A 57671-nucleotide genomic window follows, 5' to 3' on the forward strand; every position below is an offset into this window, starting at 1 on the left:
TGTCCTCGCGCTTCAGATAGACGGGATTGCGCAGGCGGGCCGACAGATTCGGCGCGCGTTCGAGTTCGGTCTCGCGCGCCACGTCGTAGACGCGTGCGGTCAGGGTTTTCTTCAGGTAGTCGTGGGAAGCCATGCGGGTGGCGCGGTGCGCTCTGTGAGACGGGAAAAGGCCAATGATAGCGCCAACGGTGCGCGCTCTGGCCTTCAGCGTGTCTCCCTGGGCCGCTCCAAAGGGCCTGCCCGACCGTTCGGTCGGTAAATTTCCCGCATGGCGGCGACCGGACGATTCGCGACGAATCCGCGAAAAGCCCTTCGCAGCCCGGATTTCAGGCGTCAACGCGCAGGTGGATCATGCGGTAGAATTTCATTTTGGAATAAGGATCGGAAGATGCACTGGCAGCCTCGGATCGCCCATTTGATGCCCGCCCCGCGTGAGTCTCGCCCCGCGGCGGAGCGTCACCTCCGGCACGCCCGATCGTGTAGCTGTCTCTGAGCGCCGCGAAGCGACCGATGTGGGTAGACCGTCGGTTGCGCTTCGCTCCACTAGAAAAAATTTCCAGCATTGCGCGCCACGCGCACCGTCAGCCAGCGCCTCACCGATGAGCGTGCCTGGTTGACCCACCGAGTCGTCCGAACATGAACGCACCTCAAGTTTTCGATCCGCACGGGGCCGCCACTGCGGTGGCCGCCGATCCTGAAGCGCGTCTGCGCGAAATCCCCTATAACTACACGTCGTTTTCCGACCGCGAAATCGTTATCCGTCTGCTCGGCGACGAAGCCTGGGCGGTTCTGGCCGAACTGCGCGCGGAACGCCGCACCGGCCGCTCGGCGCGGATGCTGTATGAAGTGCTCGGCGATATCTGGGTGGTGCGCCGCAATCCTTACCTGCAAGACGACCTGCTCGACAACCCGAAGCGCCGCGCGCTGCTGATCGAGGCGCTGCACCACCGTCTGTCCGAGATCGAGAAGCGCCGCCGCGCCGATCTGGTCGAGCACGGCGACGCAGCGGGCGTCGACCGGGCTGCCCGCGTCGAAACCCTGGTCGTGGCCGCGCGCCGCGCCGTCGACGATTTCGAGAGCGAATTCCAGAAGACAGCCGATCTGCGCCGCCGCGCGACCAAGGTGCTGGGCCGCGTCACCGAAAAAGACAACATCAAGTTCGACGGCTTGTCCCGCGTCTCGCATGTGACCGACGCGACCGACTGGCGCGTCGAGTACCCGTTCGTCGTGCTGACGCCGGATACCGAAGAAGAGATCGCCGGCATGATCAAGGCGTGCTTCGAACTCGGTTTGACCGTGATTCCGCGCGGAGGCGGCACCGGCTACACGGGCGGCGCGGTGCCGCTCACGCCGTTCGCGGCCGTCATCAACACCGAAAAGCTAGAACAGCTCGGCGCGGTCGAATTGACCGTGCTGCCGGGTGTCGATCGTAAAGTGCCGACGATTTTCTCCGGCGCGGGCGTCGTCACGCGCCGCGTCACCGAAGCGGCCGAGCAGGCCGGCTACGTGTTCGCGGTCGATCCGACGTCGCTCGACGCGTCCTGCGTCGGCGGCAACGTTGCGATGAACGCGGGCGGCAAGAAGGCCGTGCTGTGGGGCACCGCGCTCGACAACCTCGCCTGGTGGCGCATGGTCGACCCGGAAGGGAACTGGCTCGAAGTCACCCGTCTGGACCACAACCTCGGCAAGATCCACGACATCGAAGTCGCGCGTTTCGAGCTGAAATGGTTCGACGGCAACTACGCGCCGGGCGAGAAGCTGCTGCGCACCGAATCGCTCGACATCAAGGGTCGCGTGTTCCGCAAGGAAGGCCTCGGCAAGGACGTCACCGACAAATTCCTCGCCGGCCTGCCGGGCGTGCAGAAAGAAGGCTGCGACGGGCTGATCACGTCCGCACGGTGGGTGCTGCACAAGATGCCGGCGCATACGCGCACGGTCTGCCTCGAATTCTTCGGCCAGGCGCGTGAGGCGATTCCGAGCATCGTCGAAATCAAGGATTACCTGTTCGAAACGTCGAAGCAGGGCGGCGCGATTCTCGCCGGTCTCGAACATCTGGACGAGCGCTATCTGCGCGCGGTCGGCTACGCGACCAAGAGCAAGCGCAATGCGTTTCCGAAGATGGTGCTGATCGGCGACATCGTCGGCGACGATGCGGACGCGGTCGCGCAGGCCACCTCGGAAGTCGTGCGGATGGCCAACGGCAAGAGCGGCGAAGGTTTCGTCGCGGTCAACGCCGAGGCGCGCAAGCGTTTCTGGCTCGACCGCAGCCGCACCGCCGCGATCGCCAAGCACACCAACGCGTTCAAGATCAACGAAGACGTGGTGATCCCGCTCGACCGGATGGGCGAGTACACCGACGGCATCGAGCGCATCAATATCGAACTGTCGATCAAGAACAAGCTGCAACTGGTCGACGCGCTCGAAGCGTTCTTCAAGAGCGGCAAGCTGCTCGAGTTGGCCAAGGCGGGCAAGAGCGATGACGCCAATGAAATCCCAAGCGCAGAGTTGCTCGAAGATCGCGTGCAACAGGCGCTCGATCTGCTGAAGAAGGTGCGCACACGCTGGGAATTCCTGCGCGACAAGCTCGATCTGTCCTTGCGCGAGGCGCAGCATTACCTGGTCGGCCTCGGCTACGAAGGGCTGGCGGAGAAGTTCGCCGATCGCGTCGACGCGCAGCCGGATGCGACCGTGTTCCATATCACGCAAGACCGTACGGTGCGCGTGTCGTGGAAGGCCGAGATCCGGGCTGAGTTGCGGCAGATCTTCAACGGCGGCGAGTTCAAGCCGATCCTCGACGAAGCCCAGGCGATCCACAAGCAGGTGCTGCGCGGCCGTGTGTTCGTCGCTCTGCACATGCACGCGGGCGACGGCAACGTGCACACGAACCTGCCGGTCAACTCCGACAACTACGAGATGCTGCAGGACGCCCACACGGCGGTCGCACGCATCATGAAGCTGGCGCGTTCGCTCGACGGCGTGATTTCCGGCGAGCACGGCATCGGTATTACGAAACTCGAATTCCTTACCGAAGACGAGATCGGCGAATTCCGCGCTTACAAGCAGCGCGTCGATCCGCATGGTCGCTTCAACGCGGGCAAGCTGCTCGAAGGCGCCGACCTGCGCAACGCCTACACGCCGAGCTTCGGCCTGATGGGTTACGAATCGCTGATCATGCAGCAGTCCGATATCGGCGCGATCGCCGATTCGATCAAGGACTGTTTGCGCTGCGGCAAGTGCAAGCCGGTCTGCGCGACCCACGTGCCGCGCGCCAACCTGCTGTACAGCCCGCGCAACAAGATTCTCGCCACGTCCCTGCTGGTCGAGGCGTTCCTGTACGAAGAGCAAACCCGCCGCGGCGTGTCGATCAAGCACTGGGACGAGTTCAACGACGTCGCCGATCACTGCACCGTCTGTCACAAGTGCGTGACGCCGTGCCCGGTGAAGATCGACTTCGGCGACGTGACGATGAACATGCGCAACCTGCTGCGCAAGATGGGCAAGAAGAAGTTCAACCCGGGCAACGCGGCCGGCATGTTCTTCCTCAACGCCACCAATCCGCAGACCATCAACCTCGCGCGCACCGCGATGATGGGCATCGGCTATAAGGCGCAGCGCCTCGGCAACGACGTGCTGAAGAAGTTCGCGAAGAAGCAGACGGCGCACCCGCCGGCCACCGTCGGCAAGCCGGTGGTCACGCAGCAGGTGATCCACTTCATGAACAAGAAGATGCCGGGCAATCTGCCGAAGAAAACCGCGCGCGCGTTGCTCGACATCGAGGACAACAAGATCGTCCCGATCATCCGCAATCCGAAGACGACCACCGCCGACACGGAAGCGGTGTTCTACTTCCCGGGCTGCGGCTCCGAGCGGCTGTTCTCGCAAGTGGGTCTGGCTACGCAAGCGATGCTGTGGGAGGCGGGCGTGCAAACCGTGCTGCCGCCGGGTTATCTGTGCTGCGGCTATCCGCAGCGCGGTTCGGGCCAGTTCGACAAGGCCGAGCAGATCGTCACGGATAACCGGGTGCTGTTCCACCGTGTCGCGAATACGCTGAATTACCTCGACATCAAGACGGTGGTGGTGTCGTGCGGCACGTGCTACGACCAGCTCGCCGGCTACGAATTCGAGAAGATCTTCCCAGGTTGCCGGATCATCGATATCCACGAGTTTCTGCTGGAGAAAGGCATCAAGCTCGAAGGCGTGAACGGTGTGCGCTACATGTATCACGACCCGTGCCACACGCCGATCAAGACGATGGACCCGGTCAAGCTCGTCAATGAACTGATGGGCTCGGAAAAAGACGGCTACAGGATCGAGAAGAACGATCGCTGCTGTGGCGAATCCGGCACACTCGCGGTGACTCGTCCCGACATTTCGACGCAGGTCCGCTTCCGCAAGGAAGAGGAGATCCGCAAGGGTGCGGCGAAGCTGCGGGCTATTCCGCCGGGCGGCGCTCCGCTGGGCGCCGCGGGGGCGGACGCGATCGATCGGGGCAATGGTTCGGCCGGTGCGGCCGGCGCCGTGGGTACGCCGAACGGCGCCGCCGACGTGAAGATCCTGACGAGCTGCCCGTCCTGCCTGCAAGGCCTGTCGCGCTACAACGAAGACGCGGGCACCGAGGCGGACTACATCGTCGTCGAGATGGCGCGTCACGTGCTCGGCGAGAACTGGATGGCGGATTACGTCCAGCGGGCGAACAATGGCGGAATCGAGCGCGTGCTGGTTTAATGGCGCCACTGACGATTTCTGCCTGGGGACGACGATGGACTGTGTTTTTTGCCGCGAAGATGGCGGCGACGTGCTGTGGCAGGACGACACCTTGCGTGTCGTCCTCGCCGACGAACACGATTACCCGGGCTTCTGCCGGGTGATCTGGAGCAAGCATGTGGCCGAGTTTTCCGACCTTGCCGGAAGCGACCGCGATCGCGTGATGAAGGCCGTGTATGCGGTCGAGCGCGCGATGCGGCGCATCATGCAGCCGGTCAAAGTGAATCTGGCGAGCCTCGGCAACCAGGTGCCGCATGTGCATTGGCATGTGATTCCGCGCTTTTCGAACGACGCGCATTTCCCGTTGCCGATCTGGGCGCCGCGTCAACGCACGGTATCCGAAGCGATGCTGTCGTCGCGCCGCGCGCAGGCTACCTTGTTGCGCGACGCGGTTCGCCAGGAAATCGAACAAGCTCTTGGCTGAGCGCCCCTAACCTGTCGCTTCGCGCCAGGCCCTCCGAGGGGGGCGAAAACCTGGAGCGGCCCGGCGTTTTCTTATGAGGCCATCATGAGCGGACTGACCCCCGATACCCCGGTGCCGACCGGGGTGGTCGTGCACTCCAAATCTCGCGTGCTCGAATTGCAGTACGCAAACGGCGAAACGTATCGCTTGCCGTTCGAACTGCTGCGCGTGTATTCGCCGTCGGCGGACGTGCAGGGACACGGGCCCGGCCAGGAAACCTTGCAGACCGGCAAGCGCGACGTGACGATCACGACGATCGAAGGCGTCGGCAACTATGCGTTGCAGCCGACGTTCTCCGACGGCCACGCCACCGGCATTTATTCCTGGGACCTGCTGTACGACATGGCAGTCCGTCAGGAGGAACTCTGGCGCGCCTATCTCGCCAAACTGGAAGCGGCCGGCGTCGACCGCGATGCGCCCATGATTCCATCCGGTGCTGCGCACGGGCATTGTCACTGATACGATTCGCCCTGATCGCCGCACTGATGCGGCGCAACATTTCAGAATACGCGAAAGGACGAGCGCGATGAGCAAAACCCACTTCGGCTTTCAATCAGTCGATGAACAGGAAAAAGCGCAGAAAGTGGCGGGCGTATTCCACTCGGTCGCCGCTAACTACGACTTGATGAACGACCTGATGTCGGGCGGGTTGCACCGGGCGTGGAAGATGTTCACGATCGCCCAGGCCAACGTGCGGCCGGGCTTCAAGGTGCTCGATATCGCGGGCGGAACCGGCGATCTGTCCAAGGCGTTCGCGAAGCAGGCCGGGGCAAGCGGGGAAGTCTGGCACACCGACATCAACGAATCGATGCTGCGCGTGGGCCGCGACCGGCTGCTGGACAAGGGCATCGTCACCCCGGCGTTGCTGTGCGACGCCGAAAAAATCCCCTTTCCGGACAATTACTTCGATGTAGTCACTGTGGCATTCGGCTTGCGCAACATGACGCACAAGGACGTGGCGCTCGCCGAAATGCGCCGGGTGCTGAAGCCGGCCGGCCGTCTGCTGGTGCTGGAATTCTCGAAGGTGTGGGATCCGCTCAAGAAGGTCTACGACGTCTATTCGTTCAAGGTTTTGCCGTGGCTCGGCGACCGTTTTGCGAAGGATGCCGAGAGTTACCGTTACCTCGCGGAATCGATCCGGATGCATCCGGACCAGGAAACTTTAAAAACAATGATGGAACAAGCGGGTCTCGACGGCGTCAAATATTACAATTTGTCAGCTGGCGTGGTAGCTTTACATGTGGGGACCAAATACTAGGGTCCCTAACCCATCGATTTTTAAAGGAAAGTACGAAAATGTCCGATTCAGGTGCGTTATCTCCCCGTAAGCTTTCGAGGTCGTTGGTGAGAAGAATCGGACTGATCGCGATGGTCGGTCTGATCATGGCCGGCTCTCTCGCCTCGCTCGATGCGGAAGCCCGCCGCATGGGCGGCGGCCGCAGCATCGGCCGTCAGTCGAATACGGCTCAGCAGCAATATCAGTCGACCCCGACTCAACCTTCCCAAAGCAATCAGGCCATGCAGCAGCGCGCCCAACCGGCGCCGGCTCCTGCACCCACGCCGGCCGCGCAGCCTAACCGCTCGCGCTGGCTCGGACCGATCGCCGGTCTCGCCGCCGGCCTCGGCATCGCCGCGCTTCTGTCGCACTTCGGTCTTGGCGGCGCGTTTGCCGGCGCCATGGCCAACCTCATCGTGATCGCCGCGATCGCGATGATCGGCATCTGGCTGATCCGCCGTTTCATGGGCCGCAAGCGCGACTCGGCGCAACCGGCGTACGCGGGCGGCGCGCCGTCGCTGAACGCGGGCGGCACCGGCTACTCGCAGGAACCGCGCTACAACGCACCGCCCACCGGCTCGTATCTCGAACCGCAAGGCAGCCCGCTGACCGCGCCGTCCATCAATGCCGTGCCCGCCGTGCCCGCCGGCTTCGATTCGGAAGCGTTCCTGCGTAACGCCAAGGTGTACTTCGTGCGCCTGCAAGCCGCGTGGGATGTCGGCAACATGGACGACATCCGCGAATTCACCACGCCGGAGATGTTCGCCGAGGTGAAGGTCGATTTGTCGTCGCGCGGCGCGGAGCCGAACCAGACGGACGTGGTGCAACTGAACGCGGAGTTGCTCGGCGTCGAAGAGCGCGTGAACGAATACTTCGCCAGCGTGCGCTTCTCCGGCTTGATCCGTGAATCGGCCGGCGCGGCGGCCGAACCGTTCGTCGAAGTCTGGAATCTGTCGAAGTCGAACCGTGCCGGCGAAGGCTGGCTGCTGGCTGGCATTCAGCAGGTGTCGCAGCACTAAGACAGCACTGCTCGTCCTGACTTCGCACAAAGCATTGGCCGTTCGGCATAGCAAGCCGCGAAGCGAACGGACGTTACAATAGGAACCCGCGCGGGCAACTCGCCCGCGCGGGTTTTTTCTTGCCACTTTCAATGACCCTCGCCGCCAAGCCCTTCGCTGCTGCCGTCAATCATCTGCTCGCCCGCGAATCGTGGGCTCGTGAGCGCCTCGCCCCGTACGCGGGAAAAACCGCCAGACTGTCGTGTCCGCCGGTCGTGCTGATGCTGGTGGTGCAACCCGATGGCTACCTGAGCGCGATCGGCGCTACCGAGGCGCCGCAGTTCGACGTGACTATCGCGGTGCCGTCGGATGCGCTGCCGGCCCTCGTGCAAGGCGGCCAGGCCGCCGTGATGAAGCACGTGAAGATCGAAGGTGACGCCGAATTCGCCACCGTGATCGCGAAGCTCGCCGAGCATCTGCGCTGGGAGCCGGAAGAGGATCTCGCAAAGCTGATCGGGGATGGTCCGGCATGGCGGGTGGCGTCGGTCGTGCGCTCGGTTGGCGAACATGCGCGGCGCACCGGTCGCAACCTGCTCGATACGGCCGCTGAATATCTGCTCGACGAGAATCCGCAATTGGTGCGGCGCGCCGCGCTCGACGATTTCAACATCGAACTGGCACGTGCCCGCGATGCTTTGGCGCGCGTCGAAAAGCGCCTCGAGCGCCTTGAACAGAAGGTCGAAGCCCGCGGCGCCGGTGCGTCGGGCGGCGCCGCCACGTTGCGCGGCACGCGCTAGTCACCGGGCTCCACTATGCGTTTTCTGCGTTTCCTCAAGATTTTTTTCACCGTCATTCGCTTCGGTCTCGATGAGATGATGCTTGGCCGCATCAACGACCGGCGCGTGCGTTTGCTGCTGCGCATCACCACGATCGGCCGCAAGTTCGACGAACCGCCGGGCGTGCGGCTGCGGCTGGCGCTTGAAAGCCTGGGGCCGATCTTCGTCAAGTTCGGCCAGGTGCTGTCCACCCGGCGCGATCTGCTGCCGGTCGATATCGCCAACGAGCTTGCCAAGCTCCAGGATCAGGTGCCGCCGTTCGACTCGGCGGTGGCGATCGGATTGGTCGAGAAGTCGCTCGGCGCGCCCGTCGACGAGCTGTTCGACGACTTCGAGCGCGTGCCGGTAGCGAGCGCGTCGATTGCGCAGGTGCACTTCGCGAAGGTGAAGACCGGCCAGCATGCGGGCAAGGCCGTCGCCGTCAAGGTGCTGCGGCCAAACATGCTGCCGGTGATCGATTCCGATCTCGCGCTTCTGCGCGACATCGCCGTGTGGGCCGAGCGCCTGTGGGCCGACGGCAAGCGCCTGAAGCCGCGCGAGGTGGTCGCCGAGTTCGACAAATATCTGCACGACGAACTCGACCTGATGCGCGAGGCGGCCAACGGCAGCCAGTTGCGCCGCAACTTCGTCGGGCTCGATCTGCTGCTGGTGCCGGAAATGTACTGGGAGTTCTGTACGCCCACGGTGCTGGTGATGGAGCGGATGGTCGGCGTGCCGATCAGCCAGGTGGACACGCTGCGCGCGGCGGGCGTCGACATTCCGAAGCTGGCGCGCGAAGGTGTCGAGATATTCTTCACCCAGGTGTTCCGCGACGGCTTTTTTCATGCCGACATGCACCCGGGCAACATTCAGGTGAGCCTCGATCCGGCGCATTTCGGCCGCTATATCGCGCTCGATTTCGGCATCATCGGCGCACTGTCGGATTTCGATAAGAACTACCTCGCGCAGAACTTCCTCGCGTTCTTCAAGCGCGACTATCATCGCGTCGCCACACTGCATCTGGAGTCTGGCTGGGTGCCGCCGAGCACGCGCGTCGAAGAACTGGAAAGCGCGATTCGTGCGGTCTGTGAGCCGTATTTCGACCGCGCGCTGAAGGATATTTCGCTCGGGCAGGTGCTGATGCGCCTGTTCTCAACGTCGCGCCGCTTTAACGTCGAGATCCAGCCGCAGCTGGTGCTGCTGCAGAAAACCATGCTGAACGTGGAGGGGCTCGGACGCTCGCTCGATCCGGAGCTGGATCTGTGGAAGACCGCCAAGCCGTATCTCGAACGCTGGATGAACGAGCAGATCGGTGTGCGCGGCTGGTACGAGCGGCTGAAGATCGAGGCGCCGCAGTGGAGCAAGACACTGCCGCAGCTGCCGCGTCTGATTCATCACGTGCTGGCCGAGCGTCACGACAGCACTCGCGGCGCGAACGACGACATGATTCAGCAGATTCTGCTTGAACAAAAACGTACCAACCGGCTATTGCAAGGGCTGCTGTTGTTCGGCGTGGCAGTCGGGGTGGGCGCGGTGCTGGCGCGGGCGTTTCTGGCGTTCGCTTACGGCGGCTGACGTCGATCCCTACGAGGTACCCGATGAGCGACCCGAACCAACCTTCCGCACCTGACTTCGCCAGCCGCGATCCCAACTCGCCGGACTTCTGGGACGAGCGCTTCGAACGCCATTACACGCCGTGGGATCAGGCCGGGGTGCCGGCGGCGTTCCGGTCGTTCGCCGAGCGGCATGGCCGCATGGCCGTGTTGATTCCGGGCTGCGGCAGCGCTTACGAGGCGCTCTGGTTGATCGAGCACGGTAGCCCGGTCCGTGCGTTCGATTTTTCGCCGGCCGCCGTTGCGGCAGCACGTGAGCAATTGGGCGCGAAGCACGCGGATCTGGTCGAACAGGCGGACTTTTTCACGTACCAGCCGCCGTTCGCGCCGGCATGGATTTATGAGCGCGCGTTCCTTTGCGCGCTGCCGTTGGCGCGCCGTGCAGACTACGCGCAGCGGATGGCCGAACTGCTGCCTGGCGGCGCGCTGCTGGCGGGTTTTTTCTTCATCGGCGAGACGCCCAAAGGACCGCCGTTCGGTATCGCGCGCGCCGAGCTCGACGCGCTGCTCACACCGTACTTCGATTTGATCGAAGACGAAGCCGTGACCGATTCGATCGCCGTGTTTGCCGGACGCGAGCGCTGGCTGACGTGGCGCCGCCGCGGCTGAGGGCAGCGCCGGCGCGTGCCCGGCGGACTTGATTCGGTGTTGGTTGCCCCCATTTGGCACGGCGGCGGCTGTATCGGGCGCTCGCCCGGGAAATCCGGGGGTGAGCTGCCGTTTGCGGCTATAATTCAAGGCTTTGCAAGCGTTTACAAGATTTCAGTAGGGAAAGGATCATGCCGATCTACGCTTATCGTTGCGAATCGTGCGGCTTCGGGAAGGATGTGCTTCAGAAGATGAGCGACCCCCAGTTGACGCAGTGTCCCGAGTGCGGGAAAGACACCTTTCGCAAGCAGGTGACCGCCGCTGGCTTTCAGCTGAAGGGCTCGGGCTGGTACGTCACCGATTTTCGCGGTGGTAATGGCGGCACGGGCGCGCCGGCTAAGCCCGACGCGAATGGCGGTTCGAATGCGGGCGAGAACAGCGCGTCGGCGAATGACGGTGCCGCGAAATCCGACACCGGTTCGGCCAGCAGCCCGGCAGCAGCCGCAACGCCGGCCGCGCCTGCTGCCGCACCGGCCGCTTCGGCCGCTTCCGCAGCCTCGAGCGGTTCGGGCAGCGTCTAGCAGGACTGCCGCCCTCACGGCGGCGCACACATCCGCGCAGCGGGCTCTCGCGCGCGCGGCTTTCTGGCGGTACACATGACGACGAAAAAAACGACGCTCAAATCGGTGTTCCTGACTGGCCTGCTGGTGCTGGTGCCTCTGGCTATCACACTGTGGGTGCTCGGCCTGATCATCGGCACAATGGACCAGACGCTGTTGCTGCTGCCGCGTTCGTGGCAGCCGGAGCGTGTCTTCGGCTTCCGCCTGCCGGGTCTCGGCGCGGTGCTGACCCTCGCGTTCATCTTTGTCGTTGGGCTGTTGACGCAGAATTTCATCGGGCAGAAGCTCGTGAAGTGGTGGGAGGTCGTGGTCGCGCACATTCCGGTGGTCGGCCCGATCTACACCAGCGTCAAGCAGGTGTCCGACACGTTGCTTTCGAGCAGCGGCAACGCGTTTCGCAAGGCGCTGCTGATCGAGTATCCGCGCCGCGGGTCCTATACGATCGCGTTTCTGACCGGCATTCCGGGCGGCGACGTGGTCAATCACCTGAAAGAAGACTGCGTCAGCGTGTACGTGCCGACCACGCCGAATCCGACCTCCGGCTTCTTCCTGATGGTGCCGAGGAGCGAAGTGATCGAGCTCGACATGACGGTCGACGCTGCGCTCAAGTACATCGTCTCGATGGGCGTCGTGGCGCCGTCCGCGCCGCCGGCGCTGGTGCGCCGCACGACAGTCGAGCCTCCGCTGTAATGCCGGCGCGCAATGTTTCACGCAGTGTTCAACTGCCGCGCGCCGTTCAACCAATGCAAAACGAAAGACAAACATCATGTCGATGAGATCTGAATACTGCGGTCTGGTGACCGAAGAACTGCTGGGCCAAACCGTCTCGCTGTGCGGCTGGGTAAGCCGCCGCCGCGACCATGGCGGCGTCATCTTCATCGACCTGCGCGATCGCGAAGGCCTCGTTCAGGTCGTCTGCGATCCGGATCGCGCGGAAATGTTCAAGGCCGCCGAAGGCGTGCGCAACGAGTTCTGCCTGCAGATCAAGGGCGTGGTGCGCAGCCGTCCGGAAGGCACGACGAACGCCGCGCTGAAGAGCGGCAAGATCGAAGTGCTGTGTCACGAGCTGATCGTGCTGAACGCATCGATCACGCCGCCGTTCCAGCTTGACGACGACAACCTGTCGGAAACCACGCGTCTCACCCATCGTGTGCTCGATCTGCGCCGTCCGCAGATGCAGCACAACCTGCGTCTGCGTTACCGCGTCGCGATCGAAGTGCGCAAGTATCTGGACGCGCAAGGCTTCATCGACATCGAAACGCCGATGCTCACCAAGAGCACGCCGGAAGGCGCCCGCGACTACCTCGTGCCGTCGCGTACCAACGCCGGCCAGTTCTTCGCGCTGCCGCAATCGCCGCAGCTGTTCAAGCAACTGCTGATGGTGGCGAACTTCGATCGCTACTACCAGATCGTCAAGTGCTTCCGCGACGAAGACCTGCGCGCCGACCGTCAGCCGGAATTCACGCAGATCGACTGCGAAACCTCGTTCCTGTCGGAACAGGAAATCCGCGATCTGTTCGAAGCGATGATCCGTCACGTGTTCAAGGAAACGATCGGCGTCACGCTGGACGAGAAATTCCCGGTCATGCTGTATTCGGAAGCAATGCGCCGCTTCGGTTCGGACAAGCCGGACCTGCGCGTGAAGCTCGAATTCACGGACCTGACGGATGCAGTCAAGGACGTTGACTTCAAGGTGTTCAGCACGCCGGCCAACACGAAGGACGGCCGCGTCGCAGCGATCCGCGTGCCGAAGGGCGGCGAGCTCTCGCGTGGCGATATCGACAGCTACACGGAATTCGTGCGCATCTACGGCGCGAAAGGTCTGGCGTGGATCAAGGTCAACGAAGTTGCGAAGGGCCGTGACGGTCTGCAAAGCCCGATCGTCAAGAACCTGCACGACGAAGCGGTCAAGGCGATCATCGAGCGCACCGGCGCGCAAGACGGCGACATCATTTTCTTCGCGGCGGATCGCGCGAAGGTGGTGAACGACAGCCTGGGCGCGCTGCGTCTGAAGATCGGCCATTCGGAATTCGGCAAGGCCAACGGTCTGGTCGAATCCGGCTGGAAGCCGCTGTGGGTGGTTGACTTCCCGATGTTCGAATACGACGAGGAAGACAACCGCTACGTCGCCGCGCATCACCCGTTCACGAGCCCGAAGGACGAGCATCTCGAGTATCTGGAAACGGATCCGGCGCGCTGCCTCGCGAAGGCCTACGACATGGTGCTGAACGGCTGGGAAATCGGCGGCGGTTCGGTGCGTATTCACCGTGAAGAAGTGCAGAGCAAGGTGTTCCGCGCGCTGAAGATCGGCGCGGAAGAAGCGCAAGCCAAGTTCGGCTTCCTGCTCGACGCGCTGCAATACGGTGCGCCGCCGCACGGCGGTATCGCATTCGGTCTGGACCGCATCGTCACAATGATGGCCGGCGCCGATTCGATCCGCGACGTGATCGCGTTCCCGAAGACGCAACGTGCGCAGTGTCTGCTCACGCAGGCGCCGAGCGAAGTGGACGAGCGCCAGCTGCGCGAGTTGCACATCCGTCTGCGTACGCCGGAACCGAAGGCGTAACGTATTTGACGGTCGGGCAAGCCAACGCTGTCTGAAAACGACAGCGTGTCGGCGAAAGAGCAAAACGGAAAAGGCGCGTGATGCGCCTTTTTCGTTTTTTGCGTTACAGTCGAAGCAACTGCTTTCGACCGTCAACCGACATGTACCGCGCAAGCGCTGCGCCCAGTTTTCACGCCATGCCGAAACCGCCGAAGATCCCGCAATCCGTACTCGTCATCATTCATACGCCCGCGCTCGAGGTGCTGCTGATCGAGCGCGCCGACCACGAAGGCTTCTGGCAGTCGGTGACGGGTTCCAAAGACCATCTGGACGAGCCGCTCGCCGAAGCCGCGGCGCGCGAAGTCGCCGAGGAAACCGGCATCGTGGTCGGCAGCGCACTGGTGCCGCATAGCGCGCTCTTCGATTGGCAATATCAGATCGAATACGAGATCTATCCCGAGTTCCGTCACCGCTATGCCGAAGGCGTGATCCATAACACCGAGCATTGGTTCAGTCTGCAAGTGCCCGGGCAGCTCGAAGTGACGCTCGCGCCGCGCGAGCACACCGCGTTCCTGTGGCTGCCGTATGAAGAGGCGGCGTCGCGCTGTTTTTCGTCGTCGAATGCCGATGCGATCCTGCAGTTGCCGAAGCGGCTGAACGAGTGCCCGAAAGAGCTCGATGGGCGCTTGAAGGAGCGTGCCCGGTGAGCGTCGGGGGCGCGCGCCGTTTCGCGCGACTCCGGCAAGCCCTGCTTGGCCGCCGCTACTGGCAGCGCTACCGCTTCACTAGCGGCAATGACATCAAGCTGCTGCGCTCCGGCGACGAGTTCTTCGCCGCGCTGAGCGCGCGTATCGACGCGGCGCAGACCGACGTCGTTCTCGAAACCTATATTTTCTGCGACGACAGCGCCGGCCGTGCCGTCAGCGCGGCGTTGCTGCGCGCCGCAGCGCGTGGCGTGACGGTGCGCGTGATCACCGACGGCATCGGCACCGAACGCTTGCCGATGTTCAACGAATGGCCGGCGGCCGGCGTCGAGCATCGCATCTACAACCCGCATCTGTTCGGCCGCTTCGGCTTCTCGCGCACGCACCGCAAACTGGCGGTGGTGGACGATCAGTTCGCGTATTGCGGCGGCATCAACATCGTCGACGACTATGAGAACAACGGTGAGAAGCTGCCCTACCGGCGTTGGGACTTCGCAGTCGAGTTGCACGGGCCGGTGGTCGCCGATATCCGCCAGGCCTTCGAGCTGCAATGGCGGCGGATTCGCCTTGGGCATCGGCCGCTGGAATCCCTGGCGCCCGATCTCGGGCCGAAGTCGTACGCGTCGCTCGGCACGCTGCGCCGGCGGCGCCGCAACCGCAACGAGGCGCTGTGGGCGGGCGGTCAGCCGTGCGTGGCCTTCGTCGCGCGCGACAACCTGATCAACCGGCGCGCCATCGAAAAAGCCTACCTGACCGCAATCGGCCAGGCGCGCAGCGAAGTGCTGCTGGCCAATCCCTACTTCATGCCGGGCCGCAAGCTGCGGCGCGCGTTGGTCTTCGCGGCGCGGCGCGGCGTCGATGTGAAGCTGATCATCGGGCGCAAGGAGTTTGCCGCGCTCGATTACGCGGTGCCGTTCCTGTATCGTGCGCTGCTCAAAGCAGGCGTGAAGATCGCCGAGTACGAGAAAACCATGCTGCACGGCAAGGTCGCGGTGGTGGATTCGAATTGGGCCACCGTCGGCTCGTCGAACCTCGACGCGCTGAGCCTGGTGCTCAACAACGAAGCCAATGTGGTGCTGGTGAACGACCCGCAGATCGGCGCGCTGCGTGAAGCGATCCTCGTGGCGTTCCGGGAATCGCGCCGGATCGATGAGGCGCGCTACGAGGCCCGCCCGGGCGGGGAGCGGCTCCTGAACTGGCTCGCGTACACAACCTACCGGGCCGTGATGAAGCTGCTGACGGTGGGCGGTTATGACTAGCGCCTTCTCTTCTCTCACATAAGTGCAAGGGCGCGGCGTCAATCGAAGGACGGAAAGAGGGCAAACGAGAAGGCGAACGCCTCTAAAAAATCTCCTTCGTCTGATTGACGGATGCCGCAGAATTGAATCCAGGTTAGAAACCGGTTTCTAATAAAGTCCTTGTTTCGCGGACGGCAGCACTCAATAATAGTACGGCCGTTCGATTTTCTTTCGGTCACATTAGAACGGTAAAAAAGCTATGCGAAAAGGCGAACAAACGCGAGCCGCGATTCTCGAAGCAGCACTCGATCTGGCAAGCCGCGACGGACTGGAAGGTCTGACGATTGGGCTGCTGGCCGATCGCATGCAGATGAGCAAAAGCGGTGTGTTTGCGCATTTCGGGTCGCGCGAGGATTTGCAGGTCGAAGTGGTGCGCGAATATCACCGTCGTTTTGAAGACGAGGTGTTTTTTCCGAGTTTGCGTGAACCGCGCGGCTTGCCGCGTCTGCGCGCAATGATCTCCCGCTGGATCGAGAAGCGCATTCAGGAAGTCACCACTGGGTGCATCTACATCAGCGGCGCGGTCGAGTATGACGACCGCGCGGACAACCCGGTGCGCGAGCAACTGGTGTCGAGCGTGACGATCTGGCGTGCGGCGCTCACTCGCGCGATTTCGCAGGCAATGGAAGAAGGGCATCTGCGTGCCGATACCGATCCGCAGCTGATGCTGTTCGAACTGTACAGCTTCACGCTCGGCCTGCATCACGACGCGCGCTTCCTGCATTTGCCGGATGCGGTGCGCCTCACGTGGGCCGCGCTTGAAAAACTGATTGTGTCGTATCAAAGCGAAAGCCGTTAGCGGGACCGCCGAACCTGAGCAGATTCAGCGGCGCTGAAGGTCCGATCCACGGACTGAGCAAACGGCCTGGCTTCTTGTCAAACTTTGGAGAGAGTCATGGGACAGTACGCCGCGCCGCTGCGCGACATGCAATTCGTGTTGCACGAGCTGCTTAACGTCGAAGCCGAAATCAAGCAGATGCCGAAGCACGCGGATCTCGATGCCGACACGATCAACCAGGTGCTCGAAGAGGCCGGCAAGTTCTGCTCCGAAGTCCTGTTCCCGCTGAATCAGAGCGGTGATCAGGAGGGCTGCACGTACGTCGGCGACGGCGTCGTGACCACGCCGAAGGGCTTCAAGGAAGCTTATCGACAGTACGTCGAGGCCGGCTGGCCCGCATTGGGCTGCGATCCGGAATACGGCGGCCAGGGCCTGCCCGCGTTCGTCAACAACGCGCTGTACGAAATGCTGAACTCGGCGAATCAGGCGTGGACGATGTATCCGGGCCTGTCGCACGGCGCCTACGAATGTCTGCATGCGCACGGCACACCGGAACTGCAGCAGCTTTATCTGCCGAAGCTGGTCTCCGGCGTCTGGACCGGCACGATGTGTCTGACCGAACCGCATTGCGGCACCGACCTCGGCATTCTGCGCACCAAGGCCGAACCGAACAGCGACGGTTCGTACGCGATCAGCGGCACGAAGATTTTCATTTCCAGCGGCGAACACGATCTCGCGGAGAACATCGTTCACCTGGTGCTCGCGCGTCTGCCGGATGCGCCGAAGGGTACCAAGGGCATTTCGCTGTTCATCGTGCCGAAGTTCGTGCCGAACCAGGCGGGCGAACCGGGCGAGCGCAACGGTGTGAAGTGCGGCTCCATCGAGCACAAGATGGGCATTCACGCCAACGCGACCTGCGTGATCAATCTGGATAACGCGAAGGGCTGGATGGTTGGTGAGCCGAACAAGGGCTTGAACGCGATGTTCGTGATGATGAACGCCGCGCGTCTGGGCGTCGGCATGCAAAGCCTCGGCCTCACCGAAGTCGCGTATCAGAACTCGCTGACGTACGCGAAAGAGCGTCTGCAGATGCGTTCGCTGACCGGCCCGAAGGCGCCGGACAAGGCGGCTGACCCGATCATCGTGCATCCGGACGTGCGCCGCATGCTGCTCACGCAGAAAGCCTATGCCGAAGGCGCACGTGCGTTCTCGTACTGGTCCGCGCTGCAAATCGACAAGGAACTGTCGCACGGCGACGAATCCGTGCGCAAGGAAGCGGCCGATCTGGTCGCGCTGCTCACGCCGATCCTGAAGGCGTTCCTGTCGGACAACGCGTTCGAAGGCACCAATCACGCGATGCAGATCTACGGCGGCCACGGCTTCATCGCCGAGTGGGGCATGGAGCAATACGTGCGCGACGCCCGCATCAACATGATCTACGAAGGCACTAACGCCGTTCAGTCGCTCGACCTGCTGGGCCGCAAGGTGCTCGGCGACATGGGCGCGAAGATGAAGAAGTTCGGCAAGCTGGTCGCCGAGTTCGTCGAAGCCGAAGGCGTGAAACCGGAAATGCAGGAGTTCGTCAACCCGCTCGCCGACATCGGTGAAAAGGTGCAGAAGCTGACGATGGAAATCGGCATGAAGGCAATGCAGAACCCGGATGAAGTCGGCGCCGCCGCCGTGCCGTATCTGCGCACTGTCGGCCACCTGGTGTTCTCGTACTTCTGGGCGCGCATGGCTCGCATCGCGCTGGACAAGGAAGCATCGGGCGACGCGTTCTACAAGGCGAAGCTCGCCACCGCTCGCTTCTACTTCGCGAAGCTGCTGCCGGAAACGGCGATGACGATCCGTCAGGCGCGCGCGGGTTCCAGGTCGCTGATGGAAGTCGACGAAGCGCTGTTCTAAGCCACATCACGGCAAGCGCCACGCCATCCAGAAACGCGTGGCGCTTCGCCAGGCCATACATCGCGAAACATACGAGACACATTCGCGACACCGCACAACTCCCCGGAGGAACGACGTGAGCAATCTGATCATTCGCAAGGTAGCCGTGCTCGGCGCCGGCGTGATGGGCGCGCAGATCGCGGCGCACCTGATCAACGCCAAGGTGCCCGTGCTGCTGTTCGACCTGCCCGCAAAGGAAGGCCCGAAGAACGCGATCGCGCTGAAGGCGATCGAAAACCTGAAGAAGCTGTCGCCGGCGCCGTTCGGCGTGAAGGACGACGCGCAATACATTCAGCCCGCGAATTACGACGACGACATCGAGAAGCTCGCCGAGTGCGACCTCGTGATCGAAGCGATCGCCGAACGGATGGACTGGAAGCACGACCTGTACAGGAAAGTGTCGCCGCACATCGCGCCGAGCGCGATCTTCGCGACCAACACCTCGGGTCTGTCGATCACCGAGCTGTCGCAAGGTTTCGCGGATGAACTGAAGGCGCGCTTTTGCGGCGTGCACTTCTTCAATCCGCCGCGCTACATGCACCTGGTCGAACTGATTCCGACCGCCGCGACGCGTCCGGAAATCCTCGATCAGCTCGAGTCGTTCCTGACGAGCGTGGTCGGCAAGGGCGTCGTGCGTGCGAAAGATACGCCGAACTTCATCGCGAACCGTGTCGGTATTTTCTCGATCCTCGCCGTCATGACCGAAGCCGCGAAGTTCGGCCTGCGTTTCGACGAAGTCGACGACCTGACGGGCAGCCGCCTCGGCCGCGCGAAATCGGCAACCTTCCGCACCGCGGACGTGGTCGGTCTCGACACGATGGCGCACGTTATCAAGACGATGCAGGACAACCTGAAGGACGATCCGTTCTTCCCCGTCTACGAAACACCGGCCGTGCTGGCCGAACTGGTGAAGAAGGGCGCACTCGGTCAGAAGACCGGCGGCGGCTTCTGCAGGAAGGAAGGCAAGACGATCAAGGTGCTCGACCCGAAGACGGGCGAGTATGTCGACGGCGGCGCAAAAGCGGACGAGCTGGTCGGGCGCATTCTGAAGCGTCCACCGGCAGAGCGTCTGAAGCTGCTACGCGAATCGGAGCACCCTCAGGCGCAGTTCCTGTGGTCGATTTTCCGCGACGTGTTCCACTACATCGGCGTGCATCTGGAGTCGATTGCGGACAACGCGCGTGATGTGGACCTGGCGATTCGCTGGGGCTTCGGCTGGAACGAAGGTCCGTTCGAAGGCTGGCAGACGGCAGGCTGGAAGCAGGTCGCGGAGTGGGTGCAGCAAGATATCGCGGCGGGCAAGGCGCTGTCGAGTACGCCGCTGCCGTCGTGGGTGCTGGAAGGCCCGGTCGCAGAGAAGGGCGGCGTGCATACGAACGAAGGGTCGTGGTCGCCGGCTTCGAACACGTTCGTGCCGCGCTCCTCTCTGTCCGTGTATGACAAGCAGGTGTTCCGCGCACCGCTGGTCGGCGAAACGGCGGCGGATCCCAGCACTTACGGCAAGACGCTGTTCGAAACCGATGCGGTCCGCGCATGGGTCGACGATCGCGCGGGCGAGAACGACGTGCTGATCGTGTCGTTCAAGAGCAAGATGAACACGATCGGACCGTCGGTGATCGACGGCCTGACGCAAGCTATCGAACTCGCCGAAAAGGACTACAAGGGTCTGGTCGTATGGCAGCCGACGTCGCTGAAACTCGGTACGCCGGGAGGCCCGTTCTCGGCCGGCGCGAACCTCGAAGAGGCGATGCCCGCCTTCATGATGGGCGGTGCGAAGGGCATCGAGCCGTTCGTGAAGAAGTTCCAGCAAGGCATGCTGCGCGTGAAATACGCGAGCGTGCCGGTCATCTCGGCCGTGTCGGGCATCGCGCTCGGCGGCGGCTGCGAACTCGCGCTGCACAGCGCGAAGCGCGTCGCACACATCGAAAGCTATCTCGGTCTGGTCGAAGTGGGTGTCGGTCTCGTGCCCGCGGGCGGCGGTCTGAAGGAAGCTGCGCTGCGCGCTGCGGAAGCGGCAAGCGCAGCCGGCGCAACCAATGACCTGCTGAAGTTCGTGCAGAAGTCGTTCGAAAACGCGGCGATGGCGAAGGTCTCGGCCTCCGCGCTCGACGCCCGCGCAATGGGCTACCTGAAACCGTCCGACACGATCGTCTTCAACGTGTTCGAACTGCTCGACGTCGCGAAGAAAGAAGCGCGCGCGTTGTCCGCTGCGGGCTATCGTCCGCCGCTGCGCGTGGTGCAGGTTCCGGTTGCCGGCCGCTCGGCAATCGCGACCATCAAGGCATCGCTCGTCAACATGCGCGACGGCCGTTTCATCAGCGAGCACGATTTCCTGATCGCGAGCCGCATCGCGGAAGCGGTGTGCGGCGGCGACGTCGAAGCGGGTAGCCTCGTCGACGAAGAATGGCTGCTGCAACTCGAGCGTCGTGCGTTCGTCGATCTGCTCGGCACGCAAAAGACGCAGGAACGGATCATGGGCATGCTGCAAACCGGCAAGCCGGTACGCAACTGAGCGACGAGCGGACAGCAACTATGTGCATGGGACCAGAGTAAGGCGCTAAAGCGCCAACTCTGGTCGACAAAGGAGCCTTAAATGACAAAGCAATTGCAAGACGCATACATCGTCGCCGCGAGCCGTACGCCGATCGGCAAGGCGCCGCGCGGGATGTTCAGGAACACGCGCCCGGACGAACTGCTGGTCCACTCGATCAGGTCGGCCGTGGCGCAGGTGCCGGGCCTCGACACGAAGGTGATCGAAGACGCGATCATCGGCTGCGCGATTCCGGAAGCCGAACAAGGGCTGAACGTCGCGCGGATGGGCGCGCTGCTGGCCGGCCTGCCGAACACGGTAGGCGGCGTGACGGTGAACCGCTTCTGCGCATCGGGTCTGACCGCGCTGGCGATGGCGGCTGACCGCATTCGCGTCGGCGAATCGGACGCGATGATCGCGGGCGGCTGCGAATCGATGAGCATGGTGCCGATGATGGGCAACAAACCGTCGATGTCGCCGCACATCTTCGATCGCAGTGAAGACTTCGGCATCGCGTACGGCATGGGCCTGACGGCCGAGAAAGTCGCCGAGCGCTGGAAGATCAGCCGCGAAGCGCAAGACGCGTTCTCGGTCGAATCGCATCGCCGTGCGATCGCCGCGCAGCAAGCCGGCGAATTCAACGACGAAATCGCCGCGTACACGATCGCCGAGCGCTTCCCCGATCTCGCCACCGGCGAAGTGAAGGTGAAGACCCGCGAAGTCGCACTCGACGAAGGTCCGCGTGCCGACACGTCGATGGAAGGCCTGGCGAAGCTGCGCACGGTGTTCGCGAACAAGGGCTCGGTGACGGCGGGCAACAGCTCGCAAACCTCGGACGGCGCGGGCGCGTTGATCGTGGTGTCGGAAAAGATCCTGAAGGAATTCAACCTGACGCCGCTCGCGCGCTTCGTCAGCTTCGCCGTGCGCGGCGTGCCGCCGGAAATCATGGGCATCGGTCCGAAGGAAGCGATTCCCGCCGCGCTGAAGGCTGCGGGTCTGAAGCAGGATGACCTCGACTGGATCGAACTGAACGAAGCGTTCGCCGCGCAGTCGCTGGCGGTGATCCAGGACCTCGGTCTGGATCCGTCGAAGATCAACCCGCTCGGCGGCGCGATCGCGTTGGGTCACCCGCTGGGCGCGACCGGCGCGATTCGTGCGTCGACGGTGGTGCACGGCCTGCGCCGCCGCAACTACAAGTACGGCATGGTGACGATGTGCGTCGGCACCGGCATGGGCGCGGCGGGCATCATCGAACGTCTGTAATCGTGTTCGCCCCGATCCCCGCGGGGACTCCCGCGTTGAACCCCGCGTTGAACCCCGCGTTGATCCCCTAAGGACCGCAGAATCGGTTCGCAGGCCGTCTGGCTTGCGAACCGTTTTTCCATTCAGCAGAAGTACGAGGAGATGACAATGGATATTCTGGTCGAGCGAGCGGACGGCGTGCTGACGATTGCCTTCAACCGGCCGGACAAGAAGAACGCGATCACGGCCGCGATGTATCAGACGATGGCTGACGCGCTGGTCGAGGCGCACGGCGACGCGTCGGTTCGGGCGATCCTGATTCGTGGCACTGTCGGAATTTTCAGCGCCGGCAACGATCTCGAAGACTTCATGAAGCAGCCGCCAGGCGGCGAAAATTCGCCGGTATTTCACTTCCTGCGTGCGATCAGCTCGGCGGAACAGCCGGTGGTGGTGTCGGTGGCGGGCCCGGCGGTCGGCATCGGCACAACGCTGCTGCTGCACTGCGATCTGGTCTACGCGGCGGAGACGGCGAGCTTCTCGCTGCCGTTCGCGCAGCTGGGGCTATGTCCGGAGGCGGCGTCGAGCTTGCTGTTGCAGCGCGTGGCCGGATATCAGGCAGCGGCCGAAAAGCTGCTGCTGGGCGAAGCGTTCGACGCGCGCGAGGCGCACCGGATGGGCTTCGTGAATCGCGTGCTGCCCGCTGCGGAAGTGGACGCGTTCGCGGCGGCACAGGCGGCAAAGCTGGCGGCGCTACCGGCCTCGTCGCTGCGCGTGACCAAGAGTCTGATGAAGCGCGCAAGCCAGCAGGAACTGCAAACGCAGATGACCGAGGAAGGGGGGCACTTCAGCAAGATGCTGCTCGCGCCCGAAGCGCGCGAGGCGTTCAAGGCGTTCTTCGAGAAGCGCAAGCCGGATTTCCGGCAGTTCGACTGAGCGCCGGCGCTCAGACGTTCAAGGCTGCGTCGGCTGCAACGTGTCGTAGTCGACGTAGCTGGTTTCGCGGCAGAAGCTGACGAGCCGCACGCCCGCCTTGCGCGCAATCGCAATCGCCAGCGAAGACGGCGCCGAAATCGTGGCGACCATGGGCACGTCGACGCGCGCCGCCTTGCGCACCAGCTCGTAGCTCGCGCGGCTCGACAGAAACACAAATCCCTCTTTGGTATCCGCGCGATCGAGCACCAGCTGGCCGATCAGTTTGTCGAGCGCGTTGTGGCGGCCGACATCTTCGAACGCGTAGCGGATTGCGCCTGCCGCATCGCACCATGCCGCGGCATGCAAACCGCCGGTCAGACGGGTCAGCGCCTGGTGATCGGGCAAGGCGCGCGCCGCCCGGGCGATCGCATCGGGCGCGAGCCGTTGCAGAAAACCGGTGTCCGGCACGCGTTCCGGTTGCAGATCCAGCAGATCGATGCTTTCGATCCCGCATACGCCGCAACCGGTGCGTCCGGCCAGCGCGCGGCGCTTTTCCTTCAGCGCGACGAATGCCTGCTGCACCACTTGCAATTGCACTTCGGCATGCGGCAATTCGCCGTCGTCATGCAGTTCGACTTCGATGTCCTGGATGTCGCTGCCGCGTTCCACGATCCCTTCCGAAATCGCGAAACCGACCGCAAACGCTTCCAGATCGCGCGGCGTGCACATCATCACCGCATGCGAAATGCCGTTGAATACGAGCGCGACCGGCCACTCCTGACCGACGTGATCGGTCACGGTTTCGACCGCCGTGCCGCGGTGCCGGCGCACCTGGCGCTCCACGGCGCCCGGCTGTCCGGCCGTTTCCAGTTCGTTCAATGCCTGACTCCTTTGCGATGCTGCGCGTCAGCGGCGCGAGGCCTTGCCCGGCGCCGAAAAGCGGCCCCAGTCCGCGCCGCTGTCACGCGAATAAGGTTCTAAAATACCCCAAGGCGGGTTTGCGCGTTGCCCGTCGCCAAAGGGGAATACTGTCATGGGACTCAACGAGGCACCGATTCTGTTCAACTTCGAAGTCGTGTCTTCGGAGAATTTCACGTTCATTCCGATGTCGGTGCGCTTCAATCTAGACCGCTTCGGGCTGCGTATTTCGCTTGCACAGTGGCAGTTGCTGCCGCTCGAGGACCGCAAGCTGCTGGCGCGTTTCCCGGTCGCAGAAGACGCGGAAATCGAGCCGAATTTCGATCACGCGCTATTCGAAATGCTGCGCACCCACGCGAACATCGAACCGGAGTGGTTCACGCCCGAGGAAGCACCTGCCTGGCGCCGCACGGATAGCGTACCGGAGGGCGTCGTGCACCAGGCGGGGCTCGCCAGTCTGCCCACGCCGGGCACCGCCGAATGGGCCGAACTCGATCCGTTCAAACGCTATGTGCTAGCCAAATTGTCGCGCAAGCCGGAAGGCAGCCACGACTTTGTTCCCGCGATGCGGGAATTCGGTCTGGCCGGGTAGGTTTCGCCGGGTCAGTCTGACCCGGTAGGTGCGGCCCGGTGGTGCGGCACGATGGTGCGGCCACGTAGGTAGGGCCGGCCAGGCCTGGCCGCTGACACCCCGAGCCGGCCGCGTTCAGCCTCGAAGCGGGCCGCCTCCGCGCATCTCGCATCCGCCGGTGGCCCGGAACGCTAGCGAATTTTTTCTCCCGGGCACCCTCAAGCTGTTCCGAACCCTGCCGTTATCCATGGGTTGGCGCGTAAAAGATCCAAAAGATCCATATCGGACCCATATCGAAGCGAACCCGCGCTCCCGCCGGCAGAACGATTGACGTTCGGAACCCATGACTCTCTTTTTATCGAAGCGGCTGCTGATCAATCTGGCGGTCGTCGCCGCAGCGGTCGGCGCGAACGCGTTCGTTGCCTATACGCAGATTTGCGATCAGCGCGACGCCGACGCGCTCATGCTGCGTTCGACGGGCGTGCGTCAGAATCTCGACGCCTACAATACGGCGCTCGACCATGGGCTGGCCGCGCTGGGCCGTTTCGAGGTGTCGGGCGAGGCGCCGCCTGCCGACGAGGGCGCCGTCATGATGACTTCGCTGGCCCGTCTGGAGCGCGAGTTGCGCAGCGAACTCGCCGGCGAGCCGGCCATGCTCGATACGCTGGACAAACTGAGCGCGGATAGCCACGCGCTGCAACGCGACATCGATGCCGCGCTGTCGCGCAGCGCGAGCGCCGCGCCGACCGGGTCGCGCGCCTGGGCGGCCTCGGACTACACACGTCTTGGCATGGCGCGGGACCACGTCGAAGCCGGGCTGGCGGCGCTGCAGGCGCGGGAGAATCATGCGCTGCAGGGCTCGCTCGCGGCCTCCACGCGCGAAAGCCAGCACGCGATCGTACTGCTGATCCTGACGATGCTGGCCGGCAGCGCGCTGCTGATCTATACGTTCGGCGTACGCGAAAGCAGTGCGCACGAAAAATTGCGCGCGGTCCGCGCGCTTGGCCGCAACGACGAGCGCTTTCGAGGCCTGTTCGACGATCATCCGGTGCCGATGTACATCTTCGATCGCGAGACGCTGCGCTTTCTGGCCGTCAACGCGGCCGCCGTCCAGCAATACGGCTACACCGAGAGCGAATTCCTCGGCATGACGATCCGCGCGATCCGCCCGGCTGGCGAAATCTCGCGTCTCGAATCGCACTTGCAGCGCAGCGACGTGGTGCCGCACCGCCGCACGATGGCGGGCATCTGGCATCACCGGCGCAAGGACGGCTCGACCATCAGCGCCGACATTTCGTATCACGCGATGAACTTCCTCGGCCGTGCCGCCTTGTTCGTGCTGGCTGACGACGTCACCGAGCAGATCAACGCGGAAGCCGAAGCGCAGCGCTCGAACCAGATGCTCGAGACGGTGATCGACAACATTCCGCAGCGCATTTTCTGGAAGGACCCGGAATCGCGTTATCTCGGCTGCAACATGGCGTTCGCGCGCGACGCGGGGCTCGCTTATCCGGAGCAGGTGGTGGGCAAGAGCGATGCCGATATGCCGTGGCGCGCGTTCGCCGACCTGTTCCGCGGGCACGACGAAGAGGTGCTGGGCACCGGTGTGCCGAAGATGAACTTCGAAGTCGACGTGGTCATCGGCGGCGTGCATCGTACGACGGTCACGAGCAAGCTGCCGTTCACCGACGGCGACGGCCACATCATCGGCGTGCTCGGCTCCTATACGGACATCACCGAGCGCAAGCGCGCCGATCTGGCCTTGCGTCTGCAAAGCCGCGCGCTCGATGCGAGCGTCAACGCGATTCTGATCACCGCGCCGTCGCCGGCGGGCAATCTGATCGAATACGTGAACCCCGCGTTCAAGCGCATCACCGGTTACGAGCCCGCCGAAATGATCGGCCACGATTGCCGCGTGCTGCAACGCGACGACCGCGATCAGGAAGGCGTCGCCGCGATTCGTCAGGCGCTGGCGGCGAACCGCGAAGTCAGCGCCGTGGTGCGCAACTATCGCAAGGACGGCGCGCTGTTCTGGAATCAGCTCTTCATCGCGCCGGTGCCGAACGCGGAGGGCGTGATCACGCATCACATCGGCGTGATCAACGATGTGACCGACCTGATGCGCTATCAGGAGCAACTCGAATACCAGGCCAACTATGACAGCCTGACGCGGCTGCCCAATCGCAACCTGCTGCGCGACCGCCTGCAGCATGCGCTGATCGTGGCGCACCGGCATCACAAGGGCGTCGCGGTGGTGTTCATCGATCTCGACGGTTTCAAGAACGTCAACGACAGTCTCGGCCATAGCGTCGGCGACCGCCTGCTGAGCGTGGTCGCCGAGCGGCTCGCTCGCTGTACGCGCACGAGCGACACGGTGGCGCGTCATGGCGGCGACGAGTTCGTGATCGTGATGACCGACACTGTCGACGAGCAATCGCTGATCGCGTGGATGGAGCGTGTGCGCGCCTCCATTTCCGAGCCGGTGTGGCTCGACGGTAACGAGTTGTACGTCGGCTGCAGCATGGGCGCGAGCCTGTTCCCGCAGGACGGCGACGACGCGGAAACGCTGATGAAAAAGGCCGACCTCGCGATGTATCGCGCGAAGGACATGGGCCGCAACACGTTCCAGTTTTATCAGCCTGAGATGAACGCGAGCGCGGGCGCGCGCTTGAACCTCGAACGGCGTTTGCGCCGGGCGTTGCGCGACCACGAATTCCTGCTGCACTACCAGCCGCAGGTGGATATCGGGAGCGGGCAGATTGTGGGCACCGAGGCGCTGGTGCGCTGGCGCGATCCGGAAGTCGGCTTGATCCCGCCGTCGTCGTTCATTCCGGTCGCGGAGGAAAGCGGCTTGATCGGGCCGCTGTCCGAGTGGGTGTTGCGCGAAGCGTGCCGGCAGAACAAGGCCTGGCAGGATGCGGGCTTGCCGCCGGCGCGGGTGTCGGTGAATCTGTCGGCGCGCGTGTTCCAGCAGCGCGATATCGCCAAGCTGGTGATGCAGGTGTTGTCGGAAACCGGCCTCGCGCCGCAATACCTCGAACTCGAACTCACCGAAAGCACGATCATGCGCAACGCCGAAGAAGCGGTGTCGATGCTCAACGAACTGCACGCGCTGGGCATCGGCCTCGCCATCGACGACTTCGGCACCGGCTATTCGAGCCTCAGCTATCTGAAACGCTTCCCGGTGGACCGCTTGAAGATCGACCGCTCGTTCGTGTCGGACATCGGCGTGTGCGGCGACGACGAAACGATCACTTCGGCGATCATTGCGCTCGCGCATTCGCTGAAGTTGCAGGTGATCGCGGAAGGCGTGGAGACCTCCGCACAACTCGATTTCCTTAAAGAGCGCGCGTGCGACGAGATGCAAGGCTTCTACTTCGCCAAACCGTTGTCGACGGAGGCGATCTCCGAGTTGTTCCAGGGCGGAGTGGGGCGGGAATTGGCCGCGGTTTGAGCGCTAGCGAGGGCTGTCGCAGCGCTCCGGTTCGACCTCATCCGCCAGCACGCTCAAACCGCCGGCGTATCCACGAAAACCGGCAACTGTTCGGCTGACGCGGAAAAAGCCTGCAGGCGGGGATACGCGGCCTTCACAACGATCTCCGGCAGGACCATCTGCGTGAAGTTCCACGCGACCGCCACCGCGACCTCCGCTGCGCCGAAGTGGTCCGCTTCGATCGGCAGCGGCGCTGTTGCCAGCTCTTCCTCCAGCTCGCGATAAGCGGCGAGCAACTGCTCGCTCACTCGATCGACCCACGGCTCATGCTGCTTCTCGGCCGGGCGCAGATTGCGTTCGTAGACGATCTGCACCGACTTCTCGCTAGCGGCCAGCGCCAGCCCCGTCAGGCGCGCGGCGCGCTTGCAGTGCGCCGGCTGCGACGGGAAGATGCGCTGCTCCGCGCCGGCGAGCGTGGCGACGTACTGAAGGATCACCGTCGAGTCCATCACGCGTTGGCCGTCGTCGAGCACCAGCGTGGGCGCTTTGACGACCGGGTTGATCTTCTTGAACTCGTCGTAGGTGCTGAATACGGAGATCGACTGGTGCTCGAAGTCGAGCTTCAGCAATTTGAGGCAGATGGCGACCCGGCGCACATAGGGCGAGTCGAGCATTCCGATCAGTTTCATCGCTTTTCCGTTAGAGGATCTATCATGGCGCGCCCAACTCCGCCGGCACGGGGCTATTTACCGATTGGGCGCCCCCCAGTTGCGTTCAAGCGATAGATTAAACATCTCGCGAGAGAAAAAGAAGCGACATTAATCGACGATTTCCGTCAGAATTCCTTACATGAAATCGATCCCGCCATTCGCCGCCCTCCGCTGCTTCGAAGCCGTCGCCCGGCTCGGCGGCGTGACGCGGGCCGCGCGCGAGTTGCACGTGACCCACTCGGCGGTCAGTCAGCAGATCAAGGTGCTGGAAGACGCGATGGGCGTAGCGCTATTTGTGCGCGAAGCCCGAGGTTTGCAGCTCACGGAGGACGGGCGGCTGTATGCGCTGGAAATACGGGCGGCGCTGCGCGATATCACGCACGCCACGCGTCGTGTGCAGGCGCGCCCTCACGAAAGCGAGCTGGTGATCGCAACCGTGCCGTCGTTCGCGCAGCATTGGCTCGTGCCGCGCCTTGCCAGCTTCCGCGAGGCCCACCCGTACTATCGGATCCGTTTGCTGACGAGTCTGCAGGTGGAGGATTTGCGCCACGGCGGGAGCGACATCGGCATCCGCATGGGGCAGGGCCATTGGCCGGATGTGGCGCAACAGAAACTGTTCGACGACGATGTGCTGATGGTCGCGGCGCCGCACTTCGCGAGCGGGCCTCACGGCCGCTTTCCGGTGACCGCCCAAGACGCGTTGGCGTGCCCGCTGATTTCCAGTCCGAACACGCCGTTGAGCGAATGGTGCGAGGCGGCGCAAGTGGCGGAGCCGCCCGCCGAGGCTATCGTCATGTCCGCGAACGATTCGAACATCGTGCTGGGTGCGGTATTGCTCGGGCAGGGCGTGGCGCTCGAGCGGCGCAGCCTGGTCGCGGGTGCGTTGGCGACGGGACAATTGGTGCAGATCACCGATATCCGCGTGCCGTATCGGTATCCCTACTGGCTCGTGTGGCCTCAACGCGAGAGCCTCAATGCCAGGCAGGCGCATTTCGCGCAATGGATCGAAGGGCAGGTCGACGAATATCTGCGCGGTGGCGGTTGAGCCTCGCGCCGTTCAATCCAGCACAGGCAATGCCCGCGGGCGCCGGTCGCCGTCGGTGGCGACGTAGGTCAAGGTCGCCTCGGTTACCTTCACGAGGTCTTCGGTCAGGCTCATGCGCTGCGCGTATACCTCGACCGACACGGTCACCGAGGTATTGCCGGTCTTCACGATATCCGCGTAAAAGCTCAGCAGATCGCCGACGAACACCGGCTGCTTGAAGACGAACGAATTGACCGCGATGGTCGCCACCCGCCCGTTGGCGCGGCGGCTCGCGGGAATCGAGCCGGCGATGTCCACTTGCGCCATGATCCAGCCGCCGAACACGTCGCCGTGCACGTTCGCGTCCGACGGCTGAGGCACGACGCGCAGCGCACAAGGCTTTTGCGGGAGTTGAAGGAGTTCGGTCATCGGGGCACCCTTGAGAAACGGATTGGCTCGGTCGGTTCGACCGGCAGGCGGGGGGATCTCACGACAACTGCACGAGACAACTGCACGAGACAACTGCACGAGACAACTGCACGAGACAACTGCACGAGACAACTGCACGAGACAACTGCACGAGACAACTGCACGAGACAACTGCACAGCAGCGGGCACGAGACAACTGCACAGCAGCGGGCACGTGGCCGACGGCCGGACAGCCCATGGAAAGCGGCGCCAGCCGGCTTCTGCGACAATAGAAAGATCAGGAATTGTACGGGAAAGCGCCCAGCCGGGTCGCGCGACAAAAAGCAGTTTGCCAACTGCCGGTCGGCGCGCCGCTGCGAACTCCGTCGCTTCCACACTCTCCCCAGCCGATCCCATGCGCCGCACACCTTCCTCCGAACCATCGCCGATCTCGACCCAGCCGCGCAACGACTGGCAGACGATCCTCTCGTTGCTGCCCTACCTCGCCACCTACAAATGGCGCGTCGTCTTCGCGCTGAGCTGCCTGATCGGCGCGAAGATCGCCAACCTCGGCGTGCCGGTCGTGATGAAGCGGATCGTCGACAGCCTCGCGTCGGTGCAGCATCTGACCGCGCTCGGCCGCGCGCAGGATTCGCCGGGCATCGTGTTGCTGGGCGGCGTCGGCTTGCTGGTGGTCGCGTATGCGGTGGTGCGGCTCTCCACGTCGCTCTTCACCGAGTTGCGCGAGATCCTGTTCTCGAAGGTGACCGAGAGCGCGGTGCGGCAACTCGCGTTGAAAGTGTTCCGCCATTTGCATGCGCTGTCGTTGCGGTTTCATCTCGAGCGGCAGACGGGCGGCATGTCGCGCGATATCGAACGCGGCACGCGCGGCATCACGCAGCTCATTTCGTATTCGCTGTACAGCATTCTGCCGACGCTCGTCGAAGTCGGCCTCGTGCTCGGTTTTTTCGTCGTCAAATACGAGGCGTATTACGCGATCGTCACCTTCATTGCGCTTGCCGCGTACATCACGTTTACCGTGAAAGTGACCGAATGGCGTACGCATTTTCGCCGCACGATGAACGATCTCGATTCAAAGGCGAATTCGCGTGCGATCGATTCGCTGCTCAACTACGAGACCGTCAAATATTTCGGCAACGAAGAGTGGGAAGCGCGGCGCTACGACGAGAACCTGAAGCGCTACCGGGCGGCCGCGATCAAGTCGCAGAACTCGCTGTCGGCGCTGAACTTCGGACAGCAGGCGATCATCGGCACGGGGCTCGTGTTCATCCTGTGGCGCGTGACTGAAGGCGTGATGGCCGGACGCCTCACGCTCGGCGATCTGGTGTTGATCAACACCTTCATGTTGCAGCTTTATATTCCGCTGAATTTTCTCGGTGTCGTGTACCGGGAGTTGAAGCAGAGTCTCACCGATATGGACCGGATGTTCACGCTGCTCGGCGCCTCGCGGGAAGTGCCCGACATACCGGATGCGCCGGCGTTGCGGGTGAGCGGCGCGCAGGTGCGGTTCGAACAGGTGAACTTCGCGTACGAACCGGCGCGGCAGATTCTGCACGATGTGAGTTTCACGATTCCGGCGGGCACCACCACGGCGGTGGTCGGCCACAGCGGCTCGGGCAAATCGACGCTCGCGCGGCTGATGTTCCGTTTCTACGATCTGGACCGTGCGAGCGGCGGCGCGATCGTTATCGACGGCCAGGATATTCGCGATGTGACGCAAGATTCGCTGCGCACGTCGATCGGCATCGTCCCGCAGGACACGGTGCTGTTCAACGATTCGATCTACTACAACATTGCCTATGGCCGCCCGTCGGCCACGCGAGAAGAGGTGATCGCGGCGGCGCGCGCGGCGCATATTCATGAGTTCATCGAAGGTTTGCCGAAGGGCTATGACACGCCCGTCGGCGAACGTGGGTTGAAATTGTCCGGCGGTGAAAAGCAACGCGTCGCGATTGCGCGGACCATTCTGAAGAATCCGCCGATCCTGCTGTTCGACGAAGCCACCTCCGCACTCGATTCGCGTTCGGAGCGCGCGATCCAGCACGAACTCGATCAGATCGCACGCGAGCGCACGACGCTGATCATCGCGCACCGGCTCTCGACCGTGGTGCACGCTCAGCAGATCATCGTGATGGACAAAGGGCGCATCGTCGAGCGCGGTACGCATGCGGAATTGCTGACGGCGAACGGGCTGTTCGCGCAGATGTGGGCGTTGCAGCAGCAACGCGCGGCGCAGGCGCCCGAGGCGGTGGAAACGGTAGGCGCGGGAGAGGGCGGAGCCGGCGGGCGGTGAGCAAGACGCGGTGGGATATGCCGTGCTTGCTCGTCGCGTTGCGCGTCGAACGTCGAGCGTCGAACGTCGAATATCGAACGCCCGGCGGCGAGTTGGCGCACTGTATCCACCAACGCCGGACGTTCGACGCTTAGCGCGCGCTCAGGTGTCGATCGAGGTCTTGCAGCTGCGCCGGTGTGCCGACGTTCTCCCACAAGCCTTCATATAACTCGCCGCTCGCAAGGCCGCGCGCAATCGTGTCCCGGTAGTACGGCGTGAGCGCGCGCTGCGTGCCGCGCGGCAGATCGCGAAACATGCGCGTGTCGTACAGGCCGATATTGCCGAACGTGAAGCGCGCTTGCGCGTCGAGCGACAACACGCCGTCGATCAAACCAAAATCGCCGTTCGGATGAAACACCGGGTTCGGCACCATGACCAGATGCATGCCCGGTTCGGGCAACTTCGCAAGCTTGTCGGCGCGCGCATTCAGCGTCGCGTAATCGAAATCCGCATACACGTCGCCGCTGACCGCGACGAACACTTCGCTATGGCCGCTGTCTTCCAGCAGCGGCAGCGCCTGCACGATGCCGCCGGCGGTTTCCAATGCTTCGTGCTCGGCCGAGTAGCGCAGTTGCACGCCCCAGCGCGAACCGTCGCCAAGCGAGCCTTCGATCTGCTCGCCGAGCCACGCGTGGTTGATGACGATGGTCTGAAAGCCGGCGCGCGCGAGCCGTTCGATCTGCCAGACGATCAGCGGCTTGCCGCCCGCTTCGAGCAAGGGCTTAGGGCACGTGTCGGTCAACGGACGCATCCGTTCGCCGCGGCCCGCGGCGAAAATCATCGCTTTCTTCAGAGACATCGTCATCGATCAGAACGTGTAGCCGACTTCATTCGCGCGGCCTTCGAGATCGTCGAGCAGCTTCGCGAAGGGGCGCAGCGGCGCGTAGCGTTCGGCGACCTTGCGTGCATAGCCGATGAAACGCGGCAGATCCGACATGTAATGCGGTTTGCCGTCGCGGTAGTGGATCCGGCAGAACAGGCCCAGCACCTTGATGTGCCGTTGCAGACCCATCCATTCGAGCTGGCGGTAGAACTCGCCGAAATCCGGGTCGACCGGCAGGCCGGCTTTTTTCGCGCGCTCCCAGTAGTACACGAAGCAATCCAGTTCGAACTCTTCGTCCCAGCTGAGGAACGCATCGCGCAGCAGCGACGCGACGTCGTAGGTGATCGGGCCGTACACCGCGTCTTGGAAGTCGAGCACACCGGGGTTGGCGGGGTTGGGCGCCGAAGCGATCATCAGATTGCGCGGCATGAAATCGCGCAGCATGAACACTTGCGGCTGCGCCCGGGCGCTCGCGATCAGCAGCGCGAAGGTGCGCTCGAGCACCCCGCGGGTCTTTTCGTCGACCTCGCGCCCCAGATGCCGGCCGATGAACCACTCCGGCATCAGCTCCATCTCGCGGCGCAGGAAGGCTTCGTCGAACGGCGGCAGCACGTCCTCGCGCGAGGTGAGCTGCCAGCGGATCAACGCGTCGAGCGCGTCGCACATCAGCGTGCGGGCGCGGCGCGGGTCGGCGTCGTGCTGGGCGCCTTGCAGCGCGCCGAGGTACGACGCGGTGCCCAGATCGGTGACGAGCATGAATCCCGCGTCGAAGTCGACCTCCAGCACGCGCGGCACATGCACGCCGGCCGCTTCGAGCAACCGCGCGATCTGCACGAATTCGCGGCACTTTTCGGGCGGCGGCGCATCGACGGCGATTAGCGTGCCGATGCTTTCGCCTTCCGCCGCCTTACCGCCAAGGCGGAAATAGCGGCGAAAACTGGCGTCGGAGGAGGCCGGTGCAAGTGTGGCAAGCTCCAGCGCAAAGCGCGCTGCATGGCCGTTCAGCCAGATGGTGAGCAGGTCGAGGCGGGTATCGGTTGTGTCTTGGGAAGGGGGTAGCGTCATGAAAACCGGCGGCAAATTCAGAGGGGCAACGTCTTGCCATATAATACCCCACGACTTTTTTGACGCGGCTCACGCCGGCTTTCGCGTATTCCGCTTTACCGCCTGCCTTATCGTTCGAGAGATTGTAAATATTGATGTGCAGCCGACTGTCACGGTCGAGGTGTGCAGGCGGTGGATCGTGACTGCAGAAGCTGACGGACGGGCCGATTCGCCAAACGATACATGCCGCCTAGACAGCTTTCCCAAACGACTCCCTCTTGTGCCGGCGTGCCGCGCAAAAGGCGGCTCGTCGCGGCGTTGATCGCCGTTCCGGGCCTGATGCCCGCGCTTGCGCACGCCCAGTTGACGGGGGAAGCCGCGCAGCCGCAGCCTATCGACGCCCCCTGGGGCATGCAACTCGCCCCGCAGCTCGAAGAACATCTGTTGCAGCCGGGCCAGAAGCCGGCCGCCTTCGTGCTCGGCGACTCCACCAGCGGCACCACCGATCAGGACATGGCCGCCAAGGGCTCGGCCGAGATTCGCCGCAATACGCTCGTGATCAAGGCCGACGCGCTGCATTACGATCAGGACACGGACCTGGCCGACGCCTACGGGCAGGTCCACGTGATCAACAACGGCAATACGTTCGTCGGCCCCGAAGCGCATCTGCAAGTGGATTCGAGCGAAGGCTTCATGAGCGCGCCGAAGTACCACTTCAACCTGACGGGCGGTTCGGGCAGCGCGGAGCGCGTCGATCTGCTCGACAACGAGCGCTCGGTGTTCACGCACGGCACCTACACGGCCTGTGCGTGCGTGGACGATCCGGCGTGGTACATCAAGGGCAGCGAATTCGACTTCGACACCGGTGCGGACGAAGGCGTCGCGCACAACGGCGTGCTGTTCTTTCAGGGCGTGCCGGTGTTCGCTTCGCCGTGGCTGTCGTTCCCGCTGTCGGGCGAGCGCCGCAGCGGCCTGCTGCCGCCCACGTTCTCGCTCAGTTCGGGCAACGGCTTCGAACTGTCGGTGCCGTATTACTTCAACATCGCGCCGAACCGCGATCTGACGGTCACACCGCGTCTGATCTCGAAGCGCGGCGTGCAGTTGCAGTCGACGTTCCGCTATCTGTCGCCGACCTATTCCGGCTCGATTACCGGCGAGTTCCTGCCGAACGACCGCCTGACGAAGACCAACCGCTACGCGCTGTACATCCAGCACAACCAGAACTTCGGCAACGGGTTTGGCGGCTACATCTACTACAACAAGGTCTCGGACAACACGTATCCGGAAGACCTGTCGTCGTCGGTCAGTCAGTTCATGAACGGCACCCAGCTCCTGTATCAACAGGAAGCCGGGTTGACCTACAACAACGGCCCGTGGTCCGTGCTCGCCCGCGAGCAGCACTGGCAGACGCTGACGCCTTCAGTGGCGCCGTATGGCCGCGAGCCGCAGTTGAACGTGAAGTACGCGAAGTACAACGTCGGCGGCTTCGACTTCGGCTCCGAAGCGGACTACACGAATTTCCGCATCACGACCGCGGACAAGACCGAAGGTCAACGGGTGATGTTCAACCCGTACGTCTCGTATTCGGTGGTCGGGCCCGGCTACTTCGTCACGCCGAAGGTGCAATGGCACTTTGCGTCGTACAACCTGCGCAATATCAGCGGGGACGTGCCCACCGGCACGCCGAAGAACTTCACCGAATCGATCCCGACGCTCAGCTTCGACAGCGGGCTGATCTTCGACCGTTCGGTGCGGATCTTCGGTCAGGATTACATTCAGACGCTGGAGCCGCGGCTCTACTACGTGTACACGCCGTACCGCAACCAGGAGTCCGCGCCGCTGTTCGATACCGCCGACTCCGACTTCGGCCTGGCGGAAATCTTCACGCCGAACACCTTCGTCGGCAACGACCGTATCGCCGACGCGAACCGCCTGACCGCGGCCCTCACCACGCGCTTCATCAATCCGGCTACCGGCGACGAACGCGCGCGCTTTGTGCTCGCACAGCAGTACTATTTCCGGGATCAGCGCGTCACGCTGCTGCCTACCCAGACCAGCACGCAAGCCACCCATTCGGACCTGATCGCGGGTGCGTCGCTCAAGCTCGGGGCCGGTTTCGCGTCGGAAACGGCGTTCCAATATAATGCCGACAACAACCAGTTGGTGAAAACGAGCGTCGGTTTCGGGTTCAGTCCGGGCACCGGCCGGGTGGTCAATGTCGGGTACCGCTACACCCGCGCGAACACCACGCTGGACAATCAGCCGATCAATCAGGTGCTGGTCTCGGGGCAATGGCCGTTGTCCCATCGGGTGTTCGGGGTGGGCCGTTTCAATTACGACCTGGGCGGGCACCGGATCGTCGACGGTCTGGTCGGCCTGCAATACGACGCCGACTGCTGGACGTTCGGCGCCGGGATCCAGCGCTATGCGAACGGTCTGAATACCTCGGGGCAGCATCAGGCTGGCACGCGGTTTCTCGCGCAGTTGACGTTCAAGGGCTTGTCGAGCGTCGACAACGGGCTGATGGCCGCATTCCGCTCCAGCGTGGCCGGCTACACGCCGTTGCCGCCACCACCGCCGCCGGAAGCGCGTTTCACCAATTACGAGTGACGCTCGTCCGATCATTTATAGAATGCGAAAAGACGGGCCAGGCGCGCCCGACATCATTGGAGTATCTGTGGCAATCATGAAAAAGCTTCGCTTGGCAACGCTTGCGGCCGGTCTCGCCGCCACGGCGTCTCTCCTGTCGGTCGCGCCGGTTCAGGCGCAGGCGCTGCGCGGCAATAGCGGCCAGACGGTCGACACCATCGCCGCGGTGGTCAACAACGGCGTCATCACGCGGCGCGAGCTCGACGAACGCATGGGCCTGATCAGCCGCCGGCTGAACCAGCAGAACGCGCCGGTGCCGCCGGCCGATCAGCTGCGCCAGCAGGTGCTCAACCAGATGGTGCTGGAGCGCATCCAGCTGCAGAAGGCCAAAGAAATCGGCATCAATATCGACGACGCGGCCGTGCAAAAAACGCTCGAACGGCTCGCGCAGGCGAACAACATGACGCTCGAGATATACCGCGCGCGCATCGAGGCGCAAGGCGTGCCCTGGAGCACGTTCACGAGCGACGCGCGGACCGAACTCACGCTCTCGCGTTTGCGCGAGAAGGAAGTGGACAGCAAGGTCACGGTGTCGGACGCGGAAGTCGCGAACTACATCGCCAGTCAGCGCGGCCCGAACGCCGCTCTGACGAGCGACCTGCATTTCGAGCACATTTTGCTGAAGGCGCCGATGAACGCGCCGGAAACCGACATCGAAGCGGCCCAGAAAAAGGCCCAGGCGCTGCTGACGGAAGCCACGGGCGGCGCCAATTTCGAAAAGCTCGCGAAGTCGAATTCGCAGGCGCCGGATGCCTCGAAAGGCGGCGATATGGGTTTTGTGACGCCGTCCAGGCTGCCGCCTGAATTCGTCAAGGCCGCCGCGGCATTGCGCCCCGGTCAGGTCAACCCGGATCTGATCCGCACGAACGACGGCTTCGAAGTCGTGCGCCTCGTCGATCGCCGCTCAGGCCAGGGCACGGGCTCGGCGGATGCGCCGAAGCTCGTGCAGACGCACGTGCGCCACATTCTGCTGCGCGTCGGCGACGGCATGTCCGAGCCGCAAGCGCGTCAGAAGCTGCTCGATATCAAGAACCAGATCGCCGCGGGCGGTGACTTCGCGAAGTTCGCTCACTCGTACTCGCAAGACGGTTCGTCGTCGCAAGGCGGCGACCTGGGCTGGATCAGCCCTGGCGAGACGGTGCCGGAATTCGAGCGCGCGATGAACAGCCTGCAGGACGGCCAGATCAGCGATCCGGTGCGCAGCGAATACGGCTACCACCTGATCCAGGTGCTGGCTCGCCGTGAGGCGGAAGGCTCGGTTTCGCAGCAGATGGATCTGGCGCGTCAGGCAATCGGTCAGCGCAAGGCGGAGCAGGCCTACTCCGACTGGCTGCGTGAATTGCGCGACACTGCGTATGTCGAAGTGAAACCCGTTCAAGCGAACGTGCAATAAACGCCATGACAACCGCCGCCCAGTCCGCCAGCACCCCGTTGCAAATCGCGATCACGACCGGCGAACCGGCCGGCGTCGGTCCCGAGTTGACAGCGCAGGCGCTGGCCGGGGCGGCGGCGCATTGGCCCGGTGCGCAGTTCACCGTGCTGGGCGACGCCGGTCTGCTCGCCGAGCGGGCCCGTGCGGTGGGCGTGGATTGGGCCGCGCTGACGGCGGACGGCAAGCGCGTGCGCATGCAGCATCGGCCGCTCGGCGCACCGTCGCTGGCAGGCAAGCTCGACGCGGCCAACGGCCGCTACGTGCTCGATCTGCTCGACAGCGCGATCGACGGCGCAGTGGCCGGCACGTTCGACGCGATCGTCACCGCGCCGCTGCAAAAAAGCACCATCAACGATGCCGGTGTGCCGTTTACCGGCCACACGGAATACCTGGCGGAACGCACGCACACGCCGCGCGTGGTGATGATGCTGGCCGGCACCGGCAAGCGCCCGTTGCGCGTCGCGCTCGCCACCACGCATCTGCCGCTGAAAGACGTGTCGGCGGCGTTGTCGATCGACAGCATCGGCGAGACGCTGCGCATCATCGATCACGACCTGCGCCACCATTTCGGTTTGCCCGCGCCGCGCATTCTCGTGACCGGTTTGAATCCGCACGCGGGCGAAAACGGTTATCTGGGCCGCGAGGAAATCGACGTGATTACGCCGGCGCTGAAGCTCGCGAACCATCAGGGCATCGATGCGCGGGGTCCCTATCCGGCCGACACGCTATTCCAGCCGCGCTATCTGAACGAAGCCGATTGCGTACTCGCGATGTTCCACGATCAGGGCTTGCCGGTGCTGAAGTACGCCACCTTCGGCGAAGGCATCAACATCACGCTCGGTTTGCCGATCATCCGCACGTCGGTCGATCACGGCACCGCGCTCGATCTGGCCGGCACCGGCCGCGCCGACTCCGGCAGCCTGATCGCCGCGATCGATACGGCCGTGTCGATGGCGCAGCACCGCCGCGCGGGCTGATTCGCTCGGTTCATTGCCTGCAAACATCGTTTCACCTGCAGCACTTGACCCCCATCGCTTCACAGGCGTTTTCTTTTTTTAAGCAGTTCTCTTCCTGGCGTTTCTTAGATGTCCACCAGCAGACCGCAACGGGCCCAGCATCAGGGTCATACCGCACGCAAGCGTTTCGGCCAGAATTTTCTGGTCGATATGGGCGTGATCGATTCGATCGTCGATGTGATCCGGCCGCAGCGCGGCGAGCGCATGGTCGAAATCGGGCCGGGGCTGGGGGCGCTCACCGAGCCGCTGATCGAACGCCTCGCGACGCCTGAAGCGCCGTTGCACGCGGTCGAACTGGATCGCGATCTGATCGGCCGACTCAAGAAGAAATTCGGCGACCTGCTCGAACTGCATGCGGGCGACGCGCTCGCGTTCGACTTCGGTTCGCTGGCCGCGCCGGGAGAAAAGGCGTCGCTGCGGATTGTCGGCAATCTGCCGTACAACATTTCGAGCCCGCTGCTGTTTCATCTGACGTCGTTCGCGCATCGCGTGATCGATCAGCACTTCATGCTGCAGAACGAAGTGGTCGAGCGGATGGTGGCGGAGCCGGGTACCAAGGCGTTCAGCCGGCTCTCGGTGATGCTGCAATACCGTTATGTGATCGACAAGCAACTCGACGTGCCACCCGAAGCGTTCCAGCCGCCGCCGAAGGTCGATTCGGCGATCGTGCGGATGATCCCCTACGCGCTGCACGAATTGCCGCCGGTGGACGTGCGCGTGCTCGGCGAAGTGGTGACGGCGGCGTTCTCGCAGCGGCGCAAGATGCTGCGCAATACGTTGGCGGCCTATCGCGACCTGGTGGATTTCGACGCGCTCGGCTTCGATCTGCAACGCCGCGCCGAAGACGTGCCGGTCGCCGACTATGTGCGCGTGGCGCAGGTCGTGGCGGCGCTGCCGTCGCACGGCGCCGCGGCCGCCGGGACCGGCGACGCCTGAGTTTCGGAGGCGCGCTGCGTCCTGCGGCGCGCTCAAAGAACCCATTTCTTGCCCGCCTCGCCTAAGCGGCCACCCGCTTAGGCCGCCCGCTTAGGCAGCGCATTGACGAGCGCAATGCCGGTCAGCACCCGCTCCGCGGCCAGCGGAAAACGCAGGCTGAGCGACTCGCCAGGCAGCAGCACGCGCCCCCACCGCCTACGCGTACTTCTTACATCCCGCAAGTAGTTCGCTGACTTAACGGCACCTGCGCAACACCTGCAGCAGTCTGTTTCCTGACTGTGTCCGTTTCAGGATAAGGTTCACCGACGCATATTTCGTCACGTCATTGCCGGTACTTCGCATCAGGCGAAGTGCCGGCAGCTGAAAAGACAGGATGCCTATGCGTCACACTGCGGACCATCCGCCTGAAAACCTGATCGATGCATGCCCGAAGAGCAAAGCGAACGCACGCTCTTCGCGCGCAAGCGGAACCAGTTTGGGGAGACGGTATGAAGAACGTGAGCAACTGGGCGGTGGTGGCGGTGCCCGCGGCATTGGCCTGTCAGATGGCGTACGCGCAATCGAGCGTGACGCTGTACGGCGTGGTCGACGAGAGCGTGCGGTATCTGACCCACGCGAACAAGGCCGGCGATTCTTCGATTGCGCTCGGCACCGGCGGCATGACCCAGAGCCGGTGGGGACTGAAGGGCGTCGAGGATCTGGGCGACGGCTGGTCCACGTTCTTCAAGCTCGAAGACCGTCTTTACATCAATAGCGGGCAAAGCGACCCCACCTTGCCTTTCTTCAACGAAGCTCAAGTGGGCGTGCGCTCGAACTCCTATGGCCAGGTGATCCTGGGCCGTCAGTACAACGTGATGATCGAAGGCGTCACGATCGGCGGCTACGGCAGCAATCCCTGGATTCCGTACGATTTCAGCTTCCAGCCGGAAGTGACGATGACCGGCGGCATCTGGACCAGTAACCAGGTGCAGTATCAGGCGCACTACAACGGTCTGATGTTCGCCGCCGGCTATGCGTTCGGCGGCAACGCGGGAAATTCATACGGCAGTCAGATCGGCGCTGCGGCCGCCTATGCGCCAAAAGGCGGTCCGTTCACCGTTGGCGGCGCGTACGAGGAGTCGAAAGACTCGGTCAACGGTGCGGCCTCGAAGGCGTGGAGCTTCGGCGGTTCGTACACATGGGACAAGACGCGTTTTGCGGCCGGTTACATCGTCAATCAGAACGAAGCCGCCTTTTCGAGCTTCGCCAACGGTCCGTTCAGCGCGTCTGCGCTCGCCGCGCTCAAGTACACCGACTTTGCGCGGCGTCGCATGATCATGGGCGGGATCACGCAGCAGGTCGGCAACGCGTGGCATTTCGCCGCGAATGTGTGGCGCACGCTGCAGGACGGCAAGAAGCCGTCTCAGGACGGCTCGGCATGGCAGTATCAACTGGTCGCCGATTACAACCTGTCGAGGCGCACCGATGTTTATCTGGAAGGCGATTACTCGTTGTATCGGGGTGACCTGATCGGCGCTCAGCTGCAGGGCGTCAACGGCATCGGGCTGGCGCAGAAGGGGACGCAGGTCGGTCTGATGGCGGGCCTGCGGCATCAGTTCTGATTACCCGCTCTCATCCCCGACTTCCACGCGTGGCTTCAATGCGCGTGCGCGGTTTTAACCCTCGGTTTCAACACGCGCGTTCGAGCCGCCGCTTCGAACGTTGTCGATCGATCAATGCAAAGCCGGCCGCGCCGGTCACCAGCAGCAACACGCCGGTCACAGCGAAGCCGATTTCATAGCCGCGTGCGGCGAGTTCCGCACTCTGCAGCGAAGCGCGATTCCGGTTACATTGACGTTCTCGACGTTACGCAACAGGGAATACACAATGCGCCTGCTTCACACCATGCTCCGGGTCGGCGACCTGGACCGCTCGATCGTGTTCTACACCGAACTGCTCGGTATGAAATTACTGCGCCGCGAAGACTATCCGGACGGCAAGTTCACGCTCGCGTTCGTCGGCTATGAAGACGAACGTAACGGCACTGTCATCGAATTGACGCACAACTGGGACACGCCATCGTACGACCTCGGCACCGGCTTCGGACACCTCGCTGTCGAAGTCGAAGACGCGTACGCCGCGTGCGACAAGATCAAGGCTCAGGGCGGCACGGTTGTGCGCGAAGCCGGTCCGATGAAGCACGGCACGACCGTGATTGCTTTCGTCACCGATCCGGACGGCTACAAGATCGAGTTCATCCAGAAGAAAAAATAACGCACGCGGCGGGGTGAGGATTCAGGCAATGAACAACAGCAATCCCTACTTCGAAGAACTGGAACATATCCACGTCGAGTTTCAGGCGTTGTTCGACGGCTCGGCGGATGCCGGCGCGCTGGAGCGGATCATGGCGCGCTTCGCGCCGCAGTTCACGCTGGTCATGCCGTCAGGCGTCGTACTGGATCTCGCAGGCGTGCGCGAGACGCTCACGAAGCTCCGTGGTGCGCGCCCCGGCTCACAGATCACGATCCGCGATAGGGAGATCGTGACGGAGTATCCGTCGGGCGCGGTGGTGAAGTATTGTGAATATCAGCGCGATAGTGCGGGCAACGCTAACGTGCGGCGCTCGACTGCAGTGATGGACATCGACGCGCAAGGCAAGGTGACGTGGCGCCATCTGCAGGAAACCTTCTGCGCGGCATGAGGCCGCGGGTTTCAGAAGCCGACGCATCAATGTGGAGCGCCAGCGCATTAAAGCGTCGGCAGCAACTCCGGCGGATGTGACTTCAACGTCTGCCGCGCCTCGCGGAATTCCGGAAAAATCGATTCGACCGTTTGCCAGAAGCGCGGGCTGTGATTCATCTCGCGCAGATGCGCGAGTTCGTGTGCGACGACGTAATCGATGATCGACAGCGGGAAGTGAATCAGCCGCCAGTTCAGGCGGATCTTGCCGTCGCTCGAACAACTGCCCCAACGCGTAGCCGCCGAGGAGAGCGCATACGCGCGATAGTTGACGCCGAGCTTGTCCGCGTAGATCGCCAGCCGCTCACCGAACAGACGCTTTGCTTCGCCTTGCAGCCAACCTTGCACGCGATCCTTGATCTGCTGCGGGTCGGCCTGCAACGGCAGCGGCAGAGCGAGCGCCGCTTCGTCCGCGTTGAAGGCGAGGGTGCCTTGCGGCGAACCGAGCTTCACGCGCACAGGCTGGCCGAGATACGGCACTTCCGCGCCATCTTTCCAATCGACCTTCGGCAACGCACGCTGTTCGACGCGCGTCTGCCATTCGATCAGCTTCGCAAAAATCCAGCGCTGCTTTTCGGTGATTGCGGTTTCGATATCGGCGAGCGTGACCCAGCGTGGTGCGGTAATCATCAGGCCGCTGCTGTCGATCGCAAAGCCGATCGAGCGGCGTGCAGAGCGCTTGAGCTGGTAGTGCAGCGTGCGCGAGCCGAGTGTCAGGCTGCGCAGCTTGCTGCCATCCGGCGCGAGCGGCACGACCGGCGGCTGCCCGGTCTGCGAGTCCGCAGGAGAGCCGGACAAAGGCGCGGACGGTGAAGGGAACGACGACGTCGAACCCGGCTCGACGAAGAGCGGGAGATCGAGTTGCCGGCTATCGAGCGCCGCAGCGGGCTGCGGCGTAGGAGACTTCTGCATCGGATTCGGCTTCGCGCAAATGCGCCTTCGAGGGCGCGGGCGCGTCAGATTGGTGCGGCGGCGGAACTGCTTTCCGCCGCGCGGTACGCAGTAGGATCGATACGGCGCATTTCAGCTTCGATCCACTGTTCGACGCGCGTGTTCACTTCATCGGGCGTGAGCCCCGTCGTCTGGATCGGCTTGCCGATCGACACTGTGACTATACCCGCATATTTGAGAAACGAGTTGCGCGGCCACACACGTCCCGCGTTGTGCGCGATCGGCACGACCGGCGCGCCGCTGGCAATCGCAAAACGCGCACCGCCGGTTTTGTACTTGCCCTGCTTGCCGGTCGGCGTGCGCGTGCCTTCCGGAAACATGATGACCCACGCGCCCTCGGCCATTCGCGCCTTGCCTTGCTTGATGACCGATTCGAACGCGTACTTGCCTTCCTTGCGATCGATGTGAACCATCTTCAGCATGCCGAGCGCCCAGCCGAAGAACGGCACATACAGCAGCTCGCGCTTGAATACGTAGCACAGCGGCCGCGGCATCAGCGCCGGAAACGCCAGCGTTTCCCATGCCGATTGATGCTTCGACAGCAGCACGGCCGGACCGTCGGGCAGGTTCTCGTAACCTTCGACGTGGTAGCGGATACCGTTCAGCCAGCGCACCGTCTTGAGCGTGGCGCGGCACCAGCCGGCGGCCATCCAGTAGCGGCTGTCGGCGCGCATGAACGGAAACGCGACGAAGCACGCGATCGCGTACGGCACCGTGAACAGGACGAAGTAGATCAGCAGCAGCAAAGAACGAATGAAGCGCATCGGCGTGGTCAGTGTGGGTTGGGGACGCGCTCGCTGCGCGTCACTCGTGAGCGTCGGAGAGGAAGTCGAGCGCGAACGCGCGCAGATCGTCGTGCACGCGTGTGCCGTCGGGCAGGCCGCCGGCCTCGAGCGTTTTGCGGCCTTTGCCGGTCAGCACCAGATGAACCGGATGTCCGAGCACTGCGCCCGCTTGCAGATCGCGCATCGCATCGCCGACCACCGGCGTATGCTCCGGCAAGACTTCGAAGCGCTCGGTGATCATCTTCAGCATGCCGGGCTTCGGCTTGCGGCATTCGCAATGGTCTTCAGCCGTGTGCGGACAGAAGAACACCGCGTCGATGCGCCCGCCGACCGCTGCCGCCAACCGGTGCATCTTCAGATGCATCGCATTGAGCGCGTTCATGTCGAACAAACCGCGCCCGATGCCCGACTGGTTCGTCGCGATCGCGACACGATAACCGGCCTGGTTCAGCCGTGCGATCGCTTCGAGCGAGCCGGGCAGTGCGACCCATTCGTCCGGCGACTTGATGAACGCGTCGGAATCGACGTTGATCACGCCGTCGCGGTCGAGGATCACCACTTTCTTGATCGGCATGGCGCGGGGCTCAGGCAGCGAGTCGGGAAATGTCGGCGACGCAATTCATCTGCTGATGCAGCGTGCCGAGCAAGGCCAGACGGTTGGCGCGCAACGCCGGGTCTTCGACGTTGACCATCACGTCGTTGAAGAACGTGTCGACCGGTTCGCGCAAGGCGGCAAGCGCCGTCAAGGCGCCGGTGTAATCGTGTGCGGCGAGTTGCGACTGCACATGCGGCGCCACCTGTTCGAGCTGCGCGTGCAAGGCTTTTTCCGCCGTCTCGGTCAGCAGCGCGACCTGCACGCCGCCGCTCGTCGTGATGCCGTCCGACTTCTTCAGGATGTTCGAAATGCGCTTGTTGGCTGCCGCGAGCGACGCCGCTTCAGCCAGCGTCGTGAATTCGCGCACTGCGTCCAGACGTGCCACGATCTCGTCGAGGCGTGTCGGGTTCAGGGCCAGCACCGCGTCGATTTCGCCCACCGCATAGCCGCGCTCACGCAGCAAGCCGCGCAGACGGTCCATGCAGAACTCGTAGATCGCCGGCGTCGAATCGGCGACGTTCGGTGCCGCGGCGAATTGCGCGTAGGCGGTGCGCAGCAGTTCGACCAGATCGACCGGCAACTGCTTTTCGACCAGAATCCGCAGCACGCCGAGCGCGTGACGGCGCAGCGCGAACGGATCTTTTTCGCCGGAGGGTTGCAGGCCGATGCCCCAGATGCCGACCAGCGTTTCGAGCTTGTCCGCCAGCGCGACAACCGTTCCGGTTGGGGTGGTGGGCAAGGCGTCGCCGGAGAAACGCGGCTGGTAGTGTTCCGAGCACGCGAGCGCGACTTCTTCCGGCTCGCCGTCGTGGCGCGCGTAGTACGTGCCCATCGTGCCTTGCAGCTCGGGGAATTCGCCGACCATGTCGGTGATCAGATCGGCCTTGGCGAGACGCGCGGCGCGCCTGGCGAGCGCGACATCGGCGCCGATCAGCGAGGCGATCGCGCCAGCCAGCCCTTCCACACGCTCGACGCGTTGCAGCGCCGAACCCAGCTTGTTGTGATACACGACGTTTGCAAGCTGCGGCACGCGCTCGGCGAGCGGCTTCTTCTTGTCCTGCTCGAAGAAGAACTTGGCGTCGGCCAGACGCGGACGCACCACGCGCTCATTGCCTTCGACGATATCGCCCGGCGTCGCCGTTTCGATGTTCGACACGATCAGGAAGCGCGAGCGCAGCTTGCCGTTCGCGTCCGTCAGCGCGAAATATTTCTGGTTCGTCTGCATGGTGAGGATCAGGCATTCCTGCGGCACTTGCAGGAATTCGTCCTCGAAACGGCAGGCGTAGACCACCGGCCATTCGACCAGCGACGTCACTTCGTCCAGCAGCGCTTCGGGCATCACCACCTGATCGCCGTTGGCTTGCGCGAGCAGATGCGTGCGGATGGTTTCCTTGCGGTGGGCGAAATTCGCGACCACGCGACCCTTGTGCATCAGCGTCTCGGCGTACGCATCCGCGTGCTGGATCTGCACGAAGCCTTCGGACAGGAAGCGGTGGCCGAGCGTGGTGTCGTCGGCGTCGATGCCGAGCGCCGTGACCGGCACGACCTGGTCGCCATGCAGCACCGTCAGACGTTGCGCCGGGCGCACGAACTGGATGTTGGTGCCGTCCGGACGCTGATACGTCATCACTTTCGGGATCGGCAGCTTCGATACGGCGAGTGCTTCGTCGAGCGCGCTTTGCAGGCCTTCGGCGAGCGTCGCGCCCGGTGCGGCATAGCGCAGGAAGAAGGCTTCAGCCTTACCGTCCGGAGCGCGCTCCAGGTCGCTCACCGAAAAATCGGGGAAACCGAGTGCGGCCAGTTTTTTGGCGAGCGGCGCGGTGGGCTGGCCGTCCTTGTCCAGTGCGACCGAAACCGGCAGCACTTTTTCGCGCACGTGTTTTTCCGGCGCAACCGCGCGCACATTCCTGATCGTGACCGCGAGGCGGCGCGGCGTTGCATAACGTTCGAACGACAGTTCGCCTTCGATCAGATCGCGCGCCGCGAGGCGCTGTGCAATGCCTTCGGCGAACGCGTCGCCGAGACGCGCGAGCGCCTTCGGCGGCAGTTCTTCGGTCAGCAGTTCGACGAGCAGGGTAGCTTGATGGGGATGAGTCATTTCTAGGTGTTCTCGTCAGTCCTGGTCGATCTTGCGTTCGACTTTCAGCGGCGGCGCCCATGCGGGCATCGCGGCATCCTGTGCGTCGGTGGTGAGGCCGGGCACGCCGTGCACCGGATTGCCGAGCATCGGGAAGCCGAGCTTTTCGCGCGAATCGTAGTAAGCCTGCGCGACCAGCTTCGACAGCGCACGGATGCGGCCGATATACGCCGCGCGTTCCGTGACGGAAATCGCGCCGCGCGCGTCGAGCAGGTTGAAGGTATGGCCGGCCTTCAGCACGAGTTCATAGGCGGGCAGCGCGATCTGCGCATCGATCATGCGCTTCGCTTCCGCTTCGTAGCTGTTGAAGATCGAGAACAGCAACTCGACGTTCGCGTACTCGAAGTTGTAGGTCGACTGTTCGACCTCGTTCTGGTGATACACGTCGCCGTAAGTCAGACGACGGAGTTCCGGGCCGTTCGGGCCTTGCTCTTCCCATTCGGTCCAGACCAGGTCGTAGACGTTTTCGACCTTCTGCAGGTACATCGCGAGACGTTCGAGACCGTAGGTGATTTCGCCGAGCACCGGCCTGCAATCCAGGCCGCCGACCTGTTGGAAGTAGGTGAACTGGGTCACTTCCATGCCGTTCAGCCACACTTCCCAGCCGAGGCCCCACGCGCCGAGCGTCGGGTTTTCCCAGTCGTCCTCGACGAAGCGGACGTCGTTCTGCTTCAGGTCGAAGCCGAGCGCTTCGAGCGAGCCGAGGTACAGGTCGAGGATGTTTTCCGGCGCGGGCTTGAGCACCACCTGGTATTGATAGTAATGCTGCAGGCGGTTCGGGTTCTCGCCATAGCGACCGTCCTTGGGACGGCGCGACGGCTGCACATAGGCTGCTCGCCACGGTTCCGGACCGATCGCGCGCAGGAAGGTGTGGACGTGGGACGTGCCCGCGCCGACTTCCATGTCGATCGGCTGGAGCAACGCGCAACCCTGCTTGTCCCAGTAGGACTGCAGTGTCAGGATGATTTGCTGAAACGTGAGCATGAAGTGCCTTTCGGGCATAGGGCCGCGCCGCAAAGCGCCGAAGCGCGCGGGGCGGCCGTGGAGCGAAGTGCTAAACCGTAGATTTTAACGGAAAGGGAGGGGGGTGTCCGTTTTGCGGGGGCAGACGAGCTCCGCGGTGGTCATCAAACGCCGAAGGGCCGCACAACGCGGCCCGGCGTCGTCAACGCCCAGGACTTTGTGGCGATCGGCTCGCCGGCCGATCGCCGCCACAACCGGATTACGTCGCAGCCAGGTCCATCTTCGGCGCAAACGAATCGCTGCGCGCCACCGGCCACCACTTCTCGTACAACGAATAGCGATAGCGGCCGTTGAGCAGATCGTCCGGTTCGAGATACTTCAACAGCTCCGACATCAACTGGACCTCATGCGACGACACGCGCCGCACGATGTGATGCGCACGCAGTTCCGCCGGGTGCTTCAGCCCCGCGGCCTGAATGATTTCTTTCAGCGCATGCAGCGTGTTGTGATGGAAGTTGAACACGCGCTCGGCCTTGTCCGGCACGACGAGCGCGCGTTGGCGCACCGGGTCCTGCGTCGCCACGCCGGTCGGGCAGCGGCCGGTGTGGCAGGTTTGCGCCTGGATGCAGCCAACCGCGAACATGAAGCCGCGCGCCGCGTTGACCCAGTCGGCGCCGATCGCCAGCGTCCTGGTGATGTCGAACGCGGTGATCATCTTGCCGCTCGCGCCGATGCGAATGCGCTGGCGCAAGCCGATGCCGACCAGCGTGTTGTGCACCAGCAGCAGTCCTTCCTGCAACGGCACGCCGACGTGATCGGTGAATTCCAGCGGCGCGGCGCCCGTGCCGCCTTCGGCGCCGTCGACCACGATGAAGTCCGGCAGGATGCCCGTCTCCAGCATCGCCTTCGCGATGCCGAAAAATTCCCACGGATGCCCGATGCACAGCTTGAAGCCGGTCGGCTTGCCGCCGGAGAGGGTGCGCAAACGGTCGACGAATTCGAGCAGGCCGCGCGGCGTCGAGAACTCGGCGTGCGTGGCGGGCGAGATGCAATCGCGGCCCATCGGCACGCCGCGCGTCTCGGCGATCTCCGGCGTGATCTTCGCGGCCGGCAGCACGCCGCCGTGACCGGGCTTCGCGCCTTGCGAGAGCTTCACTTCGATCATTTTCACTTGCGGCTCGGCGGCCTGCTTCGCGAACTTCTTCGCGCTGAAGGTGCCGTCGTCGTTGCGGCAGCCGAAGTAGCCCGACGCGATTTCCCAGATGATGTCGCCGCCATGCTCCCGGTGATATTTCGACATCGAACCTTCGCCGGTGTCGTGCGCGAAGTTGCCTTTTTTCGCGCCCAGGTTCAGCGCCATGATCGCGTTAGCCGAGAGCGAGCCGAAGCTCATCGCGGATACGTTGAAAATCGACATCGAGTAAGGCTGCGCTCGGTCCGGTCCAACGACGACGCGAAAGTCATGACCGTCGAGCGTGGTCGGCGCGAGCGAGTGGCTGATCCATTCGTGCGCGACGGCTTTGACGTCGAGTTCGGTACCGTACGGTCGGCTGTCGACGTCGTTCTTGGCGCGCTGATAGACGATGCTGCGTTGCGCGCGCGAGAACGGTTTCTCGTCGGTATCGTCTTCGACGAAATACTGGCGGATTTCCGGGCGGATGAATTCGAACAGGAAACGGAAGTGCCCCCACAGCGGATAGTTGCGCAGAATCGCGTGGCGTTCCTGCGTCAGATCGAAAAGGCCGAGCGCGACGAGCGCCACCGGCACGATGATCCAGAACCATGAAATGCGATGTGTCGCGGCGAGCGCCGCGCACACTGCGAGCAGCGCGACTGCGCACCACATCGCCAGATAACGTCGAGAAAACATGGGGACTCCAGTGCAGTGAAGGTCGTCACGGAGCGATCGTCAACGCTTGCGCGCAGACGGAATCCGCAGCGAAAGGTAGCAACAACTGCTTTTTTATGGTGATGCTGCGGCTCGAGATGAAGCTTGCGGGTGAAGCGCGTGCCGCGGCGGCGAGCGCCGCGGCACGGTGAAACTCGTTCTCTAGCGGGCCGTCAGCAGCGCCGCCTTTTGCGGCTGGCGCACCACCGGCTGGCCGGTCATCGCGTGCTCGATGATGCCGCCGCCCAGACAGACGTCGCCATCGTAGAGCACCGCCGATTGCCCCGGTGTGACAGCCCATTGCGCGGCGTCGAAATTCAGTTCGAACAGAGCGTCGGCGGCGCCTGCCACCCCGGCCGCCGCACTAGCCGCCGCACTGAACGTGCAGGGCGCGTCGGCCTGGCGATAGCGGGTTTTCGCGCCGCACGCGAAACCTTCAGCCGGCGGTTCACCCGCGACCCAGCTCGTATTGCCCGCTGAGAGCGTATGGCTCAGCAGCCATGGATGATCATGGCCTTGCGCGACATACAGCGTGTTCGACGGAATATCCTTGCCGGCCACGAACCACGGTTCGCCGCTGCCGTCCTTGCTGCCGCCGAGGCCGATGCCCTTGCGTTGGCCGAACGTGTAGAACGCGAGACCGATGTGTTCGCCGACCACGTTGCCGTCGGTGGTTTTCATCGGGCCGGGTTGAGTCGGCAGGTAGCGGTTCAGGAAGTCGCGGAACGGCCGCTCGCCGATGAAGCAGATGCCGGTCGAATCTTTTTTCTTCGCATTCGGCAGGCCGATCTGCTCGGCGATTTCGCGCACTTTGGTTTTCGGAATCTCGCCGAGCGGAAACAGCGTCTTCGACAACTGCGCCTGATTCAGCCGGTGCAGGAAGTACGACTGGTCCTTCGTGTGATCGAAGGCCTTCAGCAGTTCGAAGCGGCCGTTGTTCTCGCGCACGCGCGCATAGTGGCCGGTCGCGATGGTTTGCGCGCCGAGCGACATCGCGTGGTCGAGGAAAGCCTTGAACTTGATTTCGGCGTTGCACAGCACGTCCGGATTCGGCGTGCGGCCGGCCGAGTATTCGCGCAGGAATTCGGCAAACACGCGGTCCTTGTATTGCGCGGCGAAGTTGACCGCTTCGACGTCGATACCGATCAGGTCCGCCACCGAGACGACGTCGATCCAGTCCTGCCGCGTCGAGCAGTACTCGCTGTCGTCGTCGTCTTCCCAGTTTTTCATGAACAGGCCGACCACGTCGTAGCCTTGTTCCTTCAGCAGCCACGCGGTGACCGACGAATCGACGCCGCCCGACATGCCTACTACGACTTTTTGCTTGCTCATAAGATGCTCACTGCGTACTGCCTGACTTCATTGATCGGTTAGTGGCCGTTCATTGGCCGTTCATTGGCCGCTCATTGGCCATTTGGGCCCGACCGAATGCGTGTGCACGAAGTCGAGCGGGAAACGCCGGCCCGCGAGGTAATCGTCGATACATTGCATGACGAGCGGCGTGCGATGCCGTTCGGGACATGCGCGCAATTCTTCGGCGCCCATCCACAGCGTGCGGACAATGTCGGGGTCGAGCGCGCGATCCGCTTGCTGCTCGCCGTTCTTGCCGCAATAGGTGAAGCGCAGATACGTCACGCCCTCGCGGCCCGGCCGCACGACATGCGTCATATACATGCCCACCAGCGCCTCGGGCGTGAACGGATGGGCGGTTTCCTCGAGCGTTTCGCGGCTGACCGCTTCCAGAAGCGTTTCACCCGCTTCCAGATGGCCGGCGGGCTGGTTCAGCCGCAGGCCGTCGACGGTTTGTTCCTCGACCACGAGAAAGCGCCCGTCACACTCGACGATAGCCGCGACGGTGACGTGCGGCGTCCAGGTTTCCGGTTTCATGGGTGCGCATTTTACCGCCTATGGGCCAGGGCTGCCGGGAGGCGGGCGACCGGCGGCGGGCGATCGGCAGCGGGTGACCGGCAGCGGGCAACGGGCAACGGGCAACGGGCAACGGGCGACGGGCAGCGGGCAACGGGCAACGGGCGACGGGCGACGGGCAGCGGGCAACGGGCAGCGGGCAGCGGGCAGCGGGCAGCGGGCAGCGGGCGGGCCGCAAGTAGGGACGGCGGCCTGCAAGCCGTCCCGCAGGGCTGGGACCCCCGGATTGTCCCCGATTTCGGCGCACCCCACAGTTTCGGTTAAAGTGACGCGTTAGCCGTGGCAATTGCAAGCCGGCGTGCCTCGTCGGCGGATCTGTCGTAAAACAGGAAGTCGAGGAGGAACAACGATGCACATCGGAGTGCCAGCCGAGACGCGCGCGCACGAAACCCGCGTCGCCGCGACGCCCGAAACGGTCAAGAAGTATGTGACCCAGGGCCATCGGGTCACGATCCAGAGCGGCGCCGGCACCGGCGCAAGCTTCCCTGACGATGCCTTTACAGCCGCCGGTGCGGAAATCGTCGATGGGGCGACCGCGTTCGGCGCGGATATCGTCCTCAAAGTGCAGTCCCCAACCGATGCCGAGCTGCCGCTTCTGAAGCGCGGCGCGACGCTGGTCGGCATGCTCGATCCTTTCAACGCCGAAAACGCGTTGAAGCTCGCCGCCGCGGGCGTGACTGCGTTCGCGCTCGAAGCCGCGCCGCGCACGACGCGCGCGCAGAGCCTCGACGTGCTGTCGTCGCAGGCGAACATCGCCGGCTACAAGGCGGTGCTGCTGGCGGCCACCCTTTACCCGCGCTTCATGCCGATGCTGATGACCGCCGCCGGGACCGTGAAAGCCGCGCGTGTGCTGATTCTCGGCGCGGGCGTGGCCGGCTTGCAGGCGATCGCGACCGCCAAGCGCCTGGGCGCGGTGATCGAAGCCTCGGATGTGCGTCCGGCGGTCAAGGAGCAGATCGAATCGCTCGGCGCCAAGTTTCTCGACGTGCCTTATGAAACCGACGAGGAGCGTGAAGCCGCGCAGGGCGTCGGCGGTTATGCGCGGCCGATGCCGCCTGGCTGGCTGCAACGCCAGTCGGCACTGGTCCACGAACGCGCGAAGCAGGCCGACGTGGTGATCTCGACCGCCTTGATCCCGGGCCGCGCCGCGCCGACGCTGATCTCGGTCGAAACCGTCCAGGCGATGAAGCCGGGCTCCGTGCTGGTGGACCTCGCGGCAGGACGCGGCGCCGAGTACGAAGGCCGGCGCGGCGGCAACTGCCCGCTCACCGAAGCGGACCAGGTTGTCACCCGACACGGCGTGCAGATCCTCGGTTACACGAATCTGGCCTCGATGGTGCCCGCCGACGCGTCGTCCCTCTACGCACGCAACCTGCTCGACTTCCTCAAGCTGATCATCACGAAGGAAGGCGCCCTGAACATCGATCTCGCGGACGACATCGTCGCGGCCACGCTGCTGGCCCGCAACGGCGAAGTCGCGCGCAAGGCCTAGCAACGATGTTGCATGGGACCAGAGTAAGCGCTAAAGCGCTAACTCTGGTCGACAAAGGAGAGAGAGGAATGGAAGTCATCAACCACACCGTGATCAACCTGATCATCTTCGTGCTGGCGATCTACGTCGGCTACCACGTCGTCTGGAACGTCACGCCTGCGCTGCATACGCCGCTGATGGCTGTGACCAATGCGATCTCGGCGATCGTGATCGTCGGCGCGATGCTGGCGACCGGTCTTACGCTGGGCACGCCAGGCAAGTTCTTCGGCACGCTGGCCGTCGCGCTCGCGGCGGTCAACGTATTCGGCGGATTCCTCGTGACAAGGCGAATGCTGGAGATGTTCCGCAAGAAAGAGCCGAAGAAGCTCCCCGCAGCCAGCAAGGAGAACGCGTAATGAGTCTGAACGTCGTCACGCTGCTTTATCTGGTCGCGTCGGTCTGCTTCATCCAGGCGCTCAAGGGGCTGTCGAATCCGAAGACGGCGCGCATCGGCAACACTTTCGGCATGGTCGGGATGGCGATCGCGATCCTCACGACCCTCGTGCTGATCACCAAACAGGCTGCCGGGCTCGGCTCGAATCTTGGCCTCGGGCTCGGCCTGCTGCTGGTCGCGCTGGTGATCGGCGGCGCGGTCGGCGCGTTCGTCGCGGCGCGCGTCGAGATGACCAAGATGCCGGAACTGGTCGCGGCGATGCACTCGCTGATCGGTCTTGCGGCGGTGTGCATCGCGTATGCGGTGGTGTCGGAGCCGTCGGCGTTCGGGCTCGTCGATCCGGAGAATCCGGTGCCGGGCTTCCTGCCGTATGGCAATCGCGTCGAACTGTTCATCGGCACGTTCGTCGGCGCGATTACGTTCTCCGGTTCGGTGATCGCGTTCGGCAAGCTCTCGGGCAAGTACAAGTTCCGGCTCTTCCAGGGCGCGCCGGTCGTGTACGGTGGCCAGCATCTGATCAACCTGATGCTCGCGATCGGCATGCTCGGCTTCGGCGTGATCTTCTTCCTCACGCAGTCGTGGCTGCCGTTCATCATCATGACGGCGATCGCGTTCGCGCTCGGGGTGCTGATCATCATCCCGATCGGCGGCGCGGATATGCCGGTGGTGGTGTCGATGCTCAATTCGTACTCGGGCTGGGCGGCGGCGGGCATCGGTTTTTCGCTGAACAATCCGATGCTGATCATCGCGGGTTCGCTGGTGGGCTCGTCGGGTGCGATCCTGTCGTACATCATGTGTAAGGCGATGAACCGCTCGTTCTTCAACGTGCTGCTCGGCGGCTTCGGCAACGAGCCGGGCGCGGCCGCGGCAGGCGGCGCGGCGGAGCAGCGGCCGGTGAAATCCGGTTCGGCCGACGATGCGTCGTTCATGCTCGGCAACGCCGAAACCGTGGTGATCGTGCCCGGGTATGGGTTGGCGGTGGCGCGCGCGCAGCATGCGCTGAAGGAGCTCACCGACAAGCTGGTCGAGAAGGGCATCGAGGTGAAGTACGCGATTCACCCGGTGGCCGGGCGGATGCCGGGGCACATGAACGTGCTGCTCGCGGAAGCCGAAGTGCCGTACGACATGGTGTTCGAAATGGACGACATCAACGGCGAGTTCGGCCAGGTCGACGTGGTGCTGGTGCTCGGCGCGAACGACGTGGTGAACCCGGCGGCGAAGAACGATCCGAAATCGCCGATTGCCGGCATGCCGATCATCGAGGCTTATAAAGCTCGCACAGTGATCGTGAACAAGCGGTCGATGGCAGCGGGCTACGCCGGTCTCGACAACGACCTGTTCTACATGGACAAGACGATGATGGTGTTTGGCGACGCGAAGAAGGTGATCGAGGATATGGTGAAGTCGGTGGAGTAACGCGCTTCGGCATCCCGGCGGATCACGGCCTGCGAGGTGGCGGGCCGTGATCCGCTTTTGTGCGTCCCAACTGCATGCGTGAAGCGTTGCGCCCGCTGCAAGAGAAAATCCTTATCGCGGCTTCGCGCGTACGTGCCGCAACCAATCCGCCAGCCGCCGGTCTTCCTGGTCCGGATACTGTTCGAGCAACTGGAGATTCTGGATCTTCTCCAGACCGAAATTCCGGAAGTCGCTGCGTAATTCGCACCACGCGCCCAGCGTCCAGTGCGCGCCCCAATAGGCGAGCGCCAGCGGCCATACGTGCCGCTCGGTGGCCGCGCCGTTGACGTCGGTGTAAGCGAAGCTCACTACCTGACGGCCGTCGATCGCTCGATGCAGCGCATCCACCTTCGCGGAAAAATCCGCTTTGATGTGAAACGACGGTGCGAAAATCGCCAGCCGTTCGAGCGTCGCGCGTTTGTCGGCGGGCATCGCCGAGGCGATCTTCGCCAACGCGCCGCGCGCGCCGCTCGCAAAGCCGGCGCCGCCCCATGATTCGAGCATTCGTGCGCCGGCTGCGAGCGCGGCCAGCTCATCGGCGGTGAAGGTGAGCGGCGGCAAGCTCGCCGCGCGGCTCAGCCGGTAGCCAATACCGGCTTCGCCTTCGATCGGCACGCCGGAGAGTTGCAGATCGCGCACGTCGCGATAGACCGTGCGTAGCGAAATGTTGAGCCAGTCGGCGAGTTGTTGCGCGGTGGTCAGACGCCGGCCGCGCAGCAATTCGGCGATCTGGAACAGGCGGTCGGCGCGGCGCGTCATCGAGGGCGTCTTGTAGAAAAGAACGGGGACAGTCCCACGATGATAGCGCCGCATGCCGTGCTCCGGTCGGCATTCGCATTCGGACCGGCTGACGATTGACCGCTGTCGCCGCCGGGCCGTTTAACCGTTGGTCCGCGAATGCAGACCCAGGCGGTTGCCTTCCGTATCGGTGAAGAACGCGATGTAGCCGATGTCCTGCGGCAGCTTGATCACCGGTCCGTCCACCTTGCCGCCGGCCTGTTCGACGCGGGCGAGCGTGGCGTCGACGGTAGGTTGCGCGTTCAGGTAGACGAGCACGCCGTCGTCGGTCGGCGTCATCGACGGGCTGTGGACAATCGCGCCGCCAGTGGCCGGCTCTTCGTAGCCGAAAATCGCGATCGGCTGGCCGCCGATTTCCTCGCGATTCAGTTTGACGTCGAGCGCGGTTTCGTAAAAACGAACGGCGCGGTCGAAATCGATCGACGGAATCTCGAACCATGCAACAACTTTGGATGATGCGGACATGTCACTCTCCTATGGATGACGGGTAAGCCGTGTAAAGCGCCGGATGGCGTGAGAAGGAGTGTGCAGGGGGGCTACTGACAGCGTAGTGTCAGTAGGGCGTGGCGGAAGTGCGAATAGACGCGAGCCCGCCCAGACGCAAAAAAAGCCGCGGACCTGTTGGGTCCGCGGCTTCTCATCAAGGCTGTTGCGCTACCGGCTCAAGCTGCCGGCGTGTCGTTCTGCGGCCGCTGCCGGACGCTGCCCGCGATCAGGTCGAAGCGGAACAGCCGGCATTCGAGCGCGCCATTGAAGAGCGGCGTTTTGGTCGACTCGCGCAGACGCAACTGGCCAGGCAGCTTGCGATCCGACGTGAGAATGAACGCATGCCAGCCGGTGAAGCGCTGTTTCAGCGCGTCGCCGAACAACTGGAAAAATTCGCTGTCCGGCGTTTCTTCCTGGGCGCGGCGGAAACCGTCGTCTTCACGGTCTTCGCGGTTGCCTCGGCCTTCGCGGAGTTCGCCGCGTGCGTTGCGGCCACGCACTTCGATCCGCTCGCCATACGGCGGATTCGCGACGAGAATGCCCGGCTCCGGCGACGGCGCGGTCATGCCGCGCGCGTCGACCTGTTTGAGCGGAATGGACGGCAGGCCGGCGCGCTGGAAGTTCGCGCGTGCTTTGT

The 57671-nt window shown here is 63.7% G+C and carries 48 protein-coding genes and 1 pseudogene (1 of these 49 running past the window's edge); 32 read left to right on the forward strand and 17 right to left on the reverse strand.

Going from position 1 to position 57671, the window contains the following annotated elements:
• Positions 1 to 175 (reverse strand): annotated as a pseudogene (locus DLM46_RS40430) (threonine ammonia-lyase, biosynthetic); the annotation flags it as partial.
• A gap of 461 nt (positions 176 to 636) precedes the next feature.
• Between DLM46_RS40430 and DLM46_RS21575 the strand changes: the two are divergent.
• The 18 genes from DLM46_RS21575 to DLM46_RS21660 all read left to right on the forward strand — a co-directional run bounded on the left by DLM46_RS21575 (position 637) and on the right by DLM46_RS21660 (position 23111).
• The gene (locus DLM46_RS21575) at positions 637 to 4725 is read left to right on the forward strand and encodes a DUF3683 domain-containing protein (RefSeq protein ID WP_115103654.1); all 4089 of its coding nucleotides are present in this window, start codon (positions 637 to 639) and stop codon (positions 4723 to 4725) included.
• A 34-nt stretch (positions 4726 to 4759) separates the two neighbouring features.
• On the forward strand, positions 4760 to 5188 hold the full coding sequence (locus tag DLM46_RS21580) for an HIT family protein (RefSeq protein ID WP_115103657.1): 429 nt from the start codon (positions 4760 to 4762) through the stop codon (positions 5186 to 5188).
• An 84-nt stretch (positions 5189 to 5272) separates the two neighbouring features.
• The gene (locus tag DLM46_RS21585; RefSeq protein ID WP_115103659.1) at positions 5273 to 5686 is read left to right on the forward strand and encodes a gamma-butyrobetaine hydroxylase family protein; all 414 of its coding nucleotides are present in this window, start codon (positions 5273 to 5275) and stop codon (positions 5684 to 5686) included.
• Between the two features lie 67 nt (positions 5687 to 5753).
• The gene (ubiE, locus tag DLM46_RS21590; protein WP_115103662.1) at positions 5754 to 6485 is read left to right on the forward strand and encodes a bifunctional demethylmenaquinone methyltransferase/2-methoxy-6-polyprenyl-1,4-benzoquinol methylase UbiE; all 732 of its coding nucleotides are present in this window, start codon (positions 5754 to 5756) and stop codon (positions 6483 to 6485) included.
• A 38-nt stretch (positions 6486 to 6523) separates the two neighbouring features.
• Positions 6524 to 7522 (forward strand): Tim44 domain-containing protein, encoded by a 999-nt coding sequence (locus tag DLM46_RS21595; protein ID WP_115103664.1) that lies wholly within the window; start codon positions 6524 to 6526, stop codon positions 7520 to 7522.
• Positions 7523 to 7653: 131 nt separating this feature from the next.
• Entirely contained in the window at positions 7654 to 8298 is a 645-nt protein-coding gene (locus DLM46_RS21600) for a ubiquinone biosynthesis accessory factor UbiJ (RefSeq protein ID WP_115103666.1), read from the forward strand.
• A gap of 15 nt (positions 8299 to 8313) precedes the next feature.
• Positions 8314 to 9891, forward strand: a complete 1578-nt coding sequence (gene ubiB, locus DLM46_RS21605) for a ubiquinone biosynthesis regulatory protein kinase UbiB (protein WP_115103668.1) — start codon at positions 8314 to 8316, stop codon at positions 9889 to 9891.
• Between the two features lie 23 nt (positions 9892 to 9914).
• Positions 9915 to 10538 (forward strand): class I SAM-dependent methyltransferase, encoded by a 624-nt coding sequence (locus tag DLM46_RS21610; RefSeq protein WP_115103671.1) that lies wholly within the window; start codon positions 9915 to 9917, stop codon positions 10536 to 10538.
• A 170-nt stretch (positions 10539 to 10708) separates the two neighbouring features.
• The gene (locus DLM46_RS21615; protein WP_115103673.1) at positions 10709 to 11098 is read left to right on the forward strand and encodes an FmdB family zinc ribbon protein; all 390 of its coding nucleotides are present in this window, start codon (positions 10709 to 10711) and stop codon (positions 11096 to 11098) included.
• Positions 11099 to 11173: 75 nt separating this feature from the next.
• Positions 11174 to 11827, forward strand: a complete 654-nt coding sequence (locus tag DLM46_RS21620) for a DUF502 domain-containing protein (protein ID WP_115103676.1) — start codon at positions 11174 to 11176, stop codon at positions 11825 to 11827.
• A 76-nt stretch (positions 11828 to 11903) separates the two neighbouring features.
• Positions 11904 to 13703, forward strand: a complete 1800-nt coding sequence (aspS, locus tag DLM46_RS21625) for an aspartate--tRNA ligase (RefSeq protein WP_115103678.1) — start codon at positions 11904 to 11906, stop codon at positions 13701 to 13703.
• Between the two features lie 176 nt (positions 13704 to 13879).
• Complete coding sequence (gene nudB / locus DLM46_RS21630; RefSeq protein WP_115103929.1) at positions 13880 to 14389, forward strand: dihydroneopterin triphosphate diphosphatase; 510 nt, start codon at positions 13880 to 13882, stop codon at positions 14387 to 14389.
• Positions 14386 to 15645 (forward strand): cardiolipin synthase ClsB, encoded by a 1260-nt coding sequence (gene clsB, locus DLM46_RS21635; protein ID WP_115103681.1) that lies wholly within the window; start codon positions 14386 to 14388, stop codon positions 15643 to 15645. Before nudB ends, clsB begins: the two co-directional genes overlap by 4 nt.
• Before the next feature lie 238 nt (positions 15646 to 15883).
• Positions 15884 to 16483 (forward strand): TetR/AcrR family transcriptional regulator, encoded by a 600-nt coding sequence (locus DLM46_RS21640; protein ID WP_115103682.1) that lies wholly within the window; start codon positions 15884 to 15886, stop codon positions 16481 to 16483.
• Between the two features lie 96 nt (positions 16484 to 16579).
• Positions 16580 to 18367 (forward strand): acyl-CoA dehydrogenase C-terminal domain-containing protein, encoded by a 1788-nt coding sequence (locus tag DLM46_RS21645; protein ID WP_115103685.1) that lies wholly within the window; start codon positions 16580 to 16582, stop codon positions 18365 to 18367.
• A 115-nt stretch (positions 18368 to 18482) separates the two neighbouring features.
• The gene (locus DLM46_RS21650; protein ID WP_115103688.1) at positions 18483 to 20918 is read left to right on the forward strand and encodes a 3-hydroxyacyl-CoA dehydrogenase/enoyl-CoA hydratase family protein; all 2436 of its coding nucleotides are present in this window, start codon (positions 18483 to 18485) and stop codon (positions 20916 to 20918) included.
• An 81-nt stretch (positions 20919 to 20999) separates the two neighbouring features.
• Complete coding sequence (locus DLM46_RS21655) at positions 21000 to 22199, forward strand: acetyl-CoA C-acyltransferase (RefSeq protein ID WP_115103690.1); 1200 nt, start codon at positions 21000 to 21002, stop codon at positions 22197 to 22199.
• 141 nt (positions 22200 to 22340) lie between these two features.
• Positions 22341 to 23111, forward strand: coding sequence for an enoyl-CoA hydratase (locus DLM46_RS21660; RefSeq protein ID WP_115103693.1), 771 nt, complete (start codon positions 22341 to 22343; stop codon positions 23109 to 23111).
• Between the two features lie 18 nt (positions 23112 to 23129).
• Here the strand turns inward: DLM46_RS21660 and fdhD are convergent, their stop codons facing one another.
• Positions 23130 to 23969 (reverse strand): formate dehydrogenase accessory sulfurtransferase FdhD, encoded by an 840-nt coding sequence (gene fdhD / locus DLM46_RS21665; protein WP_115103695.1) that lies wholly within the window; start codon positions 23967 to 23969, stop codon positions 23130 to 23132.
• A 154-nt stretch (positions 23970 to 24123) separates the two neighbouring features.
• On the opposite strand from fdhD, the gene DLM46_RS21670 reads away from it, so the two are divergent.
• Complete coding sequence (locus tag DLM46_RS21670; RefSeq protein ID WP_115103697.1) at positions 24124 to 24600, forward strand: nitrate reductase associated protein; 477 nt, start codon at positions 24124 to 24126, stop codon at positions 24598 to 24600.
• A 322-nt stretch (positions 24601 to 24922) separates the two neighbouring features.
• On the forward strand, positions 24923 to 28033 hold the full coding sequence (locus tag DLM46_RS21675; RefSeq protein WP_115103699.1) for a sensor domain-containing protein: 3111 nt from the start codon (positions 24923 to 24925) through the stop codon (positions 28031 to 28033).
• Between the two features lie 53 nt (positions 28034 to 28086).
• Here the strand turns inward: DLM46_RS21675 and DLM46_RS21680 are convergent, their stop codons facing one another.
• On the reverse strand, positions 28087 to 28701 hold the full coding sequence (locus DLM46_RS21680) for a glutathione S-transferase family protein (protein WP_115103702.1): 615 nt from the start codon (positions 28699 to 28701) through the stop codon (positions 28087 to 28089).
• 160 nt (positions 28702 to 28861) lie between these two features.
• Between DLM46_RS21680 and DLM46_RS21685 the strand changes: the two genes are divergently transcribed.
• The gene (locus DLM46_RS21685) at positions 28862 to 29767 is read left to right on the forward strand and encodes a LysR substrate-binding domain-containing protein (protein ID WP_115103704.1); all 906 of its coding nucleotides are present in this window, start codon (positions 28862 to 28864) and stop codon (positions 29765 to 29767) included.
• 12 nt (positions 29768 to 29779) lie between these two features.
• Here the strand turns inward: DLM46_RS21685 and DLM46_RS21690 are convergent, their stop codons facing one another.
• Entirely contained in the window at positions 29780 to 30175 is a 396-nt protein-coding gene (locus tag DLM46_RS21690; protein ID WP_115103706.1) for an acyl-CoA thioesterase, read from the reverse strand.
• Positions 30176 to 30569: 394 nt separating this feature from the next.
• Between DLM46_RS21690 and DLM46_RS21695 the strand changes: the two genes are divergently transcribed.
• Positions 30570 to 32468, forward strand: coding sequence for an ABCB family ABC transporter ATP-binding protein/permease (locus DLM46_RS21695; RefSeq protein ID WP_115103708.1), 1899 nt, complete (start codon positions 30570 to 30572; stop codon positions 32466 to 32468).
• Between the two features lie 130 nt (positions 32469 to 32598).
• On the opposite strand, the gene murU is transcribed toward DLM46_RS21695, so the two are convergent.
• The gene (gene murU, locus DLM46_RS21700; RefSeq protein ID WP_115103711.1) at positions 32599 to 33312 is read right to left on the reverse strand and encodes an N-acetylmuramate alpha-1-phosphate uridylyltransferase MurU; all 714 of its coding nucleotides are present in this window, start codon (positions 33310 to 33312) and stop codon (positions 32599 to 32601) included.
• A gap of 3 nt (positions 33313 to 33315) precedes the next feature.
• Positions 33316 to 34395, reverse strand: coding sequence for an aminoglycoside phosphotransferase family protein (locus tag DLM46_RS21705; RefSeq protein WP_115103713.1), 1080 nt, complete (start codon positions 34393 to 34395; stop codon positions 33316 to 33318).
• A 222-nt stretch (positions 34396 to 34617) separates the two neighbouring features.
• Here DLM46_RS21705 and DLM46_RS21710 point away from each other — a divergent pair, with 222 nt between their 5' ends.
• From DLM46_RS21710 to DLM46_RS21745, 7 genes are all read left to right on the forward strand, one after another.
• On the forward strand, positions 34618 to 36984 hold the full coding sequence (locus DLM46_RS21710; protein ID WP_115103715.1) for an LPS-assembly protein LptD: 2367 nt from the start codon (positions 34618 to 34620) through the stop codon (positions 36982 to 36984).
• A gap of 67 nt (positions 36985 to 37051) precedes the next feature.
• Positions 37052 to 38416, forward strand: a complete 1365-nt coding sequence (locus DLM46_RS21715) for a peptidylprolyl isomerase (protein ID WP_208866311.1) — start codon at positions 37052 to 37054, stop codon at positions 38414 to 38416.
• A 5-nt stretch (positions 38417 to 38421) separates the two neighbouring features.
• Positions 38422 to 39432, forward strand: a complete 1011-nt coding sequence (gene pdxA, locus DLM46_RS21720; protein WP_115103721.1) for a 4-hydroxythreonine-4-phosphate dehydrogenase PdxA — start codon at positions 38422 to 38424, stop codon at positions 39430 to 39432.
• 108 nt (positions 39433 to 39540) lie between these two features.
• The gene (gene rsmA, locus DLM46_RS21725) at positions 39541 to 40407 is read left to right on the forward strand and encodes a 16S rRNA (adenine(1518)-N(6)/adenine(1519)-N(6))-dimethyltransferase RsmA (RefSeq protein ID WP_115103724.1); all 867 of its coding nucleotides are present in this window, start codon (positions 39541 to 39543) and stop codon (positions 40405 to 40407) included.
• A gap of 488 nt (positions 40408 to 40895) precedes the next feature.
• Entirely contained in the window at positions 40896 to 42008 is a 1113-nt protein-coding gene (locus DLM46_RS21735) for a porin (protein WP_115103727.1), read from the forward strand.
• Positions 42009 to 42273: 265 nt separating this feature from the next.
• Positions 42274 to 42660 carry a lactoylglutathione lyase gene (gene gloA, locus DLM46_RS21740; protein WP_115103730.1) on the forward strand — a complete coding sequence of 129 codons (387 nt, stop codon included), beginning with the start codon at positions 42274 to 42276 and terminating at the stop codon, positions 42658 to 42660.
• Between the two features lie 28 nt (positions 42661 to 42688).
• Complete coding sequence (locus DLM46_RS21745) at positions 42689 to 43087, forward strand: hypothetical protein (protein WP_115103732.1); 399 nt, start codon at positions 42689 to 42691, stop codon at positions 43085 to 43087.
• 47 nt (positions 43088 to 43134) lie between these two features.
• On the opposite strand, the gene DLM46_RS21750 is transcribed toward DLM46_RS21745, so the two are convergent.
• The 8 genes from DLM46_RS21750 to DLM46_RS21785 all read right to left on the reverse strand — a co-directional run bounded on the left by DLM46_RS21750 (position 43135) and on the right by DLM46_RS21785 (position 52331).
• Positions 43135 to 44037, reverse strand: a complete 903-nt coding sequence (locus DLM46_RS21750) for a M48 family metallopeptidase (protein ID WP_115103735.1) — start codon at positions 44035 to 44037, stop codon at positions 43135 to 43137.
• 44 nt (positions 44038 to 44081) lie between these two features.
• Complete coding sequence (locus DLM46_RS21755; RefSeq protein WP_115103738.1) at positions 44082 to 44840, reverse strand: lysophospholipid acyltransferase family protein; 759 nt, start codon at positions 44838 to 44840, stop codon at positions 44082 to 44084.
• A gap of 40 nt (positions 44841 to 44880) precedes the next feature.
• Positions 44881 to 45435 carry a D-glycero-beta-D-manno-heptose 1,7-bisphosphate 7-phosphatase gene (gene gmhB, locus DLM46_RS21760; protein ID WP_115103740.1) on the reverse strand — a complete coding sequence of 185 codons (555 nt, stop codon included), beginning with the start codon at positions 45433 to 45435 and terminating at the stop codon, positions 44881 to 44883.
• 10 nt (positions 45436 to 45445) lie between these two features.
• Entirely contained in the window at positions 45446 to 47554 is a 2109-nt protein-coding gene (glyS, locus tag DLM46_RS21765) for a glycine--tRNA ligase subunit beta (RefSeq protein ID WP_115103743.1), read from the reverse strand.
• A gap of 15 nt (positions 47555 to 47569) precedes the next feature.
• The gene (gene glyQ, locus DLM46_RS21770; protein WP_115103931.1) at positions 47570 to 48577 is read right to left on the reverse strand and encodes a glycine--tRNA ligase subunit alpha; all 1008 of its coding nucleotides are present in this window, start codon (positions 48575 to 48577) and stop codon (positions 47570 to 47572) included.
• 238 nt (positions 48578 to 48815) lie between these two features.
• Entirely contained in the window at positions 48816 to 50426 is a 1611-nt protein-coding gene (locus tag DLM46_RS21775) for an FMN-binding glutamate synthase family protein (protein WP_115103745.1), read from the reverse strand.
• A 180-nt stretch (positions 50427 to 50606) separates the two neighbouring features.
• The gene (mnmA, locus tag DLM46_RS21780; RefSeq protein WP_115103747.1) at positions 50607 to 51776 is read right to left on the reverse strand and encodes a tRNA 2-thiouridine(34) synthase MnmA; all 1170 of its coding nucleotides are present in this window, start codon (positions 51774 to 51776) and stop codon (positions 50607 to 50609) included.
• Between the two features lie 60 nt (positions 51777 to 51836).
• Positions 51837 to 52331 carry an NUDIX hydrolase gene (locus DLM46_RS21785; protein ID WP_115103749.1) on the reverse strand — a complete coding sequence of 165 codons (495 nt, stop codon included), beginning with the start codon at positions 52329 to 52331 and terminating at the stop codon, positions 51837 to 51839.
• A gap of 388 nt (positions 52332 to 52719) precedes the next feature.
• Between DLM46_RS21785 and DLM46_RS21790 the strand changes: the two genes are divergently transcribed.
• From DLM46_RS21790 to DLM46_RS21800, 3 genes are all read left to right on the forward strand, one after another.
• Positions 52720 to 53862: a Re/Si-specific NAD(P)(+) transhydrogenase subunit alpha gene (locus tag DLM46_RS21790; protein WP_115103751.1), complete on the forward strand. Its 1143-nt coding sequence runs from the start codon at positions 52720 to 52722 to the stop codon at positions 53860 to 53862.
• Positions 53863 to 53930: 68 nt separating this feature from the next.
• Positions 53931 to 54257 carry an NAD(P) transhydrogenase subunit alpha part 2 gene (locus tag DLM46_RS21795; protein ID WP_115103753.1) on the forward strand — a complete coding sequence of 109 codons (327 nt, stop codon included), beginning with the start codon at positions 53931 to 53933 and terminating at the stop codon, positions 54255 to 54257.
• The gene (locus DLM46_RS21800; RefSeq protein ID WP_115103756.1) at positions 54257 to 55711 is read left to right on the forward strand and encodes an NAD(P)(+) transhydrogenase (Re/Si-specific) subunit beta; all 1455 of its coding nucleotides are present in this window, start codon (positions 54257 to 54259) and stop codon (positions 55709 to 55711) included. The genes DLM46_RS21795 and DLM46_RS21800 overlap by 1 nt, the downstream gene beginning before the upstream one ends.
• 111 nt (positions 55712 to 55822) lie before the next feature.
• On the opposite strand, the gene DLM46_RS21805 is transcribed toward DLM46_RS21800, so the two are convergent.
• The 3 genes from DLM46_RS21805 to DLM46_RS21815 all read right to left on the reverse strand — a co-directional run.
• Entirely contained in the window at positions 55823 to 56563 is a 741-nt protein-coding gene (locus tag DLM46_RS21805; protein ID WP_115103758.1) for a helix-turn-helix transcriptional regulator, read from the reverse strand.
• A 66-nt stretch (positions 56564 to 56629) separates the two neighbouring features.
• Positions 56630 to 57013, reverse strand: a complete 384-nt coding sequence (locus DLM46_RS21810; protein WP_115103760.1) for a VOC family protein — start codon at positions 57011 to 57013, stop codon at positions 56630 to 56632.
• A gap of 197 nt (positions 57014 to 57210) precedes the next feature.
• Positions 57211 to 57671, reverse strand: partial view of a THUMP domain-containing class I SAM-dependent RNA methyltransferase gene (locus DLM46_RS21815; RefSeq protein WP_115103761.1) — the final stretch only. It continues 832 nt past the right edge of the window; 461 of the gene's 1293 nt are visible here — the last part of the coding sequence; the start codon falls outside the window, past its right edge; it ends in the stop codon at positions 57211 to 57213.

The organism is Paraburkholderia lacunae (genome assembly GCF_003353175.1).
GTDB lineage: Bacteria > Pseudomonadota > Gammaproteobacteria > Burkholderiales > Burkholderiaceae > Paraburkholderia > Paraburkholderia lacunae.

Excerpts from the sequence above, each read along its gene's own strand:
- DLM46_RS21575 (WP_115103654.1), top strand. The coding sequence starts at position 637 with ATGAACGCACCTCAAGTTTTCGATCCGCACGGGGCCGCCACTGCGGTG.
- DLM46_RS21580 (WP_115103657.1), top strand. The coding sequence starts at position 4,760 with ATGGACTGTGTTTTTTGCCGCGAAGATGGCGGCGACGTGCTGTGGCAG.
- DLM46_RS21585 (WP_115103659.1), top strand. The coding sequence starts at position 5,273 with ATGAGCGGACTGACCCCCGATACCCCGGTGCCGACCGGGGTGGTCGTG.
- ubiE (WP_115103662.1), top strand. The coding sequence starts at position 5,754 with ATGAGCAAAACCCACTTCGGCTTTCAATCAGTCGATGAACAGGAAAAA.
- DLM46_RS21595 (WP_115103664.1), top strand. The coding sequence starts at position 6,524 with ATGTCCGATTCAGGTGCGTTATCTCCCCGTAAGCTTTCGAGGTCGTTG.
- DLM46_RS21600 (WP_115103666.1), top strand. The coding sequence starts at position 7,654 with ATGACCCTCGCCGCCAAGCCCTTCGCTGCTGCCGTCAATCATCTGCTC.
- ubiB (WP_115103668.1), top strand. The coding sequence starts at position 8,314 with ATGCGTTTTCTGCGTTTCCTCAAGATTTTTTTCACCGTCATTCGCTTC.
- DLM46_RS21610 (WP_115103671.1), top strand. The coding sequence starts at position 9,915 with ATGAGCGACCCGAACCAACCTTCCGCACCTGACTTCGCCAGCCGCGAT.
- DLM46_RS21615 (WP_115103673.1), top strand. The coding sequence starts at position 10,709 with ATGCCGATCTACGCTTATCGTTGCGAATCGTGCGGCTTCGGGAAGGAT.
- DLM46_RS21620 (WP_115103676.1), top strand. The coding sequence starts at position 11,174 with ATGACGACGAAAAAAACGACGCTCAAATCGGTGTTCCTGACTGGCCTG.
- aspS (WP_115103678.1), top strand. The coding sequence starts at position 11,904 with ATGTCGATGAGATCTGAATACTGCGGTCTGGTGACCGAAGAACTGCTG.
- nudB (WP_115103929.1), top strand. The coding sequence starts at position 13,880 with ATGCCGAAACCGCCGAAGATCCCGCAATCCGTACTCGTCATCATTCAT.
- DLM46_RS21640 (WP_115103682.1), top strand. The coding sequence starts at position 15,884 with ATGCGAAAAGGCGAACAAACGCGAGCCGCGATTCTCGAAGCAGCACTC.
- DLM46_RS21645 (WP_115103685.1), top strand. The coding sequence starts at position 16,580 with ATGGGACAGTACGCCGCGCCGCTGCGCGACATGCAATTCGTGTTGCAC.
- DLM46_RS21655 (WP_115103690.1), top strand. The coding sequence starts at position 21,000 with ATGACAAAGCAATTGCAAGACGCATACATCGTCGCCGCGAGCCGTACG.
- DLM46_RS21660 (WP_115103693.1), top strand. The coding sequence starts at position 22,341 with ATGACAATGGATATTCTGGTCGAGCGAGCGGACGGCGTGCTGACGATT.
- DLM46_RS21670 (WP_115103697.1), top strand. The coding sequence starts at position 24,124 with ATGGGACTCAACGAGGCACCGATTCTGTTCAACTTCGAAGTCGTGTCT.
- DLM46_RS21675 (WP_115103699.1), top strand. The coding sequence starts at position 24,923 with ATGACTCTCTTTTTATCGAAGCGGCTGCTGATCAATCTGGCGGTCGTC.
- DLM46_RS21680 (WP_115103702.1), bottom strand. The coding sequence starts at position 28,701 with ATGAAACTGATCGGAATGCTCGACTCGCCCTATGTGCGCCGGGTCGCC.
- DLM46_RS21685 (WP_115103704.1), top strand. The coding sequence starts at position 28,862 with ATGAAATCGATCCCGCCATTCGCCGCCCTCCGCTGCTTCGAAGCCGTC.
- DLM46_RS21690 (WP_115103706.1), bottom strand. The coding sequence starts at position 30,175 with ATGACCGAACTCCTTCAACTCCCGCAAAAGCCTTGTGCGCTGCGCGTC.
- DLM46_RS21695 (WP_115103708.1), top strand. The coding sequence starts at position 30,570 with ATGCGCCGCACACCTTCCTCCGAACCATCGCCGATCTCGACCCAGCCG.
- murU (WP_115103711.1), bottom strand. The coding sequence starts at position 33,312 with ATGACGATGTCTCTGAAGAAAGCGATGATTTTCGCCGCGGGCCGCGGC.
- DLM46_RS21705 (WP_115103713.1), bottom strand. The coding sequence starts at position 34,395 with ATGACGCTACCCCCTTCCCAAGACACAACCGATACCCGCCTCGACCTG.
- DLM46_RS21710 (WP_115103715.1), top strand. The coding sequence starts at position 34,618 with ATGCCGCCTAGACAGCTTTCCCAAACGACTCCCTCTTGTGCCGGCGTG.
- pdxA (WP_115103721.1), top strand. The coding sequence starts at position 38,422 with ATGACAACCGCCGCCCAGTCCGCCAGCACCCCGTTGCAAATCGCGATC.
- rsmA (WP_115103724.1), top strand. The coding sequence starts at position 39,541 with ATGTCCACCAGCAGACCGCAACGGGCCCAGCATCAGGGTCATACCGCA.
- DLM46_RS21735 (WP_115103727.1), top strand. The coding sequence starts at position 40,896 with ATGAAGAACGTGAGCAACTGGGCGGTGGTGGCGGTGCCCGCGGCATTG.
- gloA (WP_115103730.1), top strand. The coding sequence starts at position 42,274 with ATGCGCCTGCTTCACACCATGCTCCGGGTCGGCGACCTGGACCGCTCG.
- DLM46_RS21745 (WP_115103732.1), top strand. The coding sequence starts at position 42,689 with ATGAACAACAGCAATCCCTACTTCGAAGAACTGGAACATATCCACGTC.
- DLM46_RS21750 (WP_115103735.1), bottom strand. The coding sequence starts at position 44,037 with ATGCAGAAGTCTCCTACGCCGCAGCCCGCTGCGGCGCTCGATAGCCGG.
- DLM46_RS21755 (WP_115103738.1), bottom strand. The coding sequence starts at position 44,840 with ATGCGCTTCATTCGTTCTTTGCTGCTGCTGATCTACTTCGTCCTGTTC.
- gmhB (WP_115103740.1), bottom strand. The coding sequence starts at position 45,435 with ATGCCGATCAAGAAAGTGGTGATCCTCGACCGCGACGGCGTGATCAAC.
- glyS (WP_115103743.1), bottom strand. The coding sequence starts at position 47,554 with ATGACTCATCCCCATCAAGCTACCCTGCTCGTCGAACTGCTGACCGAA.
- glyQ (WP_115103931.1), bottom strand. The coding sequence starts at position 48,577 with ATGCTCACGTTTCAGCAAATCATCCTGACACTGCAGTCCTACTGGGAC.
- DLM46_RS21775 (WP_115103745.1), bottom strand. The coding sequence starts at position 50,426 with ATGTTTTCTCGACGTTATCTGGCGATGTGGTGCGCAGTCGCGCTGCTC.
- mnmA (WP_115103747.1), bottom strand. The coding sequence starts at position 51,776 with ATGAGCAAGCAAAAAGTCGTAGTAGGCATGTCGGGCGGCGTCGATTCG.
- DLM46_RS21785 (WP_115103749.1), bottom strand. The coding sequence starts at position 52,331 with ATGAAACCGGAAACCTGGACGCCGCACGTCACCGTCGCGGCTATCGTC.
- DLM46_RS21790 (WP_115103751.1), top strand. The coding sequence starts at position 52,720 with ATGCACATCGGAGTGCCAGCCGAGACGCGCGCGCACGAAACCCGCGTC.
- DLM46_RS21795 (WP_115103753.1), top strand. The coding sequence starts at position 53,931 with ATGGAAGTCATCAACCACACCGTGATCAACCTGATCATCTTCGTGCTG.
- DLM46_RS21800 (WP_115103756.1), top strand. The coding sequence starts at position 54,257 with ATGAGTCTGAACGTCGTCACGCTGCTTTATCTGGTCGCGTCGGTCTGC.
- DLM46_RS21805 (WP_115103758.1), bottom strand. The coding sequence starts at position 56,563 with ATGCGGCGCTATCATCGTGGGACTGTCCCCGTTCTTTTCTACAAGACG.
- DLM46_RS21810 (WP_115103760.1), bottom strand. The coding sequence starts at position 57,013 with ATGTCCGCATCATCCAAAGTTGTTGCATGGTTCGAGATTCCGTCGATC.